Origin of the sequence: Pseudomonas sp. 9AZ (genome assembly GCF_902506525.1) — a bacterium.
Lineage (GTDB): Bacteria > Pseudomonadota > Gammaproteobacteria > Pseudomonadales > Pseudomonadaceae > Aquipseudomonas > Aquipseudomonas peli.
In genome coordinates this window covers 3,219,388-3,274,679 of the sequence record NZ_LR733840.1, presented here as the reverse complement: position 1 = coordinate 3,274,679, position 55,292 = coordinate 3,219,388, and the positions used below count along the sequence as shown (strand labels likewise).

The following is a 55,292-nucleotide window of genomic DNA, read 5'->3' as shown; positions in this document are numbered from 1 at the left end:
ACTTCCCGCAAGGTCGGGTCACAGATCACCGCATCAACCTGACCCTGTATTCGCTCAACGAAGTGATTGCCGGCGGCGTCGAGGCGATTATCGAGCCGCTGCTGGTCGAGTATCAGGCCGATCAGTTGGCCGCGCTGGGTGATTGATGCGGGTTTGAGCATGTCCCGGAGTGCATCCGGGCTACGGAAATAAAGCCCATGGCCACTATCGAATCCCTGCTTAGCCACGCCGAACTGCCTGACTCGCCTACCCCGAGGCTGGACGCCGAGCTATTGCTCGCCCATGCCCTGGGCAAGTCGCGCAGCTATCTGCACACCTGGCCGGAGCGTGAGCTTGAGGCCGAGCAGCTTGAGCGTTATCAGGTGATGCTGGTGCGGCGTCAGGCCGGCGAGCCGGTGGCCTATATCCTCGGTCAGCAGGGCTTCTGGAGCCTGGATCTGGAAGTTGCCTCGCATACCCTGATTCCGCGCCCGGATACCGAGTTGCTGGTGGAAACTGTTCTCGCGCTGCTGCCAGCTACGCCTGCTGCGCTGCTTGATCTCGGCACTGGCACCGGTGCGATTGCTCTGGCCTTGGCCAGCGAGCGCCCTGCCTGGAGACTAACTGGTGTGGATCGCGTACCCGATGCGGTGTCCCTGGCCGAACGTAACCGAGCGCGGCTCAACCTGAACAATGCCAGCTTTATTGAAAGCCACTGGTTTAGCGCCCTTGCTGGCCAGCGTTATCAGCTGATTGTCAGCAACCCGCCGTATATCGCCGCCGATGATCGCCACCTGGCCGAAGGCGATGTGCGCTTCGAACCGAGCAGCGCGCTGGTAGCCGGTGCGGACGGGCTGGACGATATTCGCCTGATTATCCAGCAGGCTCCGGACTATCTTGAAGCAGGCGGCTGGCTGCTGCTGGAGCATGGCTTCGACCAGGCTGCGGCAGTGCGCGAGCTACTTAGCGCGCGTGGCTTTAGCGCAGTGGAGAGCCGGCGTGACCTGGGCGGCCATGAGCGCATCAGTCTGGGACGCTTCGATAATGAGTGACGCCATGAGTGCGCAGGACATGCTGAATGACGAGGAGCTGCTGCGCTACAGCCGGCAGATTCTCCTGCAACAGATTGATATCGCCGGCCAGCTACGTCTGAAACACAGCCGCGCGTTGATTATCGGCCTCGGCGGCCTGGGTTCGCCGGTGGCGCTGTACCTGGCAGCCGCCGGGGTCGGTGAATTGCATTTGGCGGACTTCGATACGGTCGACCTGACCAACCTGCAGCGGCAGATCGCTCACGATACTTCCAGCATCGGTCAGAGCAAGGTCGACTCGGCGAGCAAGCGCCTGCTGGCGATCAACCCGCAGCTGCGCCTGCAGGCCCATCGTCAGGGCCTGGACAGCGACTCCCTTGCCGCCGCAGTGACGGCAGTGGATCTGGTGCTGGATTGCTCGGACAACTTCAACACCCGCGAGGCGGTTAACGCCGCCTGTGTAGCAGCCAAGGTGCCGCTGGTCAGTGGCGCGGCGATTCGCCTGGAAGGCCAGCTCTCGGTGTTCGATCCGCGCCGTGGCGACAGTCCGTGCTACCACTGCATCTATGGCCACGGCAGCGAGGCCGAGCTGACTTGTAGCGAAGCCGGTGTGGTCGGCCCATTGGTTGGCCTGGTCGGTAGTTTGCAGGCGCTGGAAGCCTTGAAGCTGCTGGCGCAGTTTGGCGAGCCGCTGGTAGGGCGTCTGCTGCTGATCGAAGCGCTTGGTAGCCGTTTCCGCGAGCTGCGGGTCAAGCGTGATCCGGGCTGTAGCGTGTGTGGAGTGGCCAGCGGTGAGTAACGCGCCGATTGGCGTATTCGACTCCGGCGTCGGCGGCTTGTCGGTGCTGCGCGAGATTCGCGCGTTGCTGCCGAATGAGTCGCTGCTGTATGTCGCCGACAGCGGCCATGTGCCCTACGGCGAGAAGAGCCCGGAATTTATCCGCGAACGCTGCCGGGTGTTGGCCGATTTTCTCCTCAGTCAGGGCGCCAAGGCGCTGGTGCTGGCCTGCAATACCGCCACGGTAGCGGGGGTAGCCGAGTTGCGTGAGCTCTATCCGCAGCTGCCATTAGTGGGCATGGAGCCGGCAGTCAAGCCTGCGGCCGCCGCCACGCAGAGTGGTGTAGTCGGTGTGCTGGCCACAACCGGCACGCTGAAAAGCGCCAAATTCGCCGCCTTGCTCGACCGTTTTGCCAGCGATGTGCGGGTGATTACTCAGCCTTGTCCGGGGTTGGTCGAGCGTATCGAGGCCGGCGAGCTGGATAGCCTTGCCACCCGCGAGCTGCTGCAGGGCTTTGTCGCACCGCTACTGGCTGAAGGCTGTGACACGCTGATTCTCGGCTGCACCCATTACCCCTTTATCAAACCGCTGCTGCGCAGCCTAGTGCCAGATTCGATCAGCCTGATCGACACGGGCGCGGCAGTGGCGCGGCAAGTCCAGCGCCTGCTGACCAGCCATGATCTGCTCGCCTGCTGTCCGGCGCAGCCTGCGCAGTTCTGGTCGAGTGGTGATCCAGCGGCCATGCAGCGGGTGTTGCCGCTGCTGTGGGGCGATGCGGCGCTGGTCAGCGACCTACCTGGCACGGTTTAGCCATAAGTCGGCTTTCTCTGTAGCTAATAATTTCTATACTCTCAGGCAGCGTCAGCAAGCTTCTACTTGGGTGGATAAGGACTATTACCATGAGAAAAGTCGTGACTCTGGCTGCGTTGGCAGCCTTGGCTTGGGGGCAAGTCAGTGCAGTGCAGGCGATGGATCTAAGCGTGGCGGTGGGCCAGACGGGCGACTCGACCATGACCTATCGCCTGGGCACCCAGTTCGATTTCAACCAGAGCTGGTTTGTCAGTGATGTCGGTCGTCTGACCGGTTACTGGGATGCGGCGTACACCTACTGGGACGGTGACGAAGCCTCTAGCAATCACAGCCTTTCGCTCAGTCCGGTGTTCGTCTACGAGTTTGCTGGCGAGCGCGTCAAACCCTATATCGAAGCCGGTATCGGCATTGCCGCGTTTAGCAGCACCGAGCTGGAAGACAACGACCTGGGCTCGTCTTTCCAGTTTGAAGACCGCATCGGTTTCGGTGTACGTTTCGCCGGGCAGGAAATCGGCGTGCGCGCACTGCATTACTCCAACGCCGGGCTTAAACAACCCAACGATGGCGTTGAGAGTTATAGCCTGCATTACCGCATGAGTTTCTAGCGGTTTGAGCTGTTAAAAAGCCGGATTGTTATCCGGCTTTTTTCTGGCCTGCCGTCCATGGCGGCCACCCCTACGGAGTCATCGCTGTGCGACGTTAAAAGACGTTCCTGACGATATTTTGTGCCTGCAGTAAACCGCGCACTCAGCGGTAGATGCTGCTCATGCCCTTGCGCTCGTCCAGGCACTCGGGGGAGGCAGTTTCGAATTCGCGGCAGATCAGTGGGCGCACTTCGTAAATGGTGCAGCGCATGCTGTCGCGGTCCAGTGCGGCGCACCAGCCGTCGTCCAGGCGCAGCATGACTTCGCCGCCCCAGTCATCGGTGTCGATATAGCGGGGCGGCACGCCAGTGTCGGTGATTAGCATGACTTCCAGCTGGCAGCAGCAGGCGGCGCAGTTGCTGCAGCTGACTGCGGGGTCGTTCGCGAGTTGGGTATGGGGGATGTGTTGACTCATGCCGCGCAGTGTACGCCATCAGCATTACGCCGGCGCTTAAGGCCGACGTAGGGCGTTGTCCATCGGCGTTATGTGGCGCTTGCCGGCTACGCCGACTGGCGTGTGCGCAAGCGTTGCTCGTACTGGCTGCGATAAAGCTTGGCGAAGCCATGCAGCACGGGCATCACCACGGCCCAGATGGCGCCGATCAGCAGCAGGCTTTGCCAGGTGCCGTAGGGCAGGCCGACGCCGGCGATCTGCGCGCCGCCGTAATAGGACAGCGGTGCGCCAATCGCGCCGAGCAGGCTGCCGCGCCACCAGGGTTGCGCGGTCCAGGCCAGGCAGTGGTTGAGCGTGGTGGCCATCAGCAGCCACAGGCTGGCCAGCCACAGCGGGATCAATGTGCGGGGCTCGCCGAAATCGAACACGCCGAGGTTGAGCAGGAAGCTGTCCAGCGCGCTGCCAGCGAGAAACACCGTGATCAGCAGCTTGCCTTCTGCCGCCCAGCTGCTGGTCCAAAGCAGGTGCACCGCCAGCATCGCTGCCACACTCAGCAGCCACAGGCTGTCGCCGCCGAAGACGCAGGCAAACCAGCCAAGCTGAAATAGCAGGGTGTTGACGATCAATTTAGGCATTGAAGTTTCCCAGTAGCGGAGCTGGACGTGCCGCCGGCTTGGCCAGCAACAGCTGCGCGGTGCCGATGGTGCGCTCGATAAAGCCGCCCTCGCAGTAGCACAGGTAGAACTCCCAGAGGCGGAAGAAGTAGTCGTCATAACCCTGCTGCTCCAGCTTGTGCCGTGCCTGGCGCAGGTTGTCGTGCCAGATGCGCAGGGTGCGCGCATAGTGCAGGCCGAAATCTTCCATGTGGTGCAGGTTCATGTCGGTTTTGGCGCTGATGATTTCCAGCATTTTATTCACCGACGGCAAGGCACCACCGGGGAAGATGTAGCGTTGAATGAAGTCCACCGCGTTTTTCGCCTGTTCATAGCGCTGGTCACGGATGGTGATGGCCTGCAGCAGCATCAGGCCGTCGGGCTTGAGCAGGTTGGCGCATTGCTGGAAGTAGGTGGGCAGGAAACGATGGCCAACGGCCTCGATCATCTCGATCGATACCAGCTTATCGAACTGCCCGCTCAGGTCGCGGTAGTCCTCCAGCAGCAGGGTGATCTGCCCTTGCAGGCCTTGCTCCTGAATGCGTCGTTCGGTGTAGGCGTACTGCTCACGCGATAAGGTGGTGGTGGTCACCTTACAGCCGTAATGGGTCGCGGCGTAGATCGCCATGCTGCCCCAGCCCGTGCCGATTTCCAGCAGGTGGTCGCTGGGCTTGAGGGCAAGCTTCTGGCAGATGCGCTCCAGCTTGTTAAGTTGCGCTTGCTCAAGGCTGTCATCGGCGCTGCGAAACATGGCCGCCGAATACATCATGGTCGGATCGAGGAACTGTTCAAACAGATCATTGCCGAGGTCGTAATGCGCCGAGATGTTCTTGCGCGAGCCCTTGCGGGTATTGCGATTAAGCCAGTGCAGGCCCTGGATCAGCGGACGACCCAGCTGAGCCAGGCCGCTTTCCATGGCGTCGAGGACGTCGAGATTGCTGACGAATACGCGGATCACCGCGGTCAGGTCCGGAGTGGTCCAGTAACCGTGGATATAGGCTTCACCCGAGCCGATCGAGCCATTGCCGGCCACCAACCCCCAGACCGCACCATCCTGCACCTGAATCTCGGCACTGAGGCTGGAGTGGGCATCGCCGAATTCCATGCGTTCATCACCTTCAACGATCACCAGCTGGCCATGGCGCAGTTGTTTCAGCTGGCGCAGTACCGCACGGCGCAGCAGGCTGGCACCAATGCCGCTGCCGGCACGCACCACATGTTTGGCGGAGGTCAGGCTAGAGCTTTTCATGGAGGGCGTCCTTTGATGCGGGGCGGGCGACGCGGAAATCACCTTCAGCGGCCCGGTGGGTGAACAGGGGAATACGTTTGAGCAGCAGGCGCAGGGCTTGCCAGTAAATGGCGGCCACGGTCTTGCCAGTCATCCAGGGAAAGTGCAGCAAATAACGGTGCAGGCTGGCGCGGTTGAGTTCAGTGCGTTGCAGGCTGAGGCTGGCGTCGAAGAGTTTTTCCTCGCCTTGCCAGTCGGCCATATGAATGCCCAGACGCTCACCGGCCGGGCTGAAACTCATGCGGTATTCCAGCTCGCGCGGCAGAAAAGGCGAGACGTGAAACGCCTTGGCCACAGCAACATGCAGGTGTCCCTCACCCTCGGCCGGCAGCACGTAGTGATAACGCTCACGGAAGGGCGTGTTGCTCACTTCGCAGAGAATCGCTGCCAGGCGGCCATCGGTTTCATGGCAGTAGAAAAAACTCGCCGGGTTGAAACTCAACCCCCAACTGCGCGGCTGGGTTAGTAGGCAAATGCGGCCCAGGGGCGTGCGGCCCAACGCTTCAGTGACGCGTTGGCGCACGGCATCGACCAGGCGGATACCAGCACCGGTGAACTGCGGCAAGTAGTCTGTTTCGCGAAAAGCAAAGGGCGCAAAGCGGCCGTGCCCGGCCAAGGGCGACAGCGCAAGCACAGCCTCCTGCTCACTCAGATCGAGGTAGAGCAGGCCCATGCGATAGCGAAAGTTATGCAGCCGCGGGGCAAAGCGCCGGTGCTGTACCCAGCCGCTGTACAGGGCGCTGTTCAGTGCCGTGGTGCTGTTCACTAGAGTGCTTCGCCGAATTCACGAGCCACGCGCAGCGCGCTGACCACGCCATCTTCGTGGAAACCATTGGCCCAGTAGGCACCACAAAAGTAGCTGTGGTTGGCACCGAGCAGCTCTTCCCAACGCGCCTGTGCGGCCATGCCGGCCAGGCTGTATTGCGGGTGGGCATAGGTGTAGCGCGCCAGGATTTTGCTTGGGTCGATTGCGGCGGTCTGGTTCAGGCTGACGCAGAAGGTGGTGTCGCTCTGGATGCCTTGCAGGATGTTCATGTCATAGGTGACGGCGGCGGGCTGATCCACTGGGCCGCCGAGGCGGTAGTTCCAGCTGGCCCAGGCCAGTGGCCGTTTCGGCAACAGGCGGGTGTCGGTGTGCAGCACCACGTCGTTATCGGCATAGGGCAGTGCACCGAGGATGGCCTGTTCGGTTGACGTCGGCGCGGCCAGCAACGCCAGGGCCTGGTCGCTGTGGCAGGCAAACACCACTTTGTCGAAGCGCTCGCTACCGGCAGCGCTGTGCACGGTCACACCGTCGCCATCGCGTTCAACTCGGGTCACTGCGCAGTTCAGGCGGATGTGTTGCTTGAACGATTCGGTCAACGGCGCCACATAGCTGCTGGAGCCGCCTTCGATCACGCACCACTGCGGGCGGTCGCTGACAGACAGCAAACCGTGGTTTTTGAAGAAGCGCACAAAGAACTGCAGCGGGAAACCGAGCATGTCATTCAGCGACATCGACCAGATCGCGGCGCCCATGGGCACGATGTAATGCTGGATAAAGCGCTCGCTGTAGCCATTGTCCTTGAGGTAATCGCCCAGGGTCATATCACTGGCGATGAGTTGCTGATTAAGGTCGTTCAGCGCCTCGCGGTTGAAGCGCAGGATGTCGCGCACCATGCCCCAGAATTTCGGCGACAGCAGGTTACGACGCTGAGCGAACAGGCTGTTGAGGTTGTGGCCGTTGTATTCCACGCCGCTGATGGGATCGCTGACCGAGAAGCTCATCTCGGTAGCCTTGAAGCCCACGCCGAGCTGGCTCAGTAGGCGGATGAAGTTGGGGTAGGTCCAGTCGTTAAACACGATAAAACCGGTGTCCACGGCATAGCTTTGACCACCGACTTGTACATCCACGGTATGGGTGTGACCGCCAATCCAGTCACTGGCTTCGAACACCGTGATGGCGTGGTTACGGTTGAGCAGGTAAGCGCTGGTCAAACCGGCGATACCGCTGCCGATAATGGCGATCTTCATTGGCTGTCCTTAGTCTTGGCTTCAGTGCGGGCCATACTGGCGCCGATGGCCACCTGCACACGCTTGGGCAAATGGCCGAGCAGTTTGAGCATGGCGATAAACGGGCCTGGGAAATTGATTTCAAACGGCTGCTGGTGCAGGCGCTCGGCGATATAGCGCGCGGCTTTTTCAACCGGCCAGCGCATCGGCATGGGGAAGTCGTTTTTCTGCGTCAGCGGGGTGTCGACAAACCCGGGGCTGACCAGGGTAACGGCTATGTGCTCGGCGTGCAGGTCGATGCGCAACGCTTCCATCAGGTAGCGCATGGCGGCCTTGGAGGCACCGTAGGCTTCTGCACGTGGCAGTGGCATGAACGTCACCGAGCTGCCCACCCCTACCAGCTGAGCGCGGTTACCCAGGCGCAATAAGGGCAGGGCGGCTTCGATGCAGTAACTGGCCGAGAGCAGGTTGGCGCGCATCACGCGTTCGACCATCGCCGCCTCGAAGGCGCTGACCTCGACATATTCGCAGGTGCCGGCATTAAGGATGGCGCAGTCCAGCGCCCCCCATACCTGGGCAATGTGCTCGCCGATGGCGCGTACTTGGGCGGCATCGCTGAGGTCGCCGGCCACCACCAGTACTTGCTGCGGATAGCGCTTGGCCAGTGCCTGCAAAGGCTCAAGGCTGCGTGCGCTGAGGGCCAGGCGATGACCTTGTTCGAGCAGTTGTTCGGCCAAGGCAGCGCCAATGCCACTGCTGGCGCCGGTGAGCCAGATGCGCCGTGCGTTCGCGTTCATGCCAACCTCCGTTTCAGCCAGCGAATTGCCGAGCCGAGTAAGGGCAGATGCTCGTAGAGCAGGCTGCCGGCGTCGAAATAGTCACGGTGACGATAGACCTTGTCCTGCCACAGCAGGTGCGAGCAACCTTCCACGCGGATCAGTTGGCCGCCAGCGAGGCGTGGGTGGCGGTAACTCATGGTCCAGCGCAGGTAGCCTTCACCGTCGCGCACCTGGTCAAAACCGTAGAAGTCAAAGCGCAGTTCGCTGACGTTAGCGTACATGTCGCCGAAGTAACGCTGCATATTGGCCAGTCCGCGCACTTCATGCAGCGGGTCGCAGAACAACGCGTCGTCGCTGTACAGCTGGCCCAGCCGATCGAGATTGTCTTTGTTCAGCCCGGCAAAGTCTTGGGCGAACTGACGCAGAAAGTCGCTCACAGGGCCACCTCGCCGGCAAAGTGCGGCAGGCTTTTGAATGCGGCCAGCGCGCGCGCGCGGCTCTTGCTCAGGTCGACAATTGGCGTCGAATAGTCGGCGATACCAAACAAACCGCCCATCCCAGCAGGGTTGTGGATATTGGTTTTATTAAGCCCCACCAGCTCAGGCAGCCATTGGCGGATAAAGCGGCCATCTGGATCGAATTTCTGTGACTGGCTCAGCGGGTTGAAGATGCGGAAATACGGCGCCGAATCGGTGCCGGTGGAGGAGCTCCATTGCCAGCCGCCGTTATTGGCCGCCAGGTCGCCGTCAATCAGGTGGCGCATAAAGAATCGCTCGCCCTCGCGCCAGTCGATCAGCAGGTTTTTGGTGAGAAACATGGCCACGATCATACGCAGGCGGTTGTGCATCCAGCCAGTAGCCAATAGTTGGCGCATGGCCGCATCAATGATCGGAAAGCCGGTACGACCTTCCTGCCAGGCTTTCAGCTCCAGCGGTGCATCACGCCAGGCTACGGCCTCGGTTTCCGGGCGGAAGGCTCGGTGCATGGACACGCGCGGGTAGCCCACCAGGATGTGCTTGTAGAACTCGCGCCAGAGCAGTTCGTTGATCCAGGTAATCACCCCCACGTTGCCGCTGTCGAACTCGCCCTGATTAACCTGCAAGGCTGCATGCAGGCATTGGCGTGGCGAGATTACGCCAGCAGCCAGGTAGGCGGACAGCTGGCTGGTGCCGGGCTGTGCGGGGAAGTCGCGGGCGCTTTGGTAGAAGTCGATCTGCTGCGCGGCAAACGCATCCAGGCGCCGCGCGGCCTCGGCTTCTCCGGCGGGCCACAGGTCACGCAAGTCCGTCGGGGGCAGGGCGAAGCCGGTAACGTGCTCAGGGATCGCATCCTGTTGGATCGCCAGCGGCGCCTGCGCCTTGGGCGTGGCGATCAGTGCCGGCAGGGCCGTGTGCAGGCGTTGATAGCAGACCTTGCGGAACTGGCTGTACACCTGGAAGTAGCCGCCGGATTTGGTCAGTACACTGCCGGGCTTAAAGAACAGTTGATCCAGGTGGCTGCGGAAATTTATTCCCAAGCCATCAAGGGTTTTCGCTACGGCCTGATCGCGGCGGCTTTCATGCACGCCGTACTCTTCATTGACCTGCACGCTGCCAATTTGCAGCTGTTGGCACAGTTCGCCGATCACCTGCGGCGCGGCACTCCAGTCGTCAGCCTCACGCACCAGCAATGGCACGTTGAGTTTGCTCAGCTCGGTGGCCAGTTCGTTTAGGTTGCGCAGCCAGAAGTCGACTTTGCTCGGTGCGTCATCGTGCGCCAGCCATTGGCTGGGGCTGATCAGGAACAGCGCCACGGTTGGCCCACTGCTCATGGCGGCGGCCAGGGCGCTGTTGTCCTGCACGCGCAGGTCGGTACGAAACCACATCAGTTGCAGCATGGTATTTCCCATCAGCTGTGCAGCAGGTTGAGATCGGTAAGGCTGTGCAGTGCAGCCAGAGGGTCCGCTGCCAGGCTCAGCTCAGCATTCTGCGCGGTGATCGCCACCAGCTCCTCGGCGTGAATCTGTACCACCTGGCCGACCAGCAGGCAGGGGCAGTCGTAACCGCCAAGCAGGCGTTGCAGGTGGGTGCTGTTCAGCGCCTGACTGGAATACAGCAACACCGCACGCGGTTGAATGTGCTCAACCGCCAGGGCGAGTTCGGTGGGTGGCAGTGGCCAGTCAAAGACCTCCACTGGGCAGCCGGCGCTGCTTGCCAGCCAGGCGGTCAGCCACAGACCAGGGGCCATCGGCAGGTCGGAGACGTTGATCAGCAACAGCGACGCGCCGTTGTACTGGCGGTTGTTGTGGTACAGGCGTGCACCAAGTTTGCTGCGCAGCCAGGAATAGAAAAACACTCGCTCAGCCTGTGCTCCGAACTGGTTGCGCCAACGCAGTTCCAGTTCTTCAAACAAAGGCAGAAGCAGCTGTTGGCATAGGGTATGGGGCGGATACAGCGCCAACTCGCTGTTGAAACAGTCGTCCAGGCGGCGCTCGTTGAGGTTGCAGATCGCTTCCTGCAGCTGCTGGCGCCGCGTGTCCCATTGCGAGCTGGCTTCGGCAAACGCCGGTTGGCCAGCGCGTAGCAAGCCTTTGACTTGGCTGACCGACACGCCACGATTCAGCCAGGTCAGAATCGCCTGGATGCGTGTGACATGCTCATCGGCATACAGGCGATGTCCTTTGGGGGTGCGGTGCGGCACGATCAGGCCATAGCGCCGCTCCCAGGCACGTAAGGTAACGGCGTTAACGCCGGTAATACGTGCCACATCGCGGATCGGCATAAAGCCTTGGGCAATGGCCGCCTGGTAGTCGTCGGCGGCAGCGCCGTCATTCATGGGTTCAAGGCTCATAGCGCATTACGCAGGCTGAGGTTTTCCGGGTGGGGCTGCAGGTACACCTGCTGCGCAATATAGGTATCAGGATGGCGACGGAAGTGGTGCTTAAGCAGAGTCATGGGCACCACCAGCGGCACGACGCCATGACGGTATTGGCCGATCAGCTGCTGCATTTCCTGCTTTTCGTCGCTGCTCAGTGATTGCTTGAGGTAGCCACTGAGGTGCTGCAGCACGTTGCTGTGGGTGCGACGGGTGGCGCAGCTTTTCAGAGCGCTCATCAAGTCGCTGAAGTAGCGCGGTGCCAGTTCGTTGAGGTCCTGCTGACCAAGGTTGCCGAGCATGCGGCCCAGGTGTTTGTACTGCACCGGGTTGGTGGCCATAAGTAGGTATTTGTAGCGCGAGTGGAAGTCGATCAGGCTTTTGCGCGTCAGGCCATCGCGTAACAGCTGTTGCCATTCGGAGTAAGCAAACACGCGGGTGATGAAGTTCTCGCGCAGGATTGGATCATTCAGGCGACCATCTTCTTCCACCGGGAGGTTAGGGTGCCGCGCACAAAATGCCTGAGCAAAGATGCCGCGCCCCGGTTCACTGGGGCGACCGTTTTCCTGGTAAACCTTGACCCGGTGCAAGCCGCAAGACGGCGACTGCTGCATAAAGATGTAGCCGCAGATATCGGTCAACTCACTGGCCATGCGTTCACCGTAGGCAGCCAGCGGTGCGGTGACATCCACCTCACGACTGACCGTGCCCACGGCGCGTGGCGCCTGAGGATCACCGACCAGGCGGATGGGCTCGCGGGGTACGCCCATGCCGATCGCCACTTCTGGGCAGAGCGGGGCAAAGTCGAAGTACTCACTGAGCGTGCGGCTGCACAGGCGCGATTCCTTGTGGCCGCCGTTGTAGCGTACCTCGGTGCCGAGCAGGCAAGCGCTAATGCCCAGTTTGGGTTTGCCAGTGGCGTGTGGTGATGGGCTCATGGGCAACCTCTGATGTGCGACTTGTACAGATCCTGTTGGATGTACAACTTGTCTTCATCATAGGTTTGTAATTGTACAAGTCAATATCTTTGTACAACTACTGTAGGGTTTTGTGTGTAAGGCTGTTACGTCCAGCCCATGCGCCAGTGCTCGGCGTTTTCCAACACACGCCAGTCCAGCCGCTGACAGCGTTGATTGAGCACCGCTTGCAGTTCGATCTGCAGCACCGTGCCTTCCTCGTCGCAGAACAGCTCGGTGACAAGAAAGTGCTTCTCACGGTTCTGCGGCAGCACCGCTGTCCATTTTGACAACAGCAGCTTGCGCGGATTGAGTCGGTGCTTCGCCGGTGCGTTGCGCGCGCGAGCGGTCATTGCAGGTGCTCAAGCAGGCGGCGAGCAGCTTCCTGGCCGCTGAGCCAGGCACCTTCGACACGACCGGACAGGCACCAGTCGCCGCAGGCATAGATGCCCAGGTCGGCATCGGCCAGTACACCCCATTGGTGCGCGCTGGCGGGGCGGGCGTAAAGCCAGCGGTGCGCCAGGCTGAAAGCCGGGGCCGGCACAGCGCAGCCGATCAGTTCGGCGAAGGCACCTAGCAGATGTTCGATCACTGCTTCCTTGGGCAGATCCAGGTGCTGTTTGGTCCACTGGCTGGTGGCGTGCAGCACCCAGGTGTCGAGCTGGGTGTCGCGGCCGGGTTTGCTGCGATTACGTGCCAGCCAGTCGAGCGGACTGTCCTGTACAAAACAGCCTTCCACGCGGGTTTCCAGCGTGCTGTTGAAGGCCAGGGCCACTGCCCAGGTTGGGTCCATGGCCACGCTGGCCGCCGCGCCAGCCAATTTCGGCACGCTCGACAGCAGCGCTGTGGCCTGAGGCGCGGGGGTGGCAACGATTACATGGCTGAACGGCCCATGGCTGTTGCCTTCGGCGTCCTGCAGGTGCCAGTGCTGCTCGCCGCGAAACACTTCGGTGATGCGGCAGGAGAAGGCCACGGGTAGTGCACCAAGCATTGCGCGAGTAATTGCACTCATGCGCGGGCTGCCGACCCAGCGCACTTGTTCATCCGGCGAGGCGCTGAGCTGACCGTTGTTGAAGTTGAAGAGACTGGGGGTCCACTCGGCGACCCAGCCACGCGCTTGCCACTGCTGCACCAACTCGACAAACCGGCGGTCGCGGGCGGTGAAGTACTGCGCGCCCAAATCCAATGCGCCGGCATCGCTACGCTTACTGGCCATACGGCCACCGCTGCCGCGGCTCTTGTCGAACAGTTGTACGGGGTGCCCGGCGGCATGCAGCGCCTGCGCGGCAGACAGCCCGGCGATGCCGGTGCCGATGATGGCGATGGGGTGAAGAGCGGTCATGGTCTACCTCGTGTTTTCAAGCTTTAGGCTACGCTTTAGACAAAAGCTATACAATATCGTTTTTGTGTATAAGCTATGCCGGAGTCGATCCTGCCTTTCTATAGTTAAGACAACCTGCAGCCGGATTGAAGCCACAAACGCGATTAATCCGTCGGTGGTCACCTATTGAGCACGGTCATACGAGGGCATTTCTATGCACATTCTTCTGACGGGCGGGACCGGTTTGATCGGGCAGGCGCTGTGCCGACACTGGTTGCAGCAAGGCCACCAACTGACGGTGTGGAGCCGAAGGCCCGAGCAGGTCGCGGCGCTCTGCGGGAACGCGGTGCGCGGTATTGGTCGGCTCGAAGAGCTGGGTGAAGAACCGCTGGATGCCGTGATCAACCTGGCCGGCGCACCGATTGCCGACCGGCCCTGGACGCGTAAACGCAAGGCATTGCTATGGGCCAGCCGGATTGGCCTGACCGAGCAATTGCTGGCCTGGCTGGAAAGCCGCGCGCACAAGCCGCAGGTGTTGTTGTCCGGTTCGGCAGTTGGCTGGTATGGCGACGGTGGCGAGCGTGAATTGCATGAAGATTCGCCGCCCGTCAGCAAGGATTTCGCCGCCCAACTGTGCGGTGCCTGGGAAGAAACCGCCCTGCGCGCTGAGGACTTAGGCATACGTGTGGTGTTACTGCGCACGGGGCTGGTGCTGGCTGCTGACGGCGGGCTGCTCAAGCGCCTGCTGTTGCCGTTCAAGCTTGGCCTGGGTGGCCCGCTCGGCAATGGCCGGCAGTGGATGCCGTGGATACATCTCAGCGACCAAATCGCCCTGATTGATTTTCTCCTGCAGCAGGACTCTGCGCGCGGTCCTTATAATGCCTGCGCGCCGACGCCGGAGCGTAACCGCGCCTTCAGCCAGGCCCTAGGCCGCGAGCTGCATCGCCCGGCCTTTATGCCGGCCCCTGCATTTGCCCTGCGCATGCTGCTGGGTGAGCTGTCGGTGCTGCTGCTCGGTGGCCAGCGTGCGATGCCGACGCGCTCGCAGGAGGCTGGCTTCAGTTTTCGTTTTACTCATTTGGATGTGGCCCTGGCAGATTTGCTCGGCCACCACTGATTAGGACTTTGCATGACCGATCACGCCTTGCTGTTGGTAAACCTGGGCTCGCCGGCCTCCACTGATGTGGCCGACGTGCGTCGTTACCTCAACCAGTTCCTGATGGACCCCTATGTCATTGATCTGCCTTGGCCGCTGCGGAGGCTGCTGGTTTCGCTGATTCTGATCAAGCGTCCAGCCGCCTCGGCGCATGCTTATGCCTCGATCTGGTGGGAAGACGGCTCGCCGTTAGTGGTGCTGAGCAAGCGCCTGCATCAGGCGATGAAGGCGTCCTGGACCCACGGTCCGGTGGAGCTGGCCATGCGTTATGGCGAGCCGTCGCTGCAAACCGTGCTGACTCGCCTGGCTGCTCAGGGCATCAAGCAGGTCACGTTGGCGCCGCTGTACCCGCAGTTTGCTGACAGCACCACCACCACGGTGATCGAAGAAGCCAAGCGCGTGGTGCGTGAGCAGCAGCTGCCGATTCGCTTTTCCATCCTGCCGCCGTTCTATGATCAGCCGGAATATGTGGATGCCTTGGTGGATAGCGCCAAGCCCTATCTGGAGCAGGATTTCGACCATTTGCTCCTAAGCTTTCATGGCCTGCCGGAGCGACACTTGCACAAGCTCGACGCCACTGGCCATTGCCTGAAGGGCGACGACTGCTGCCGTACGGCCTCACCTGAGGTATTGGCCAATTGTTACCGCGCTCAGTGCCTGCGCAGCGCCGAGCTATTTGCCCAGCGCATGGGGCTTAAACCCGAACAGTGGTCGGTGTCGTTCCAGTCGCGGTTGGGTCGCGCCAAATGGATCGAACCCTACACTGAGGCACGTCTCGATGAGTTGGCCAAGCAGGGCGTGAAGAAGTTGCTGGTGATGTGCCCGGCCTTTGTCGCCGACTGCATCGAAACCCTGGAGGAGATCGGCGATCGTGGTCGCGAGCAGTTTGTTGAGGCTGGCGGTGAAAGCCTGCAGCTGGTGCCGTGTCTGAATGATCATCCCAGCTGGGTCACTGCCCTGAAAACCCTCAGCGAGCGTGCACCGCTACAGCTCTAGAGAAATATGCTGTGACGGTTATTCGCCCGAAAGGATGCCGCGCATTCGCCTGGCTAATAACACCTACGAGCGATACTCAGCGCCCTGCAACTCAGCCTAAGCTGGCAGTTCTTTCAACCGTCGTGCACCGCACCAACGGTGCCGAGGAGACTGCCAGTGCTCAACAACAATAACGGCTATCCCTCTTCCACCCGTGCCTGGGTGACTGTCGCCATCCTGATGGTGGCGTACGTGCTGTCGTTTATCGACCGGCAGATTCTCAATCTGCTGGTCGGCCCAATCCGCCGTGACCTGATGATCAGCGACACGCAGATGAGCCTGTTGATGGGCCTGTCCTTTGCGTTGTTCTACACCGTTTGCGGGATTCCCCTGGGTCGTTTGGCCGATACCAAGAGTCGTCGTGGCTTGATAGCCTTTGGCGTGTTGTTCTGGAGTGCCGCCACCGCCGCCTGCGGCATGGCCAAGCTGTACTGGCAATTTCTTCTCTGCCGCATTGGCGTGGGCGTCGGCGAGGCGGCGTTGTCGCCAGCGGCCTACTCGCTGATTGCCGACAGTTTTCCGGCTGAACGCCGCGCTACCGCCATCAGCGTATATTCCATGGGGGTTTACCTCGGTTCCGGGCTGGCCTTTCTGCTCGGTGGCCTGGTGATTCAGTTCGCCTCGGCTCAAGGCGATGTGGTGCTGCCGGTATTGGGTGAAGTACGGCCCTGGCAATTGATCTTTCTGATTCTTGGCGGCGCGGGGATTCTGTTCACCCTGCTCCTGCTGGCGGTCAAGGAGCCTGCACGTCGGGGCGTCGGGGCTGGTGTCGCGGTACCGCTGGCGGATGTTGGCCGGTATATCCGCGCCAACCGGCGTACTGTGCTCTGCCACAACTTCGGCTTTGCCGGCCTGGCGTTTGCCGGTTATGGCAGCGCAGCCTGGATTCCGACTTTCTTTATTCGTACGTACGGTTGGGATGCCGGCCAGGTCGGTATTGTTTACGGCAGTATCGTGGCGGTGTTCGGTTGTTTGGGCATTGTCTTCGGTGGTCGTCTGGCGGACTGGATGGCTAAGCGCGGCAGCAGCGACGCCAATATGCGTGTCGGCCTGTACGCGGCCGTTGGCGCGGTGCCTTTTGTGCTGGCCTTCCCGCTGATGGAAACGGCGCTATGGGCGGCGATTCTGACTGCGCCGACGGTGTTCTTCATGAGCATGCCATTTGGCGTCGCACCAGCTGCGATTCAGGAAATCATGCCCAACTCGATGCGCGGCCAAGCCTCGGCAATCTACCTGTTTGTCATCACCCTGATCGGCTTGGGCATCGGCCCTACGGCGGTGGCGCTGGTGACCGACTATGTGTTTTCCGATGACATGGCGCTGCGTTACTCGCTGCTGATCGTCACCAGCATTGCCGTGTTCAGTTCGATTGTGCTGCTGAGCATGAGCCTCAAGCCTTACCGCGAGAGCGTGGTGCGGTTGCAGCAGTGGTCAGCTCAGTCCGCCTGACGTACCCCAAAAATAAAAAAGCCCCGCAGTTGCGGGGCTTTTTAGTGGGTGCGAGTTACAGGTCTGGCTCTTCCAGCACGGTCTTGCTGCGCCAGCCTTGGCCGCCTGGCAGCACCAGGTTGAGCACCAGGGCGCAGATGGCGCACAGCGAGATGCCGGAGAGGGCGAAGTCGCTGTTGCCGATTACCATGCCGCCGATGCCGAACACCAGAGTCACCGAGACGATGATCAGGTTGCGTGCTTCGGACAGGTCGACCTGATGGCGGATCAGGGTATTCAGGCCTACAACCGCGATGGAGCCGAACAGCAGGCAGAGAATGCCGCCCATCACCGGTACCGGAATGCTCTGCAGCGCGGTGCCGAACTTGCCGACAAAGGCCAGACCGATGGCGAAGCAGGCCGCCCAGGTCATGATCTTCGGGTTGTAGTTCTTGGTCAGCATCACCGCGCCGGTGACTTCCGCGTAGGTGGTGTTCGGTGGGCCGCCGAACATACCGGCCGCCGAAGTGGCCAGGCCGTCGCCGAGCAGGGTGCGGTGCAGGCCAGGCTTCTTGATAAAGTTCTTGCCGGTCACGCTGCCGATCGCCACTACGCCGCCGATATGTTCGATCGCCGGAGCCAGAGCCACCGGGACGATGTAGAGGATCGCGCCCCAGTGCAGCTCAGGCGTCACGAACGCCGGAATCGCCAGCCAGGGTGCGGCCGCGATATTGCTGGTGTCTATCACCCCGCAGAACGCCGCGACGATGCAGCCGACGATGATCCCCGCGAGGATCGGCACCAGGCGCAGCAGGCCACGCCCCATGGCTGCCACCAGCACGGTGGTGATGAGCGCCGACATGGAAATCAGCATGGCGGTTTCATACGGCACCAACTGCGCGCTGCCATCGCCGGCTTTGCCCATGGCCATGTTCACTGCTACTGGCGACAGTGCCAGGCCGATGGAAATGATCACCGGGGCAATCACCACCGGCGGCAACAGGCGGTCGATAAAGCCCGCGCCTTTGACCCTTACCACCGCGCTGAGCAGGATATACACCAGGCCCGATGCGACGATGCCGCCCAGCACGGCCGGCAAGCCAAACTCACCCTTGGCGGCGAGAATTGGTGCGATAAAAGCAAAGCTGGAGGCCAGGAATACCGGCACCTGGCGACCGGTTACCAGTTGGAACAGCAGGGTGCCGATACCCGCGGTGAACAGCGCCACGTTGGGGTCCATGCCGGTGATCAGCGGCATCAGCACCAGGGCGCCAAAGGCCACAAACAGCATCTGCGCGCCGGAAATACCCTGACGCCAGAGTGGATCGTTGTACTCATCCTGCATGCTTACGCATCCTTCTGTTTGGTGCCGAAGATCTTGTCGCCGGCATCGCCGAGGCCGGGAATGATGTAGCCGTGTTCGTTCAGGCACTGGTCGATGGAGGCGGTATAGATGGTCACATCCGGGTGCGCGTCGTTGACTACTTTGATGCCTTCTGGCGCCGCGACCAGGACCATGGCGCGGATTTCCTTGCAGCCGGCTTTTTTCAGCAGGTCGATGGTGGCGACCATTGAGCCGCCGGTGGCGAGCATCGGGTCGATGATCATCGCCAGGCGTTCGTCAATTTCCGGCACCAGTTTTTCCAGGTAAGTGTGCGCCTGCAGCGTTTCCTCGTTGCGCGCCACACCGACCGCGCTGACCTTGGCGCCCGGGATCAGGCTAAGCACGCCTTCAAGCATGCCGATGCCGGCGCGCAGGATCGGCACCACCGTGATTTTTTTGCCGGAGATTTTTTCAACCTGCACGGTGCCGCACCAGCCCTCGATCTCGTAGTTTTCCAGGGGCAGATCCTTGGTCGCTTCATAGGTCAGCAGTGCACCGACTTCCTGAGCCAGCTCCCGAAAGTTCTTCGTGCTGATATCGGCGCGGCGCATCAGGCCGAGTTTGTGACGGATCAGCGGATGGCGGATCTCGAGGATGGGCATGGCGGGGGTCTCCGGCAGGACGGGTAAAAAACTGGCCTAGATTAAAGCATTGGCTATGCCAAGTGCTGGGCCAAGATGGCCTAATATCGCTAAATAGCGCCTAACGTGTCGTGGCTTGCGGGTAATTGCCGCAGTTGGTCTGTCGGGGCTTGCTCTGCATGACGCAGATGCGTACCTTTGCCGGCTTTTATTTTGACGCATCGATCAGCTTTCTGGTCTGAGTGTCCCGCTCCCAAGAGGAAACAGCATGTCCGTCGATCTCGCGCATATCCGCCAAGTTATGGCCGAAGCCGATTGCCTGCACAGCAATGCCGAGGTTGAGGTGGCCATCGACAGCATGGCGGCCGCTATCAACAGCGAGATGGCCGACAGCAACCCTGTGGTGTTCTGCGTGATGAACGGCGGGTTGATCTTCTCCGGCAAGCTGCTGCCCAAGCTTAACTTCCCGCTGGAACTGTCTTACCTGCACGCCACCCGTTACCGCAATGAAACCAGTGGCGGCGAGCTGTTCTGGAAAGCCAAGCCGGAAATCTCCTTTATTGACCGCGACGTGCTGATCATCGACGACATCCTCGATGAAGGGCACACCCTCGGTGCAATCATCGATTTTTGCCGTCACGCCGGCGCCAAGAACGTGCGCATCGCCGTGCTGGTAGATAAAACCCACGACCGTAAAGCACGTCCGGACCTCAAAGCCGATTACGTCGGTATGTCCTGCGTTGATCGCTATGTTTTTGGCTATGGCATGGACTACAAAGGCTACTGGCGCAATGCGCCGGGTATCTACGCGGTTAAAGGGCTGTAAGACGTATGAGTGGGCCGCGCTTTCTTGATCAGACCCTGTTCGGCGCACTGGCCGAGCAAGCGGCGGCCAGCCCACGGCAACGCCAGCACCATAACTTCCACCAGATGGAAGAGCCCTGCCACCGCATGGCGGTGGGGCTGCAGCCGGACACCTATATCCCGCCACATCGCCATCTTGCGGCGGACAAGGCCGAAGCGCTGCTGGTGCTTAAGGGCCGCCTGGGCCTGCTGATCTTTGATGACGCCGGTGAGGTGTTGGATAAGCGCGTGCTTCAGGCCGGTGGCGAGTGTGTCGGCGTCGACCTACCGCCTGGGGTGTTTCATGCTCTGGTGGCGCTGGAAGCCAACAGCATTCTCTTCGAATGCAAAGCCGGGCCCTACAAACCAGTGGGGGAGGGCGAACAGGCCTGTTGGGCACCGCGTGAAGGCGAACCTGGCGTTGCCGACTACCAGGCCTGGATGCGCGCACAATTTACTTAGTCCGTTCTTTCCCCATCGGCCTTGGACGTTAGCCAGCGCAACGCTTTCTCTCTGGCTTGGGCCAGGTCGCGTACATACGCCAGCTCACCCTCGACGCGCACGATGCCGGCGCGGCGCAATTGCAGGCGCACCTGTGGCGTTGGTCCGCTGAGCACCAGGGCGACGTGCTGTTCGCGGTAGTCGCGCAGCACATTGTCCAGCGCGGCGATGGCGGTCATATCCAGCAGCGGAACGGCGCTGATATCGACGATCACCACCTTCACCCCCGGGGTAAAGCGCCTGAGCACGCTCAGGGCCTTTTCTGCTGCGCCGAAGAACAGCGGGCCGCGAATGGCGTAGGCCAGCACGTGTTCGGGCAGGTCATTAAGCGCCTGGTGAAAGTGCTTGGGCAGCGCTTCGGTGTCGGTCAGGTCGCTCATGCGTTTGATAAACAGCCCAGCGGCCAGCAGCAGGCCGACGCCCACGGCCAGCACCATATCGAACAGCACGGTGAGAATCAGGCAGGTCAGCAGCACCAGCACATCACTGCGTGGGGCGATGCGCAGGGTATGTCGCACATGCCGCGGCTCGCTCATGTTCCACGCCACCACCAGTAGCAAGGCCGCCAGCGCCGCCATCGGCAAGTAACTGAACAGGGGCGCGAGAAACAGGATGGCGATCAGCACCACGCCGGCATGGGCAATCGCGGCCAGTGGCGAGTAAGCCCCGGCGCGCACGTTGGCGGCGCTGCGGGCAATCGCGGCGGTGGCGGTGATGCCGCCGAAAAAGGGCGCAACCAGATTACCGATGCCCTGGCCGATCAGCTCGCCATTGGGGTCGTGCTTGCTGCCGGTCATGCCATCGGCGACCACCGCGCACAGCAGCGACTCAATCGCGCCGAGCATGGCGATGGCAAAGGCCGGGGCGAGCAGTTGGCGAAACAGCTCAAAGCTCACCGCCAATGGTTGGCCATCGGCCCCCGGTAAGTGCCAGGGCCAGATAAAGCTCGGCAGAAACGGTGGAATACCCGGATGCTCAACGCCATCCAGGCTGTAGCTAAAGCGCTCGCCAATTGTTGCCACGGGAATTTGTAGGCTTTCCAGCAGCAGGCCAAGCAGTGCGCCAATTGTTAGGGCCACCAGATGCCCGGGTATTTTTGGCACCCAGCGCGGCCAGATCAGCAGCGTCGCCAGGCATACCAGCGCCACCAGGCTGTCGCCCAGTTGCAGGCTGGGCAGGGCGTGTAGCAGGCCATTGAGTTGTTCGATGTAGTTGTTCGGCTGGCTGCTGAGTTGCAGGCCAAACAGATCCTTGATCTGCAAGGTGGCGATGACGATGCCGATGCCGGCGGTAAAGCCCAGGGTGACCGGGTAGGGGATAAATTCGATCAGCCGCCCGGCGCGCATCAGCCCGAGGGCAATCAGGATCAGTCCGGCCATCAGGGTGCACAGCAGCAAACCGCCGAGGCCGAATTGCTGGGTGACCGGCAGCAGAATCACTACGAAGGCGGCGGTCGGCCCGGAGACGTTAAAGCGCGAGCCGCCAAACAGGGCGATCAGCGTGCCGGCCACCAGCACCGTATACAGGCCGTGTTGTGGTGCCACGCCGACGGCAATTGCCAGGGCCATGGCCAGCGGAATGGCAATGATGCCCACCGTAATGCCGGCGCTCAGGTCGTTGCGCAGGTTTTTCCAGCCATAGCCGGCGCGTAGGGTCTGGCGCCAGGCGGAGAACAGCGGCGGTAAGGGCAGCGACATAATGACTCCCAACTCGATAGGCGCAGTATAGGGTTTGAGTACGGTGGGCTGTGTTGACCTAAGTCGGCTGTGCGCCAGCCTCAACGCGTGTTAAACCCTGTGGTTGCCCGGCATCCGTTGAGCCCTTGCCCGCCCCGGAGGTACACTGCCGCCCCCGTGTGGCCTGGTTAGCTGGAGTGAGTGATGCGTAAAGACAAGAAACAGGTGATTGGCGAAGAGATTGGTGACGAGCCGATCAAGCTGTTCCTCAGTGTGGAACCGGCCGATGCCACGCCACCGTCGCTGCACAAGCTGGTCAAGGCCTACCGCGGCCTGCGTATCGATGACTTCGAGCGCTTTGTCGGCTTCTTCGTCGCTGCCGGCTACGACCTGAATGCCAAGGATGCTCAGGGCAATGACTTTATCGCGCTGATCCAGGATCAACGCTTTGCCGAACCCTACATCGATGTGATCAAAGCCGCGCGCGGCTAACATCGAGTCAGCCCGTACAGCACTGATTAAGGCTTACGCCTGCCCACAAAGCCGCGACCTGTTCGCGGCTTTTTCGTGTCTAAAACCCGCGCTGCTTCTTGCTAACAATCACGCAAATCAATAGTGCTGGGCGAGGCGAGACGACCGGTCATATTCTTGCCGGCATGAACTCCAGCATCCGACTCGACAAGCGTGACCTGATCCTTGCCAAAGGCGCCGAGGTGATGACCCGTCGCGGTTATCACGGCGCCGGCGTGCAGGAAATCGTCCAGGCGGCGGGGGTGCCGAAAGGCTCCTTCTATCACTATTTCGCCAGCAAAGAAGACTTTGCCCTGCAGGCCTTGCAGCAGGTCTATCAGCCGCGCTTGGCGCGTTATGCCGAAGCCCTGAGCAATCCGGCGCTCAGCCCGCGTGAGCGCATCCTCGGTTATTACACCGAACTGGTTGAGCACTTCGCCCGTCAGGAGCGTCTGGAATACCACTGCTTTATTGGCAGCCTGAGTTTCGAGATGGCCGAGTTGTCGCCGACGCTGGGCGCGCAGGTCGATGCGATTTTGCAAGCTTCGGCGGACACCCTGCAGGCCTGCCTGGAACAGGCGCAGGCGGCGGGTGAACTGCCGGCCGATGAGGATTGCCGCAACCTGGCGAGCTTTATCGCCAATGCCTGGCAAGGCGCGCTGACCCGGCTCAAGGTGGCGAACAACACTCGTGCCCTGACTGACTTTATCCAACGCCTGCAGCTGCTGTTGCAGGCCTGATCCCAAGCTCCCTTTAACCAGTTGCGGCGCTCTCGCCGCCCCGAGGAATGATGATGACCGATCCCGTTAAAGCGCTGTTCCAACCCTTTACCCTGGGCAACCTGGAGCTGCCGACCCGTGTGGTCATGGCGCCGATGACCCGTTCCTTTTCCCCAGGTGGCGTGCCGAACAGCAAGGTTATCGAGTATTACCGTCGCCGCGCCGCTGCCGGTGTTGGCTTGATCGTTACTGAAGGCACCACCGTCGGTCACAAGGCTGCCAACGGTTACCCGAACGTGCCGCGTTTTTATGGTGAAGACGCCCTGGCCGGCTGGAAGAAAGTAGTCGAGGCCGTACACGCCGAAGGCGGCAAGATCGTTCCGCAACTGTGGCACGTGGGCAATGTGCGCAAGCTGGGCACCGAGCCGGACGCCAGCGTCCCAGGCTACGGCCCGAGCGAGAAGATTAAAGAAGGCAACGTGGTTGTGCACGGCATGACTCAGGACGACATCAAGGAAGTGATCGCCGCCTTCGCCCAAGCCGCCAAGGATGCCAAAGCCATTGGTATGGACGGCGTGGAAATCCATGGTGCTCACGGCTATCTGGTTGATCAGTTCTTCTGGGCCGGCAGCAACCAGCGCACCGATGAATACGGCGGTGACCTGGCTCAGCGCTCGCGCTTTGCCATCGAACTGATCCAGGCTGTACGCGCCGCAGTGGGCCCGGAATTTCCGATCATCTTCCGCTTCTCGCAGTGGAAGCAGCAGGACTACACCGCACGCCTGGTGCAAACCCCGGAAGAGCTGGGGGCGTTCCTCAAGCCGCTGAGCGATGCTGGCGTGGACATCTTCCACTGCTCGACTCGCCGCTTCTGGGAGCCGGAGTTCGACGGTTCTGAGCTGAACCTGGCGGGCTGGACGCGCAAGCTGACTGGCAAGCCAACCATCACCGTTGGCAGCGTTGGCCTGGACGGCGAGTTCCTGCAGTTTATGGTCAACACCGACAAGGTGGCTCAGCCCGCCAGCCTGGAAAACCTGCTGGAGCGCCTGAACAAGCAGGAGTTCGACCTGGTGGCCGTAGGCCGCGCATTGCTGGTTGACCCGGATTGGGCGGTAAAAGTACGCGATGGCCGCGAACAGGACATTCTGCCGTTTAGTCGTGATGCGCTGACCAGCCTGGTCTAATACCCCGTTTTATCGTGTGCGCCGCAAAACGGCGCAACACTCCTCAAGCCCCGGCACATCGGGGCTTTTTTTCGTCTGCGCTTTGGCTTGTACGCGGGCACCACGCATTGATGCAGAGCACTCAGCAGGCAAGCGCCGCGTCGTTGGCTAGTATTGCCAGTGCCCCGCCATCAGGTACCGACTATGAAACGTGTTGTGCAGATATCCGTATCCCTTGTTCTGCTGTTGCTGATCAGCCTGGTCGCTGCAGTGGCCTGGAACTGGGCGCCGGATCGCTCCCTTGCCGACCTCAAGCCACGCTGGGCCTTGCCGCCATCCGAGTTTCTGGCCATCGACGGCATGCTGGTGCACCTGCGCGACCAGGGGCCGCGCGATGACCCCGCGCCGATTGTGTTGCTGCACGGCACCTCGGCCAGCTTGCACACCTGGGAAGGCTGGGTAACATCGTTACAGGCTAAGCGTCGGGTGATCAGCCTTGATCTGCCAGGTTTCGGTCTCACCGGGCCTTTCCCCGATGGCGATTACCGTATGTCTCACTACAGCGCCTTCCTTGCCCGTGTGCTGGACCAGTTGCAGGTGCCGCGAGCGGTGGTAGCGGGCAACAGTTTTGGCGGGCAATTGGCCTGGCAGTTTGCCCTGGACCATCCACAGCGGGTCGAACGGTTGGTATTGGTGGATGCTGCCGGTTACCCGCGCAATGCCACCTCCATTCCCATCGGTTTTCGCCTGGCGCAGATCCCCGCGCTTGCGCCGCTAATGGCCAACCTGCTGCCCCGGCAGATGATCGAGGCGAGCATTCGTAACGTCTATGGCGACCCGAGCAAGGTCAGCGATGAACTGATCGACCGGTATTACGAACTGACCTTGCGTGCCGGCAACCGTGAAGCCTTGCGTCAGCGTTTTATCCAGGCCGAAGCCGGGCAGGGCTTCACGCGCATCGCTGAGCTCAAAGTGCCGACCTTGATTATCTGGGGCGGCCGCGATGAATTGATCCCGCCGGACAACGCTGAGCGCTTCAAGCGCGATATTCAGGGTAGCCGCCTGGTGCTGTTCGACGACCTGGGGCATGTGCCCCAAGAAGAGGACCCATCTCGCACCGTCGCGGTGCTGATGGGCTTTCTAGAGGGCTAGTCGGGGTTTAGGACGGCTTTCTACTGCGCACTAAGCTGCTGATATTTCGAGAGAGATTGCCTGAATAAAAGAGCTGGCGTGCTTTGTGCTACCTCAGCTTGCGCTGATTGGCTTTGGCCAATCTTGGTCTAGGCTCTCGGAATAACAATTATTCGGCAGGTGCAGTATGCCCAAGGCCATCAGGCTGTTTGTGCACGCAGTGGAGGCGCTCAACCGCGTTGTCGGGCGCTTCGCCATGTACCTGATCTTCGCCATTCTCGGCGTGCTGCTCTATTCCTCCATCAGTAAGACGTTCTTTATGCCGGCCGCCTGGACGCTGGAATCGGCGCAGTTTCTGATGGTCGCTTACTTCCTGCTTGGCGGCGCCTATTCCATGCAGCTCGATGCTCATGTGCGCATGGACCTGTTCTACAGCCGCTGGTCGCCACGGGCCCGCGCGATCATCGATGCGATCACCATCGGCTTTCTGATTTTCTACCTGGTGTTCCTGCTCTACGGCGGTATTTCTTCAACTCAGTACGCCCTTGAGTACAACGAAACCAGCTACTCGGCCTGGTCGCCGAAAATGGCGCCGATCAAGATCATCATGTGCATCGGTATCGCCCTGATGCTGCTGCAGGCCATCGCCACCCTGTTCAAGGACATCGCCGCCGCGCGGGGGGAAACGCTGTAATGGATTACGAGCTGATCGCCCTGCTGATGTTCTCCTCGATGATGTTGCTGCTGCTTACCGGCAAGCGTGTATTCGGTGCCATTGGTTTTGTTGCCGTGGCCGCCGCCCTGTTGTTGTGGGGTGATGGCGGTTCGGAAATGGCCTTCAGTGCGGCCATGAAACTGATGAAGTGGTACCCGCTGCTGACCCTGCCGTTGTTCGTGTTTATGGGCTATATGCTCTCCGAATCGGGGCTGGCCGAAGACCTCTACAAAATGTTCCATGTCTGGATGGGCCCGCTCAATGGCGGCCTGGCCATCGGCACCATTGGCCTGATGGTGGCGATCTCGGCGATGAATGGCCTGAGCGTGGCGGGCATGGCCATCGGCGCCAGTATCGCTCTGCCGGAGCTGCTGCGCCGCGGTTACGACAAGATCATGGTCACCGGGGTGATTCAGGCCGGAAGCTCCCTCGGCATTCTGATTCCACCGAGCGTGGTACTGGTGCTGTACGGCATGATCGCCCGCCAGCCGGTTGGCCAGTTGTGGCTGGCCGGAGTGTTTCCCGGTCTGCTGATGGCCGGGCTGTTTATCCTGTATATCGCTATTCGCTGCCGTTTACAGCCGGAGTTGGGGCCGGCGCTGTCTGAGCAGGAGCGCAGTCAGATCAGTCGGCGTGAAAAGCTGCTGCTGCTCAAAGCCGGCTTTGCGCCACTGTTTATCTTCTTCTGCATGACCGGCCTGTTTCTCATGGGCATCACCAGCCTGGTGGAAAGCTCGGCAGTTGGTGCGGCGGCGGCCACCCTGATGGCATTGGTCAAGGGGCGTTTGACCCGCAGCGTGATGGAAGAAACCCTGCGCAAGACCCTTGGCATCAGCTGCATGTTCATGTGGATCATCCTCGCCGCCCTGTGCTTCGGCGCTGTGTTCGACGGCCTCGGTGCGGTCAAGGCGATTGAGGCGTTCTTTCTCGACAGTCTCGGCCTGGGGCCATGGGAAGTGCTGATCCTGATGCAGCTATCGTTCATCCTGATGGGCATGTTCCTTGATGACACCGCCATGCTGGTAATCGTCGCCCCCTTGTATATCCCGCTGGTCGGTGCGCTGGGCTTTGATCTGGTCTGGTATGGCGTGCTCTACACCATCACCTGCCAGATCGCCTATATGACGCCGCCCTTCGGCTACAACCTGTTCCTGATGCGCGCCATGGCTCCGCCGGAAGTCTCGCTGCGCGACATCTACGTTTCGGTGACTCCATTCGTGCTGATCATGGTCCTGGCGCTGGTGCTGGTCATGGTCTTCCCGCAGATCGCCCTGTGGCTGCCGCAGTGGCATTACGGCGGGTGAGCACATGAATTTCAGCTGTAGGCCAGCGCAGTCGTACCGACAAAGCCAGTGAGGATTGCCGCGGCGCAGCGCCGCTTATGCCGTACGCAATCCTCAAGGGCTTTTGAGCAATCAGGTGCAGGTTGCCCCTCTGAAAACCCTGCCAGTGCCCCGTGGGCCAGGCAGTGCGGTTGTATGCCATCTGAATCGACAAGCCTGGAGATAACAGCATGAGTACGAGACGCAGTTTTCTGAAAACCGCCGCGGTAGCAACCGGGGCAGCAGGGGCAACGGCATTGGGTTCGGCGCATATCTACGCCGCCGAGCCGAAGAAAATCGTCTGGCGCCTGCAAACCTATGCCGGCGCGGCCTTGGGCGAACATGTGATCAAACCGTCCATTGATGCCTTCAACAAGGCCGCCAATGGCGAGATGGAAATCCAGCTCTATTACGCCGACCAACTGGTGCCCACCGGCGAGCTGTTCCGCGCCATGCAGAAGGGCACCATTGATGCGGTGCAGAGCGATGACGACTCCATCGCCGCGCCCGTAGATATTTCTGTATTCGGCGGCTATTTCCCGTTTGCCACCCGTTACAGCCTGGATATTCCGGTGTTGTTCAACCAATACGGGCTCAATGAAATCTGGGCCGAAGCCTATGGCGAGGTCAAAGGCGTGACCTGGCTCGGTGCCGGCGCCTGGGACCCGTGCCACTTCGCCACGGTCGAGCCGATCACCAAGCTTGAGCACCTCAAGGGCAAGCGCATTTTCACCTTTCCCACTGCCGGTAAATTCCTCACCCGCTTTGGCGTGATCCCGGTGACCCTGCCTTGGGAAGATGTCGAGGTGGCGATCCAGACCGGAGAGCTGGACGGCATTGCCTGGTCCGGCATCACCGAGGACTACACCGTCGGTTGGGCCAACGTAACCAAGTACTTCCTTACCAACAACATCTCCGGCGCTTGGTGCGGCTCCTACTTCGCCAACTCGGACAAATGGGCCGAGGTGCCCGAGCACCTGAAAACCCTGTTCAAATTGTGCATGGACAGCTCCAACTACTACCGCCAGCACTGGTACTGGGGTGGTGAAGCGCAACTGCGGGTCGAGGGCGGCAAATTGCAGCTGACTTCAATCCCGGCCGAGGAGTGGGCCACCGTTGAGGCCGAAGCCCAGGTGTTCTGGGATGAAATCGCCAAGACCAGCCCACGCTGCGCCCGTGTGGTGGAAATCTTCAAGAAGTACAACGCACTCATGGCCAAGGCCGGCGCGCCCTATCGCGGCTAGTGCTGTGTTGCTTGCACCCTACGCCCGCAGCGCAAGATGCGGGCGTATTTTTTTGCGTGGCAGGCAGGCGGCTCAGTCAGTGCGCGTAGCGATTGTGCAGGGCCTGGAAGCGACCATCCTGCTGCACTCGTTGCAAAGCAGCGCGCCAGCGCGCGATGTCCTGCTCCGGCATGCCACGGGACAGGGCGATAAAGCCTTCATCGCGGCCCAGTTGCACGGCGCTTGGGCGCACCTTGTCGGCCGCGACGCCCGCCTCGCGCAGCCTCTGCGCCAGCTCTGAGTCAGCCGAGGCAACCAGCGCGATCCGGCCGGCTGCGAGCATGCTGAAGCAGGTGCTGTAAGTGTTGTTGCGCTTTAGTTGGGTGAACGCCATGGCTGTCAGGCGTTCGTCATGGGAGCTGCCGTTGAGTACGCACACCGGCAGGTTCTTGGCATCCTCCAGGCTGAGGATGCCGGTGGGCCGTTGGGTGTTTTCGTAGAGCCAGTCGGTCTCTTCCCAGATGGGCCCGACCCAGTGCGCCAGCGGCAGGCGTTCCGGGGTTTTGGCAAGGTTGAAGAGCACCACATCGTCACGCTGTTGCAGTTGCGCCAGACCACGCGCCAAGGGCACTTCCTGGATTGGCAGCGGCTCGGCCATATCAGTCAGCAACTCGCGCACCAGCTCCAGATAGAACGCCCGCTTGCCGGCATGTTCGCGTCCGCGTAACTGGCCGTCGATCAGTACGGCTTGGCTATCCAGGCTGTGGGTGTAGATCAGCCAGTCACGGGCCAAGCAGGCCGTAGGCGCAAGCCAGGCAGCCAGTACCAGCGCCACTGCGGCGGCAACTGCTGTGCGATGCCGAGTCTGGCCGGGCGCTGGCAGGGTGCGGGGCATCGGGTTCAAACAATCTCCGGTATGGCTTCTGGCGGCCGCTTGGCGCATGCAGCCAAGTGTTCGGCGGGCGGTGATCTGTGCTTTTACAGCAGAGCAGTGTCTGCCGTCACCTGTGATGCAACTTGTGCGGGTTGTTTTGCCTAATTGACCAGCCAACTTGGCAAACCTGTACCACACTGATGGAGCTTTTTGCCGGGTGTTCTAACAGGCGTTGGGTAGTCGTCAGGGCGCGTTGTGTAGTGGTTGTGGGGATGCGCTTGAGACGCTGTTGTTGCCTGCAGGACTGACACCGGATGTCGGCCATAAAAACAATAGACAGGTGCATTTATGCTCAATCCGCGAGACGTGAAAACCGTTCAGGATGCCAAGCGCATTGTCGAAGAGCGCGGCCTCAGCCATATCAAGGTTGGGGTGTTCGATAACGATGGCGTGATGCGCGGCAAATACCTCAGCCGCAGCAAATTCTTCTCTGCCCTCGACAGCGGCTTTGCCTTCTGCGATGTGGTGCTCGGCTGGGACGTGAAGGACCAGCTTTATGACAACGCCCAGTACACCGGCTGGCACACCGGCTACCCGGATGCGCCGGTGCGGGTGCTGCCGCATACCTGCCGCGACTTACCCTTCGAGAACGGCATGCTGCTGTTTATCTGCGAGTTTGCCGAGGCAGCGGAAAAGGTCTGCCCACGCGGCACCCTGCGCCGGGTGATCGAGCGCTGCAAGGCCATGGGCTTTGATGCTTTTGCAGCGCTGGAATATGAATTCTTCATGTTCGATGAAACCCCGGAGTCGGCCCGCGAGAAGGGTTTTCGCAACCTCAAACCGTTTACCCCGGACTGGTTTGGCTACTCGATGATTCGCAACTCGGTACACGCCGAGCTGTACCACGAGATCCTCGAAATGGCCGAACGCATGGACTTCCCCATCGAAGGCCTGCACACCGAAACCGGCCCAGGCGTGCTGGAGGCGGCGATTGCCTATGACCGCGCGGAAGCTGCCGCCGACAAGGGCGCGCTGTTCAAAACCTTTATGAAGGTGCTGGCCCAGCGCAACGGCCTGATGGCCACCTTTATGGCCAAGTGGTCGGGCAAATATCCGGGGCAGAGCGGGCATATCCATGTGTCCCTGCGTGATCTGGCCAGCGGCAAGTCGGCGTTCTATGACCCGAGCCAGGCGCACAACATGAGCAAGATTCAGCGCCACTTTCTTGCTGGGCAGCAGCGCCTGATGCCGGAGTTCCTCTGCATGGTGGCGCCCACGCTGAACAGCTACCGGCGGCTGATTCCCGGTTTCTGGGCGCCCACCGATGCCACCTGGGGTGTGGAAAACCGTACTGCTGCGTTGCGGGTCATTCCCGGTAGTGACAAGTCCCAGCGTCAGGAATATCGCCTCGGTGCGGCCGACGGCAATCCGTTTCTGGCCCTGTCGGTGGCGCTCGGCTCCGGTCTGTATGGCGTGATGCAGCAGTGGGAGCCAACTGAGCCGGTGGTGGGTAATGCCTACGCGATGAAGCACCCCGAGGAGCTGGCTCTGCCGCGCACTCTGTGGGATGCCGCGCAACGGCTGAAGGCCTCGACGGCGGCACGTGAGCTGTTTGGCGATGAGTTTGTCGAGCACTTTGCCGCCAGCCGCGAGTGGGAAGAGCGCGAATACCGCCGGCATGTCAGCGACTGGGAACTGGATCGCTACTTCGAAATTATCTAGCGCGCGGCCCCGGCTGATTGGGCTTATGGAGTCTTTTCAATGAGCAAACTGCAATGCATTTCTCCCATCGACGGCTCGGTGTATGTCGAGCGCCATCTGGCCTCCAATCCTGAAATTCAGGCTGCCCTGGCCAGGGCCGAGCTGGCGCAGCAGGCCTGGAAGACCACCCCGCTGGCTGAACGCATCGCCATCGGCCGTAAGGCGATTGCTGCGTTCGCCGCCAAGGAAACCCAGCTGGCTGAAGAGCTGTGCTGGATGATGGGCCGGCCGATCCGCTATGCCGCAGGCGAAGTGCGCGGTTTTGTCGAGCGTGCCAGCTATATGGCGGACATTGCCGAGAGCGCCCTGGCGGATATCCAGGTACCGGAAAAGCCTGGGTTTATCCGTTTTATCCGCCGCGAGCCGTTGGGCGTGGCGCTGGTGATCGCCCCCTGGAACTACCCCTACCTGACTGCGGTGAACGCGGTGATGCCGGCGCTGCTGGCCGGCAATGCGGTGCTGCTCAAGCATTCAGCGCAAACGCCATTGTGCGCTGAGCGCATGGTGGAGGCCTTCAGCGAAGCTGGCTTGCCGGACGGGGTATTCCAGTACCTGCACCTGAGCCACGGCGAGACCGAGGCGCTGATTCAGGCGCCGACCATCGCCCACGTGGCCTTCACCGGTTCGGTACCCGGCGGCACCATGGTCGAACGGGTGGCAGTAGGTCGCTTTCTCAGCATCGGCCTGGAACTGGGCGGTAAGGACCCGGCTTATGTGCGCGCCGACGCCGACCTGGCCCACGCGGTGGAGACCACGATTGATGGGGCGTTCTTCAACTCCGGACAATCCTGCTGCGGCATCGAGCGCATTTATGTGCACGAATCGCTCTACGACGCCTTCGTCGAGCAGGCGGTGGCGTTGGTCAAACAGTACAAGCTAGGGCGTTCCGATGACCCGGACACCACCCTTGGCCCATTAGTGCGTGCCGAGGCGGCGGATTTCGTCCGTGGGCAGATTCACGACGCTGTTGAGCAGGGCGCCACTGCCCATCTGGTGCCGGCCGACTTTGCTATGGACCATCCCGGCTCGCAGTACCTGGCGCCGCAGGTGCTGACCAACGTGAATCACGGCATGCGTGTGATGACCGAAGAATCCTTCGGTCCGGTAGTAGGCATCCAGAAGGTCAAAGATGACGAAGAAGCCCTGGCGCTGATGAACGACAGCGAGTTCGGCCTGACGGCCGCGATCTTCAGCCGTGACGTAGATACCGCCATGGCCCTGGCTGACCGGGTGCAGGCGGGCACGGTGTTTCTCAACCGCTGCGACTACCTCGACCCGGCGCTGGCCTGGACCGGGGTGAAGAATTCCGGTCGCGGCTGCACCCTGTCTAGCGTGGGCTTCGAGCATGTTACCCGGCCGAAATCCTTCCATTTCAAGACTCAGTTGTGAGGCACGCCATGGACCTGAATCACTACCGCATGAACTGGAATTACCCGACCTCGGTGCGCGTCGGCGTTGGCCGTGTCAGCGAGCTTCCGGCGGCTTGCCGGCAACTGGGCATGAGTGCACCGCTGTTGGTCACCGACCCTGGCCTGGCTGCCTTGCCAATGATCGACCGTGCGCTATTGCACTGCCGAGATGATGGTCTCAAGGCCGGCTTGTTCCATGGCATCAAGGGCAACCCCACCGGGCAGAACGTGATGGACGGGGTGGCCGCATTCAAGGCCGGTAAGCATGACGGGGTGATCGCCTTTGGCGGCGGTTCGGCGCTGGATGCCGGCAAGGCCATCGCCCTGATGGTCGGCCAGGATCGACCGCTGTGGGATTTCGAGGACATCGGCGACAACTGCAATCGCGTCAATGTTGCCGGCATGGCCCCGGTGGTAGCGGTGCCAACCACTGCCGGCACCGGCTCGGAAGTCGGCCGCGCCTCGGTGATTACCGATGATGCTGCGCATATCAAACGCATCATCTTCCACGCACGCATGTTGCCGGCGCTGGTGATCCTCGACCCAGAGCTGACCCTCGGCCTGCCGGCCAAGATCACCGCCGCCACCGGCATGGATGCGCTGTCGCATAACCTGGAGGCCTTCTGCTCACCGCTGTTCCACCCCATGGCCGAAGGCATTGCCCTGGAAGGCATGCGCCTGGTGCAGCAGTATTTGCCGCGCGCGGTGGCGCAGGGCAGCGATGTGGAAGCGCGCTTGCAGATGCTGGTGGCCTCGAGCATGGGCGCCACCGCATTCCAGCGTGGCCTGGGCGCCATGCATGCTCTGGCCCATCCGCTCGGTGCGCTGTACGACGCCCACCACGGCCTGCTCAATGCAGTATTGATGCCTTACGTGCTGGTTGCTAACCGCGAACGTATCGAGCCGCAGATGGAGAAAATGGCGCGCTACTTGAACCTGGCCAAGCCTGGTTTTACGGGCGTGCTGGAATGGGTGATGGCGCTGCGTGAGCAGGTCGGTATCCCGCACAGCCTGGGCGAGATTGGCATTGATGATGTGCGCATCGAGCAGGTTGGACAGATGGCCGAGGTTGACCCATCCGCCGGCACCAACCCGATTGCCTTTACCGCTGCGCAATACAGTCAGTTGTTCGAAAAAGCCCTGCGCGGCACCCTCTAATCTCTGGCCTTACCAGCGCTGCTCGCGTGGGCGAGCAGCGCTGTAGCGAACAGATACATGACCCGCCGGTTCTTCGCTTGCGCTGCCTGCGCGTGACTCCTTATATTCCCCCGGCATTTAAGCGCGCCCGGCTTGCGCCTGCCCGGCTGCAAGCAGGGTCTGTTACCGCAATGGTGAGAGGCCATGATCGAAATAAAAAACCTAACCAAGCGTTTTGCGCAGCACACGGCTGTTGACGACCTGTCCTTCAGTGTTAAGCCCGGTGAAGTGCTGGGCTTTCTCGGCCCTAACGGTGCCGGCAAATCCACCACCATGAAGATGCTCACCGGCTTTCTGGCGCCGACTTCAGGCAGTGCCAGCATCCTCGGTTTCGATATCCAGAAAGACACCCTCAAGGCCCAGCGGCAGATCGGTTATCTGCCCGAAGGCGCGCCGTGCTACGGCGATATGACGGTGCGCAGCTTCCTCGAATTTATCGCCGAGGTGCGAGGTTTCAAAGGCGCCGAGAAGCGTCAGCGGGTGGCCAAAGCGGTGGCTCAAGTCGAGCTGGACGCCGTGCTGGAACAGTCGATCGAAACCCTGTCGAAAGGCTTCAAGCGTCGCGTCGGCCTGGCCCAGGCGATTCTGCATGATCCCAAGGTGCTGATCCTCGACGAACCCACCGACGGCCTCGACCCCAACCAGAAGCACCAAGTGCGCAAGCTGATCCAGAGCCTGGCCCACGACAAGATCGTGATCATTTCCACCCACATCCTCGAAGAAGTGTCCGCTGTGTGCACCCGCGCGGTGGTAATCGCCCACGGCAAGCTGCTGGCCGACGGCACGCCGCTGGAGCTGGAGAGCCGCTCGCGTTATCACCAGGCCGTCACCCTGGTGGCTGCCGAGCCGCTCGATCAGGCCGCGCTGGCTGCGCTGCCGGGCGTGGCCGGGGTGGAAGAAAATACCCTGGAACACAGCCTGAGCATCCTCGCCAAACCGGGTGAAGTGATCTTCCCGCAGGTCAACGCGCTGATCGCGGAGCGCGGTTGGCAGGTCAAGGAATTGAATGTCGAACGCGGGCGGCTGGACGAAGTGTTCCGCAGCCTGACCCGTGGGGAGGTGGTATGAGTCAGTTGTCGGTGATCTTCAAGCGCGAGCTGGCGAGCTACTTCGCCACGCCGCTGGCTTACGTGTTTATCCTGATTTTCCTGGTGCTGTCCGGGGTGTTCACCTTCTACCTCGGCGGCTTCTTCGAGAGCGGCCAGGCCAACCTCGCGCCGTTCTTCAACTTCCACCCTTGGCTGTATCTGTTTCTGGTGCCGGCAATTGCCATGCGCCTGTGGGCCGAAGAGCGCAAGAGCGGCACCATCGAGCTGCTGATGACCCTGCCGATCACCCGTTTCGACGCGGTCACTGGCAAGTTTCTCGCCGCCTGGGTGTTTGCCGGTTTGGCGTTGCTGCTGACCTTCCCGATGATCATCACCGTCAACTACCTGGGTGAGCCGGATAATGGCGCGATCATCACCGGCTATATCGGCAGCTGGCTGCTGGCGGGTGCCTACCTGGCGATTGGCTCGTGCATGTCGGCCCTGGCGAAGAACCAGGTGATCGCCTTTATCCTGGCGGTCAGCGTGTGCTTCCTGTTTATCGTCAGCGGCTTCCCCATGGTGCTCGACGGTTTCAGTGGCTGGGCGCCGCAGTGGCTGGTGGATGCCGTGGCTTCGCTGAGCTTCCTGACCCGTTTCGATGCGATCAGCAAGGGCGTGATCGACCTGCGCGACCTGTTGTATTTCCTCATCCTGATCGCCGCCTGGTTGGCGGCAACAGCGGTGGTTATCGACCTGAAGAAAGCTGACTGAGGCCGCCCATGAAAAAGCTGATGGTTTCCAGCGCCGGGCTTGCACTCATTGCCCTGGCGTTTCTCGCCTTCAACCTGTTCTCCAGCGTCAGCCTTAGCGGCGTGCGTCTGGATCTGACCGAGCAGAAGCTCTACACCCTCTCCAGCGGCACCGAGCAGATTCTTGCCGAGCTGGATGAGCCGGTGGAGCTGAACTTCTTCTACTCCGACACCGCGACCAAGGACTTGCCGGCGCTGCGCACCTACGCCAAGCGCGTCGAGGAAATGCTCAAGGCTTATCAGCGTGAGGCGGGCGACAAGCTCAAGCTGACGATCATCGACCCGGCGCCGTTTTCCGAGGACGAAGACAAAGCCGCCGAGTTCGGCCTGCAGGGCATTCCGCTGCAGCAGGGTGGCGATTCGATCTATTTCGGTCTGGCCGGCAAGAATGCCGAAGGCCTGACACAGGTGATCCCGTTTTTCGCCCTGGATCAAGAAGAGTTCCTCGAATACGAACTCAGCCGTCTGGTGCAGAGCCTGGCCAAGCCCGAGCGGCCGGTGGTCGGCGTGCTGTCTGGTTTGCAGGTCAACGGTGGTTTCGACATGGCCGCGCGGCAGCCGACACCGGCCTGGATGCTGATCGAGGAAATTCGTCAGCTGTTCCAGATCGAAAGCCTCAAGCGTAATGTCGACCTGATCCCTGAGAAGGTCTCGGTACTGCTGCTGATTCATCCCAAGCAGCTGCCTGAGCAGACCCTGTATGCGATTGACCAGTTCGTCCTGCGCGGCGGCAAGCTGCTGACCTTCGTTGACCCGTTCAGCGAGGCCGATACCCAGGCCGAAATGCCCGGCGAGATGGTCATCGACAAGGCCTCCGACTTGCCGGAACTGTTCAAGGCCTGGGGCCTGCGCATGGTGCCGGACCAGGTGCTTGGCGACGGCTCGTATGCCATGTCGGTGAGCATGGGCGAAGGCCAGCGTCCCGTGCGTCACGCTGCCTGGCTGAGCCTGCCGAAGAATGCCCTGGACAAGGACGACATCAGCACCGCCTCGCTGGAAACCATCACGGTGGCCACTGCCGGCATGCTGGAACCGCTGAACGACGCGAAAACCCAGTTCATCCCGCTGGTGCGCAGCTCGCATTACGCCATGCCGTTTGATGTCAAACGCTTCGGCATGCTGGCCAATCCGGAAGAGCTGATCCGCGAGCTGGAACCCACCGGTGAGCGCTATACCCTGGCCGCACGTATCAGCGGCCCGGCGCAAACGGCTTTCCCTGAGGGCATCGAGGGGCAGAAGGATGGCCTCAAGCAGGCGGACACGATCAACGTGATTGTGGTGGCCGACACCGACATGCTCACCGACCGCATGTGGGTGCAGGTGCAGGACTTCTTCGGTCAGCGTATTCCGCAGCCGTGGGCGGATAACGCCGGTTTTGCGATCAACGCGCTGGACAATCTGGCCGGCTCCGAAGCGCTGATCAGCGTGCGCTCTCGCGGTCGCTTCACCCGTCCATTCGAGGTCGTAGACGCCATTCAGCGTGACGCCGAGGTGCAGTTCCGCGAGAAGGAGCAAGCCCTGCAAACGCAACTGGCCGACACCGAGCAGAAGCTTGCCGCCCTGCAGCAGAACCAGGATCCGAGCAAGGCCCTGGAACTGACGCCTGAGCAGCAGGCCGCGGTGCAGCAGTTCGTGCAGCAGAAACTGGCGATCCGCAAGGAACTGCGCGATGTGCGCTACCAACTGAATGCCGATATCGAAGCCCTGGGCAGTAAGCTCAAGTTCCTCAATATCGCCCTGGTGCCGCTGGTGCTGACCTTGGGCGTGCTGGCGCTGTGGCTGTGGCGTCGCCGCAAGCAAGGCTGATCCCGTCTGTATCTGCAAAGGGCCGCTTTATGCGGCCCTTTGTTTTTCTGTCATCCCGGTCAGATAATGCCCGCGCGCAAATGCGCCAAGCGGATCGCCGTGACCGATCTAACCAGTCCTGCTCCACTGTTTTGAGGATTAATTAGATGCCTACCCTCCTGGTCAAAATATTCGAAGGCCGCAGCGATGAGATCAAGCGCGAGTACGCCAAAGCCCTGACCGACGCCTCGACCAAAGTGCTTGGCTGCGACGCCAGCGCGGTAGATGTGATCTTCGAAGAGGTCAAAAAAGGCGACTGGGCCACCGGTGGTGTGATGTGGTCTGAGCGCGACTAGCCCTGGGTCGGGGATGGGTTATCCGTTGCACGATGAGCCCATCCTCTGGCCTGCTTTCTTCTCCGTAAATATCGCTGCATAGCTTGTCCTGTATGACCTGTAGCCTGCCGGCAAAAAGTCCTTTTCAGGCATAAACGCTGTTTTATACTCGGCCTTCGGTGATGGCTGGGCACTCGCCTGCAGGCCGCGCCAAACAATAAAAACTGCACGCTGGAGATACAGGTAATGGCTGAGCGCGAGACAGGCACCGTCAAGTGGTTCAATGATTCCAAGGGTTATGGCTTTATTCAGCGCGAGAGCGGCGCGGACGTGTTCGTGCATTTCCGTGCGATCCGTGGCGAAGGTCATCGCACCCTGCTCGAAGGGCAGAAGGTCGAGTTCGCCGTGACCCAGGGCCAGAAAGGCTTGCAGGCTGACGACGTGTCCGCCGTTTAAGTCCACTCCCGCAGTAGAAAAGCCCATCACCGATGGGCTTTTTGCTTTCTGTCCTTTGGTCGTTTTCCCCTAGGCAAAAATGCGACAATCGCCGCCTTCCTGCTCGTCCCCTTGACCCCATCCCGCGATTACCCGATGACCGACGCCACGCCCGCCGTTGACCAACTGCTGAAAAACCTCGACCAGACCCTGCTGGGCGACCGTCATCGCCTGCGCCGCCAGTTGCATGAGCTGCGCAAGCAGACGCCGGTGGACGAAGCCAAGCTGGCGCAGTGGCTGCAGCGTTTCGAGGCGTCCCGTGCCAAGGTCGAGGCGCGCCGGCTCAGTGTGCCGACCATGCGTTACGACGATGCGCTGCCGATTGCCGCCAAACGCGATGAAATCAAAGCCGCCATCGCCGCGCACCAAGTGGTGGTAATCGCCGGGGAAACCGGATCGGGCAAGACCACTCAGTTGCCGAAAATCTGCCTGGAACTGGGGCGTGGCGTACATGGACTGATCGGCCACACCCAACCACGGCGCCTGGCCGCGCGCAGCGTGGCTACTCGGGTTGCCGAGGAAATTGGCACGCCGCTGGGCGAGCTGGTCGGCTATCAGGTGCGTTTCGAGGACCAGAGCAACGAGCGCAGCCTGATCAAACTGATGACCGACGGCATCTTGCTGGCAGAAACCCAGCACGACCGCTACCTGGAAAAGTACGACACGATCATCGTCGACGAAGCCCACGAACGCAGCCTGAACATCGACTTCCTGCTGGGCTTTCTGAAAACCCTGCTGGTGCGTCGCCCTGACCTGAAGCTGATTATCACCTCGGCGACCATCGACCTGCAGCGCTTCTCCGAGCACTTCGGCGGCGCGCCGATTGTCGAAGTGTCCGGGCGTACCTTTCCGGTGGACACCTGGTACCGGCCGCTGGCGGCTGAGCAGGACGAAGACGGTAACCGCGTTGAGGAAGACCTCTCGGTCGATCAGGCGATCCTCGCCACGCTGGATGAAATCAGCGCGTTCGAGAAGAGCGAAGGCAAACGCCCCGGTGACGTCCTGGTGTTCCTGCCCGGCGAGCGCGAAATTCGCGACGCTGCCGAGGTGCTGCGCAAAGCCAACCTGCGCCTGACCGAAGTGTTGCCGCTGTATGCGCGCCTGACCCCGGCCGAGCAGCAGAAGATTTTCGCGCCCATGGGCGCGCGCAAGATCGTCCTGGCCACCAACGTTGCGGAAACCTCGCTGACCGTGCCGGGCATCCGTTATGTGATCGACTCCGGCACGGCGCGCATCAGCCGCTACAGCTACCGCGCCAAGGTGCAACGTTTACCGATTGAGGCCATCAGCCAGGCCAGCGCCAACCAGCGTAAGGGCCGCTGCGGGCGGGTCGAGCCAGGCATCTGCATCCGCCTGTACAGCGAGGAAGATTTCAACGGCCGCCCGGCCTTTACCGATCCGGAAATCCTGCGTACCAACCTGGCGGCGGTGATCCTGCAGATGCTCCACCTGCGCCTCGGTGAGATCGACGCCTTCCCCTTTATCGAGCCGCCGGATGGCAAGGCCATCAGCGACGGCTTCAACCTGCTGCAGGAACTCTCGGCGGTTAATCGCGAAGGGCAACTGACGCCGTTGGGTCGTCAGCTGGCGCGTTTGCCGGTGGACCCGCGCCTAGGTCGCATGGTGCTGGAAGGCGCCAAGCAGGGCAGCCTGGAAGAAATCCTGATCATCGCCAGTGCGCTGTCGGTGCAGGATGTGCGCGAGCGTCCGTCCGACCGTCAGCAGGCTGCCGACCAAGCCCACGCGCAGTGGAAGGACGTGGATTCCGATTTCGCCGCGCTGATCAACCTGTGGCGCGGCTTTGAAGAACAGCGCCAGGCTTTGGGGGCAAGCGCGCTGCGCAGCTGGTGCCGGAAGAACTTCCTCAATTACTTACGCCTGCGTGAGTGGCGCGATGCGCATCGCCAGTTGGTGCTGATTACCCGTGATTTGCAGCTCGGCAAACCGGCGAGCGAGACGGGTAGGGGCGAGCCGCGCGCTAAAGAGCAGACGCCTACTACCCAGGACCGCCGGAATGCCGGACCACAACTATCAGCGGCCCAGAAAGAAAAAGAGCTGGCCGAAAAAGACCAAGCCGCGCAGCGCGCCAAAGGCTACGCCGCCGTGCACAAGGCGATTCTCGCCGGCCTGCTTAGCCAGATCGGCCAGAAAACCGAAGACGGCGACTACCTCGGTGCCCGTCAGCGGCGTTTCTGGGTGCATCCGTCCTCGGTGATCGGCCGTAAAAAGCCCACTTGGCTGATGGCCGCCGAGCTGGTCGAAACCACCAAGCTGTTTGCGCGCACGGTGGCGAAGATCGAGCCAGACTGGATCGAGCCGTTGGCCGGCCACCTGATCAAGAAAAACCACCTGGAGCCGCACTGGGAGAAGAAGCGCGGCCAGGTCGTGGCCTATGAACAAATCAGCCTGTACGGCCTGATCGTGGTCGGCCGCCGTGCGGTGCACTTCGGTCCTATTGATCCCGTGGCCTCGCGTGAGCTGTTTATCCGCGAGGGCCTGGTCGGTGGCGAAATCAACTCGCGGGCCAAGTGCCTGACGGCCAACCGTCAGTTGCTGGAAAAACTCGACGAACTGGAAGCCAAGGCACGCCGTCGCGACATCCTTGCCGACGAGGAAACCCTGTTTGCCTACTACGAGGCGCGCCTGCCGGCGAACATCTACCAGAGCGCCACCTTCGACAGCTGGTACAAAACGGAGAGCGCAAAAAATCCGCAGCTGCTGATCATGCGCGAAGAGGATGTACTCGCTCGCGATGCCAAGGAAGTCACCGCTGCGCAGTACCCGGACACCCTGCGGCTGGGCGAGCTGACCCTGCCGCTTACGTATCACTTCGAGCCCAACCACCCGCGTGACGGCGTGACCCTTCGCGTGCCCGCGCCGTTGTTGCCGCAATTGCCGCCTGAGCGCCTGGAATGGTTGGTGCCGGGGCTGCTGGAGGCCAAATGCATGGCCCTGGTGCGCGGCCTGCCCAAGGCGCTACGCAAGAACTTTGTGCCGGTGCCGGATTTTGTCGGTGCCGCCCTGGGCAAGATCAGTTTTGCCGACGGCAGCCTGCCCGAGGCCCTGGGCCGTGAGCTGACGCGCATGACCGGCACGCGGGTCAGCGACGAGGCTTGGGCCGAGTCCGCCGCGCAGCTCGAGGGTCATCTGCGGATGAATATCGAAGTGGTCGACAACCAGGGCAAGCCCCTCGGTGAAGGCCGCGACCTGGCCGAGCTGACCGCGCGTTTCAGCGAAGCGACTCAGGCGGGTCTAGCCCTGCCGAAAACCGCCAAGAGCCAGCAACCGGTGGAGGCCAAGGCCTTTAGTGAAGTGGCGGCGAAGACTCAGCAACAGGTCGCGGGTCTGTCCATGACCGTCTACCCGGCGCTGGTGGAAGAGGCAGGCGTGGTCAAGGAAGAGCGCTTCCCGACCCTGGCCGAAGCCGAGTTTCAGCATCGTCGTGCGCTGCAGCGCTTGCTGTTGCAACAACTGAGCGATCAAGCCAAGTTCCTGCGCGGCAAGCTGCCGGGGCTGACCGAGCTGGCATTGCTGTACCGCGATATGGGCCGGGTCGATGCGCTGGTTGAGGACATTCTGCTGGCCAGCCTCGACAGCTGCATCCTTGAAGACAGCGAGCCGCTGCCGCGCGACGGTGCGGGCTTGGCGGCTCTGGCCGAGCGTAAGCGTGGCGACTGGACCGGCGAGGCCGAACGCCTGGCCAAGCTGACCCTGGAAATTCTCAAGCTCTGGCACGGCCTGCAGAAGCGCTTCAAAGGCAAGATCGACCTGGCTCAGGCCATGGCACTCAACGACATCAAGCTGCAGCTGAGCAACCTGGTCTATCCCGGTTTCGTCCGCGAAACCCCGGCGCAGTGGCTTAAGGAAATCCCCAGATATTTGAAGGCCATCGAGCAACGCCTGGACAAGATCGCCGGCCAGGTGCAACGCGACCGCGTATGGAGCGGTGAGCTGGCGGGCTACTGGGAGCAGTACCAGGCGCGCCTGGGTAAACACAGCCAGGAAGGCAAGCGCGACCCGCAGCTGGTGCTGTACCGCTGGCTGCTGGAGGAATACCGCGTTTCGCTGTTCGCTCAGCAGCTGGGCACCAAGCTGCCAGTCTCCGACAAGCGTTTGAGCAAGCAGTGGAGCAGCGTCGAAGCTTAAGCGCCCCTGTAGTATTGGCCTGAGTCGGCGGCTTGCTTGATCACCGGAAGGTACTGCTAGACTCAGGCCACATCCCGTCGTGCCCGCGTGAGTGATGATCTTGATTGCAGTCGATGTACGCCGCTCGTCCTTACTGCGCCTCCGCTTTTTGCTTGCCCTGTTGCTGCTGGCCTGTTGGCCGGGTCTGGCGGCAGCCACCTGTGAGAAGACGCTGCGCTGGGACGATGACCCGCCGTTCAGCATGCAAACGGCGGATGGCGCGGTGGTTGGCATCGACGTTGAAATCAATCGTGCGGCGCTGGCCCGTTTGGGCTGCCAGATCAAACTGCGCAAACTGCCCTGGGCGCGGGCGCTCAAGGAGCTGGAGCTGGGCCGCCTGGATATTCTGCCTGGCGCCTTTCGCCGGCCAGAGCGCGAGGTTTATGCGCATTTCTCCGGCCCGGTGCTGCCGCCCTCACGCAATATTCTGTTTATGCATGCCCCAGCACTGCAGCGCTGGCCCATCACCCAGCTGCTGGAACTGCAGCACAGCGAATTCCGCCTGGGCGCACAGATCAACGTGGCCTACGGTGCTGACTATGAGCAACTCATGCGTGACCCGGCGTTTGCCGCGCGGGTGGTGCAGGTGGCCAACCGCAACAACCTCTGGCGCATGGTCGGCAAGGGCCGCATCGATGGGGTGATTGCCGACGAAAACACCGGCGCCTACGAAATCCAGCAACTGGGCCTCAGCGAGCGGATCAAGCCCACAGCTGTAGTGGTATCCAGCGATGCCGCCGAGATTGCATTCAGCAAGCGCTCAATCGAGCCTGATTTTGCCCAGGCCTATGCCGATGCGCTGCATGAGCTGGTGGTGGATGGCCGTTATGCACGGATTGTGCAGCGCTATATACAGCCGTAAACGTGACTTGCTGAAAAATAGGTAGCGGTATCGCTATTGATTTAACGGCACTGTTACTCGCTCCGCTGCCTGTGTGATGCTGTGGCAAGACAATAATAAATAACAAGGAGCGCAGTTATGTTGGGAGATTTAGGGCTGTTTGTTGGGCTTGCGTTGCTCATCTGGATGGCGTTACGCGGCGTCAATATTTTAATTGCCGCGCTGTTGTGTTCGTTGGTGGTGGCTTTAACCAACGATCTGGAAGCGCCCAAGGCTTTGCTCGAATATTTTCCCTTCGGGCCGTTAGGGGCGTTCACTTTCGCCGGCAAGTTCTTTGTACTTTTTCTTTGTGGCGCGATCTTCGGCAAAGTCATGGCCGCCAGCCAAGCGGCCAGCAGCATTGCTCAAGCGATTACCCGTAGCCTGGGAATTCAACGCACCCTGTGGGTGAGTATGGTGGTCTGTGCCCTGCTGACCTATGGCGGTGTGGTGGTGTTTGTGGTGATTTTCACCATGTACCCACTGGGCATTACCTTGATGCGCGAGGCCAACTTGCCCAAACGGCTGTTTTGCGCAGCGACGGCTTTGGGCTCTGGCACATTCACCATGACCGCATTGCCGGGTTCACCCTCGATCCACAACGTGATCGCCTCCAGCGCTCTGGGCACTGATCTGTTCGCCGGTGCCTGGCTTGGCCTGCTGGCCAGCGCGGTGATGATCATCCTGGGTATGGCTTATGTGCAGCGTGAGTGGCGTATGGCCCGTGCCCGGGGCGAGGGGTTTGAGAGCAATGCTCAGGATTTGCGCATGCAGCAGTTGGCAGGGGAGCCCGGTACAGGCCCGCATTGGGGCATGGCTTTGCTGCCGATTCTCGTGGTGCTGGGCGTCATCATGTTGCCACGTTTGCTGTTGCTCAGCGGCGGGGTGACGGCGGGTGAGGGCATGCTCGGCCAAGTGCTGAACTTCAGTCAGCGTCAGCCCATTATCTGGCCGAGCCTGGCCCTGATAATTGCCACGCTGACGGCCATTCTGCTGTTCCCGGCGTTACGGCGGAATACCGTGGCGATGCTGGGGCAGGGCGCTGATGACTCCATCATGCCGCTGCTCAATACCGCTGCGGTGATCGGTTTTGGTGGCGTGGTCACCCAGACTGCTGGCTTCGGCCAATTCGTCAACTGGGTACTGTCGGTGGACATGCCGCCGCTGCTGTCCATTTTCGCCTCGGTCAGCGTGGTGTCAGGCATTGTCGGCTCGTCTTCCGGCGGCCTGCAGATCTTTATGCAAACCCTGGCCCCCAAATATCTGGAAATGGGCGTGGAGCCTGAGGTGCTGCACCGTATCGCCACCATTGCCGCTGGCGGCCTGGACTCGCTGCCACATTGTGGCGCGGTGATTGCCATGTTGATGATCATGGGGCTGAACCATAAACAGGCTTACAAGGACATCTTTGTGGTGACGGTACTGATCCCCGTGATTGCCGTATTTGTCTGCATCGGCGCATTGGGCCTGATGGCCGCTTGATAAGGCCGTTCCCGCACGTGGTCAGCCAATTCTGCTGCCCCGCTGTTGGCTGATGCCCGCGGGGCGGGTGCTGGGTTTTGCGCCCTAGGATGAGCGCGCGGTTGAGGATGCAGCCAAGGCTGTGGCTTTGGCATTGATGCCCTAAGGCGCACGAAGCAGTCGTGCGCCCGATGGTCGGGTTTAGGCGTCAGGGTTGAATGCCACCGTAAAACAGCTGCCGCCTTCCTCCAGGTTGCGTACCGAGATCATCCAGCCCTGTTTGCTGCAGATTCGTTTCACCAGAGAGAGGCCCAGGCCAAGTCCTTCCCCGCGCGCCTCTGCACCCCGTACAAAAGGCTGAAAGATCTGCTCATGTTGCTCCGGGGCAATGCCCATGCCGCTGTCTTCCACGCGAAAACCGCCGGTGGTCAGCACCAGGTGCACAAAGCCTCGCTCGGTGTAATGCAGGGCATTGCGTAGCAGGTTAGCCATGACTGTGTTGAGCAAAACCGGGTTGTAGAGGCCCGAATCCGGCCCCTCCTGTAGGCATTGGAAATCCAGGCCCTTTTCAGTGAGCAGCGGTCCCCAGCGGTTGGCTTGTTCCGTCGCCACATCGGTCAGGCTGCTGTTCGCCACAAAGGCACTTGCGTTGGCTTTATCGCGCGCCAGTTGCAGGAAGGTCTGCACCAGGTCGCGCATTTCTTCACTGGCCCGGCTGATGCGCTCAATCTGCTCGCGCTCACGCGGCGGCAAATGGCCTTCGGCCAACAATTCGCAGGAGGTAGCAATGATCATCAAGGGAGTGCGCAGTTCGTGGCTGACATCACTGGTGAACAGCCGCTCGCGCTCCAGCGATTGGCGCACCTGGCCCAGGGTGCTGTCGAAGGCCGCCGCCAGTTGACCCACTTCATCGTCGGGGTATTCGGGGGCCAGTGGTGGCGCCAGCACATGCAGCTGGTCGCGGTGGCGCACCTGCTGTGCCAGCCGACTCACCGGGGCCATGACCTTTCGAGCCATGATCAACCCAAGCCCCCAAGCACCGACCACGGTAAGCAGAAACCCCGCCAATACGACGTCGAACAGGGCTTGCTCATGGGCTTCGAATTCGTGCTGTTCCTGCGCCAGGAGATGGGTCTGGCCATTCATTTTGCGGCTGTAGACGTAGAACGCGGCGGTGCCGTCAACCACTTCGGTAAAGCCCGCCGGCAAATCGGCGAACCTTGCGGGTATCGGGTACTGCGGCTGTTCGGAGCTGAAAAACTGGGTCATGGAGTCGAGCCTGGGCGGGCGTCCATGCTGAATATCTTCCTCAAGCACCTTGCCCAGTTCTCGGTTCAACTCCTCGGAAACCAGGTTTTCTTCAATGAAGTGCACCACGGCCACGATGCTCAGTGAAAACAGGCCGCTGACCAAGGTGGTCATCAGCACGAAGGCAATCAGAATGCGCCTGGAAAAAGGCTGTTTAGACACCATCGGTCTGCTCCGCCAGTCGATAACCGACGCCATGCAAGGTGTGTAGCAATGGGGACGCGAACGGTTTATCGAGGACCTGGCGCAGCTGATGAATGTGGCTGCGCAGGCTGTCGCTGTCCGGGCAATCATCGCCCCACAGTGCATCCTCCAAGGCTTCGCGACGAACCACTGCGGGGCTTTTCTGCATCAGTACGGCCAGTAACTTGAGGCCCAGTGGGTTGAGTTTGAGCGGCTGTCCCGCCCGGCTGACATGCAGGGTGTCGAGGTCATAGACAAGGTCGGCGACTTTCAACTGGCGCTTGCGGCTGCCCTGGCTGCGCCTCAGGATCGCCTCAATCCGCGCCACCAGTTCAGACAGCGCAAACGGTTTGATCAGGTAATCGTCAGCCCCGGCCTGCAAACCTTGTAGCCGATCATCCAGGGCGTCGCGGGCGGTGAGCATCAGGATCGGTACCTCATTGCGGCCGTCCTCGCGCAGCCGTTTGCACACCTGATAGCCGTCAATGCCTGGCAGCATGATGTCCAGCACGATCAGGTCATAGTGTCCGGTGCTTGCCAGGTGCAGACCGCTCAGGCCGTCTTGTGCACAGTCAACGCTGAACCCCTTGAGCTGCAGGTAGTCGAGTACGTTGGCGAGGATGTCGCGGTTGTCTTCGATCACTAGGATGCGCACAGATAGAACTCTTTCTCTGGTTTTGACACTTTCTTCACATCCCGTTGACGCCTGGCTCACAGGCCTCGCCACAGACTGCGGCTCGTTCATCCAGCAAGGATCATACGATGCCTCAGCTTCATTACGCCCAACTGCGCTACCTGTCCATCATCGTGCTTGCCTGGCTGGCGGTGTTCGTCCTGACGCGCAGTGTACTGCTGCTCAGTCACCTGGCCGCTGTGGATGTAAGCCTGCTGCAATGGTTCGGTGTCTTCGGGGTTGGTCTGGTCGGTCTACGACCTGAGCTTTTTGCTGTATGCCACGTTGCCTCTGGCGCTTTACCTGCTGGTGTGTCCGGCCCGTCTATGGTGTCGGCGCTGGCATCAACGCCTGCTGCTTGGCCTGGTCGGCGTCAGCGTGTTTGCGATGCTGTTTACGGCGGTTGCCGAATGGCTGTTTTGGGATGAGTTCGGCGTGCGGTTCAACTTTATCGCCGTGGACTACTTGGTTTACTCGGAAGAGGTGATCAACAACATCCTCGAGTCGTACCCGATCTATCCGCTGATTGCGTTGCTCGCGGTGATCGCCATGGGGGTCAGCGTTGCATTGTATCGGCCGGTGGACGCCGCGCTTCAAGCACCACTCATGCCCCGCGGCCGTGCCTGTGCAGCCCTGGTAGCGCTGTGCGTGCTGGTCGGGTTGGATGGTCTGTCGGTTGGTCAGGACAGCCCGCGTGGCCTGGGTGGTAATACCTATCAGCGGGAGCTGGCCAGCAACGGGCCGTTTCAGTTCTTCGCAGCCTTTCGTAATAACGAACTGGACTACCCGCAGTTCTATGCAACGTTGCCGGCGCCGGAAGTGGCCAGCCTGTTGCGCGAGGAGGTGAGCGAAGCCAATGCCCGCTTTATCGGTCACGACCCTCAGGACATTCGCCGGTTGATCGACAACCACGGTCAGCCACAGGTGATGAACGTGGTGCTGGTCACCATCGAAAGCCTCAGTGCCAAATACCTGGGCAGCTTCGGCGATGCGCGAGGCCTGACGCCCAATCTGGATGCCCTGCGTCAGCAGAGCCTGAGCTTTACTAACTTCTACGCCACGGGCACACGTACCGACCGCGGATTGGAAGCGATTACCTTGTCCATACCGCCCACGCCTGGCCGTTCAATCGTCAAGCGTATTGGCCGTGAATCCGGTTATGGCAGCCTGGGTCAGCAGTTCAATGCCCGCGGTTATGACAGCGTATTTATCTACGGCGGGCGCGGCTACTTCGACAACATGAATGCCTTCTTCAGCGGCAATGGCTACCGCGTTGTCGACCAGAGCAGCGTGGCGGAAGGCGATATGACCTTCAAGAACGCCTGGGGCATGTCCGATGAGGATCTTTACCAGCAAACCCTCAAGGTCGCCGACGCGGATCATGCCCAGGGCAAACCCTTCTTCCTGCAACTGATGACTACCTCCAACCACCGGCCTTATACCTATCCCGATGGGCGCATCGACATCCCGTCCGGCGAGGGTCGTGAAGGCGCGGTGAAGTACACCGACTACGCGATCGGCCAGTTCTTGCAGCAGGCCAGAGCTAAACCCTGGTTCAACCAGACGGTCTTCGTCTTTGTGGCCGATCACACGGCCGGCAGTGCAGGCCAGGAGGACCTGCCGGTGGCGAACTACCACATCCCGTTGTTTATCTACGCCCCAGCCCTGATCCAACCCCAGGCATTCACTGAAGTGGCGAGCCAGATAGACCTGGCACCCACCCTGCTGGGATTGCTCAACATCGATTACAGCTCAACCTTTTTTGGCCGCAACGTGTTGCGTAAAGACCGCGCTCCTGGGCGGGCGCTGATTGGTAACTACCAGCACCTGGGGCTGTTCGACGGTCACGACCTCGCCATTCTCAGCCCGCGCCGGAGTATGCGCAGGCATGACGATGCGCTTGGGTTGAGCCACGAGTCTTCAAGTACGGTCCGCGACAGTTTGCTGCGCCGCGATATCGCCTACTACCAGGGCGCCAGCCACGCGTTTCAAAAACGCTTGATGGCGTGGCAGCCCTCAGCCCTGCCTGAAGCACAGCTCAGCAACCGCTAATCCCCGCACTGCTTCGGCAGTGCCTTGACTGGAGTGCAGTGATGGCAGTCGTACGCACGGCTCATACCAATCGCTACTTTGATTTTCGCCTTGCGCTGGGCATTCCCTTGGCGCTGATGGCGCTGCTCCTACTGCTGGACCCCAGTGGCGTGGACTTCGCACTTGCGAATCGGTTTTATGAGCCGGGGCTGGGGTTTGTCGGTCGGCATAATTTCTGGCTGGAAGACATCCTGCATGACCGCGCCAAACAGGGCGTGATCATTCTGGGCGTTCTGTCGATTGGCGGCTTGTTACTGAGCTTGGTGGTTAAGCAATGGCGGGCATGGAGCCTGCCGCTCGGCTATCTGGTGCTGTCTCTCGCGGTATCGACCAGCATTGTCACACCGCTGAAAAAGCTGACCGCGATGCAATGCCCCTGGAGCTTGACTGAGTTCGGTGGCGAAGAGGCGTTCAGCCCGTTACTGGGTGAGCGGGCCGTTACAGACCACCCTGGGCGTTGCTGGCCGGGTGGCCATGCGTCTGCCGGTTTCTCGCTGATTGCGCTGTTCTTTGCCCTGCGTGATCGCTACCCGCGAGGCGCCCGGGTCGCACTGGCGCTGGCATTGGGCCTGGGTACGATTTTTTCTATCGGGCGGGTGATGCAGGGCGCGCATTTCCTTTCGCACAACCTGTGGACCCTGCTCTTCGATTGGCTGATCTGCACGCTCTTTTACCGCTGGCTGCTGTATCGGCCGAGTGCCGTCTGTGACGCATCGCCAGCGCAACTCCCCGTCCACCCCTGGCGGAGCGATGCCTTATGAGCGGCAACCCTGGCAGTACTGTCCGCCTCGGATACCGGCATGGCGTAAGCATGCTGACTGTCAGTGTGCTCATCTGCCTGTTAAGTGGCTGCCAGAGCACGCGCGAGGCCATGATCGCCGAAGGGTATCCCGCCCCATTTGTTGATGGGTTTGAAGCCGGGTGCAGCAGCGGTCGGCAAGCGGCTGGAGCATTGGCCGACTTCCGCAAAGATGTTCCGCGCTACCTGCAGCAACCCCTCTACGCACAAGGTTGGGAAGATGGCTTTCGCCAATGCCAGGCCGCGCTGGAGAGCGCCATCGAACGTGAACTGCACGATAGCGACATGCGCGACCGGGAGTGGCGTCGGCATGTTGACCAGGCCATGGCTAAAGCCCTGCGCAGCAGCTGAAACTGGCTATCGAAGCGCCTGCTGTGCACCGCCCTGTGGGTTTAAGACCGCCTGTCAGTGAGGTGCTTTAGCCGTGGCTCGCTGAGCGCTGGTCGCCGAAAGTTGCCATGCACGCTGTGGCTCGACAAAATCGCGCACCGATTCGGCCCAATGGCCGGGTGGCGATGTTGAGAAGAGGCTGGAGTTGAACGAGCAAACACTATCCATGCGCCTGGAACGCGTGGCAGCGCATGTGCCCGCTGGGGCGCGGTTGGCGGATATTGGCTCGGATCACGCCTATCTCCCAGTGGCCTTGATGCGCCGTGGGGTTATCGAGGCCGCCGTGGCCGGAGAGGTGGCCTTGACGCCGTTTCACGCGGCTGAACGCAGCGTGCGTGAGAATGACTTTGCCCAACAGATCAGCGTGCGTCTGGCCGATGGCCTGGCGGCGATTGAGGCGGGCGATGCCATCACGGCGATCAGCATCTGCGGGATGGGCGGTGAGCGGATTCGCGACATCCTCGACAGCGGCAAGACGCGTCTGACGGGCCAGGAGCGGTTGATCCTGCAACCTAACGGCGGCGAGCAGCCGCTGCGCCAATGGCTGATGGACAATGGTTACCGCATCCTCAGTGAGGAAGTGCTGCGGGAAAACCGCTTTGCCTACGAAATCATCGTGGCCGAGCGCTCTGGCCCGGTGACTTACAGCGCCGAGGAGCTGTACTTTGGCCCGCTGCAAATGCAGGCGCGCAGCCCGGCGTTCCTGGCCAAGTGGCAGCGCCTGCTGCGCCTGAAGAAGCAGACCCTGGCTGACTTTGCCCAGGCACGGCAGACGGTGCCGGAAGAGAAGGTGCAGAAAGTCGCCCAACAGACGCAGTGGATTATGGCGTTGCTGGCGTAAGCCGGATTAACGCCGCAGCGCGCCGTGACAAAGAAATTATCCCTTTGCAGCCGCAGGCGGCCAACACTGAATACAATTTGCCCACCATCATCCCAGTGCCATGAACATGGCTGCACCGGACAAGGAACTCGCCAATATGGCTTCCCCAGACAAACAGCAAAAACGCGCCCAGCGGGCTAAAACCAAGGCCAAGCAGAATCGTATGGGCAAGCCCAAGGCCAATGTGATTCACCCGGTGTTGGCCAACCCACTGATCAACGAGCCGTTCGATGATGTCGACATCGACCTGAGTACCTTCGATTTCAAAGATATCGAGGAAAACGGCTTCGACCCCGCGCACTTCGATGACCTGTTCCAGGCGATGAAGATGGCTGAAGGCATCAGCCTGCTGGCGATGTGCCTGGTGTTTCTGCAATACCCGGTACTGGAGCTGGTGGTCGCAGAAGAGGCGGAGGAGGCCGCGACCGACTTTATGATGGGCCTGCTGATCGTCTATCGCGGGATGTTCCACGATGAAGACGAGGACGCTGCGGTGGACTGGATCGGCAGTGACGCGTTTCAGCATGCCTACAACGAAGCCTCGCTGATCCTGCAGCAAAAGAACGCGCGCAGCAGCGCCCGTTCTGAGTACAACCGCTAGGCAGTTGGCACGGTTCCGCCATCAATCACAAACTCGCTTCCGGTGATCGATGCCGCACGAGGTGAGGCCAGGAAAGCAATCAGCTCCGCCACCTCTGCAGGCTTGGCCGGGCGGCCGAGCGGAATCCCGCCGAGGGCATCCATGATGATGCGTTTGCCGCCGGCGTAATCGGTGCCGGCTTCCTGCGCCAATCGCTCGGCCAAGGCCACCGACGCTGCGGTCTCGATCCAACCCGGCGAAACCCGAATCACCCGTACGCCTTGCGGCGAGACTTCTTTCGACAAGCTTTTGCTGTAGGTCGACAGCGCCGCCTTGGCGGCTGCGTAAGCCGTGGTGGCCTCGGGCAAGGGCAAGCGGTTCTGAATCGAGGTCACATGGATGATCACCCCGCTCTGGCGCTTTAGCATCGCCGGGAGCAGGGCGCGATCCAGGCGCACGGCCGGCAGCAGGTTAAGGTCGAGTTCGCGTTGCCACTGCGCGTCGTCCAATACCGCAAAGCCGCCGCTGGGGGCCGATGAGCCACCCAGAACGTGGACGATGATGTCCACATCGCCCAGTCGTTGCTGGGCTGCGGCCACCAGGGTTTCGCAGCCTGCCGGGGTCGTGAGATCGGCCTGTGTGAATTGCTCCGCCGGCAGGTCGCTGCTGGCCTGCCGAGCGCATGTCAGCACCTGTGCGCCCTCGACAAGGAACAGCTCGACCAGCGCGCGGCCGACGCCTTTGGTGCCACCGGTGACCAGCACGCGTTTGCCGTTTAGGTCGAGGTTCATGGCGCGATCTCCAGTGAACGGATCTGGCCGTCCTCAAGCCGGAATACATGATTCAGCTGCAGCGGGCTGCCGGGGAAGTTGCCGACCAGCCGCGCCGTGACGCTCAGCGAATCGTCATTCTGCGTCGCTGTCAGCGGCTCGACGCTGTAGGTGAAGGCCCGGCGGGCTTCCTGTTGCCAGGCTGCGATGGCGTCAATGCCCTGGTGTGTATGGTTTTCGTCGGTCACGCTGGCGTGCGCGCAGAAGCAGGCGGCAAGGCGCGAGATGTCGGCGCCATTGCTGACAGAAAAGTAGGTCTGTACGGCGTCAGGCAGGTGCAGGTTCATGGCCTGATCTCCTCTCACAGTGGGTTGGGGTTTACGACTGTGATCTTGCCGCTCGCTTGATAGTTTGCTCAACTGGGATAGACGTTAACGGCCTATCCCGAATTTCAGGACAATTGCATGGCAGATTCACGCCTTGGTCTCAATGAGCTGGAAGCTGTGTTGGCCGTGGCACGGCGGGCGTCCTTTCGCCTGGCCGCTATCGACCTGGATGTATCAACCACGGCATTGAGCAACACCATTGCCAAGCTGGAGGCGAGCCTCGAAACGCGGCTGTTCAACCGCACCACCCGCAGCGTGTCGCTAACCGAGGCGGGTGCGATGTACCTAGAGCAGGTCGGCCCTGCGTTGCAGGACGTACGTGCAGCGCTGGAAGCGGTGCGTTCGCACAATGCCGGGCCGTCGGGTGTGTTGCGCATCAATGCCTTCGCCAGTGCCGCCCGCGCCGCGTTGCTGCCGCTGGTGCTGGAGTTTCTACAGCGTTACCCGAAGGTGCATATCGACCTGGTGACCGAAGGCCGCCTGGTGGACATCGTCGCGGATGGTTTCGATCTCGGCGTGCGCGCCGCGAGTCTTGTGCCCAGCGACATGATCGTGATTCCAATCGGCCCGCCGCAACGCTACGCGGTGGTCGGCTCGCCCGCCTACTTCGCCCAGCACGGTCGTCCGCATAATCCGGCGGATCTGCTCAAACATCAGTGCATCCGCATCCGCCTACCCAATGGGGCGATTTACCCCTGGCATTTCGAGCGTGCGGGGGAAGTGACCCGGCTGGATGTGACTGGCCAACTCACCCTGGACGAGCCGAGTGTCGCCAAGGCGGTGGTGCAGGAAGGCGTGGGGCTCGGTTTTTTTATGCAGCAGGATGTGCAGGCCGAACTCGACGCCGGGCAATTCGAGCGGGTGCTGGAGGCGTGGACGCCGCCCCGCGACAACCTATGCCTGTACTACCCGAACCGGCGCAACCCCTCCGCCGCGCTCAAGGCATTCACTGTGCTGGCTCGGGGTCATCTGCTGAGCAAAGACCAACGCGGATGATCCACCGGCTGTCTGCCACCGCGTGGTGGTCGGCCGCGACGCGCAAGCGCTACGCTAGTGCCTATTAGGCCATCTTTTAGGTCAGTCTCAACGTTGGGCGGTGAGCGTGGACAGGTTTCAGGAAATGAAGGTGCTGCTGGCCGTTGCCGAAGCAGAAAGCTTTGCCGGCGGAGCCCGGCTGGTGGGGATGTCGCCACCCAGCGTGACCCGGGTGATTGCCGGTTTGGAGAAACGCTTGGGCACGCTGTTGCTGGCGCGCAGCACGCGAAGCCTGCGCTTGACCGAAGCGGGGCGGCGCTATGTGGAGGACTGCAAGCGCATCCTGCTGGAGCTGGAAGAGGCCGAAGAGTTGGCCACCGGCAGTAGCATTCGGGCACGGGGCAACCTGACCGTGACGGCGCCGGTGATGTTCGGTGAGCTTTACCTGATCCCGCTGATTACCGAGTACCTGTCAGCGCACCCGCAGGTGACGATCAATGCGCTGCTGGTGGATCGCCTGGTGAACATGGTGGAGGAGGGCGTGGACGTCGCCATCCGCATTGGTCAGCTGCCGGAAACCGGCTTGCAGGCCATCAAGGTTGGCCATATTCGTCCGGTGATCTGCGCTGCGCCGGCTTTTCTCGAACGCTTTGGTCGGCCACAGGAACCCAAGGAGGTACTGGCAGCGCCCATCGTGATGTCCTCGGCCAGCAGCCTGCTCACCGACTGGCAGTTCAACCTGGGCACCAGCGCTCTTACCCTGCATCCCAAGCCGCGCCTGCTGGTGAGTTCCAACCAGGCGGCGATCAATGCTGCACGGCTGGGTTGGGGCCTGACGCGGGTGTTGTCGTATCAGGTGGCCGAGTTGGTCGCAAAGGGTGAGCTGGAGATCATTCTGGAGCCCTTTGAAGCAGCGGCACTGCCGGTGCATGTGCTCTATCAAGGCGGCGGACGAGTACCCGCCAAGGTGCGCACCTTTGTCGATTTCTGTACCAGCCGCTTCCTACAAGACCCAGCGCTGCAAAGGGGCGAAGGTGCTTAAGCCATGAGTCGCTATCGGCAGATGCAGGTATTCGCCGCCGTGGTGCAAGCCGGCAGCCTGGCTGCGGCCGCGCGCCAGCTTGAGCAGTCGCCCGCGACCGTTATGCGCAGCATCGCCGCACTGGAAGCAC

The 55,292-nt window shown here is 61.3% G+C and carries 55 protein-coding genes and 1 pseudogene (2 of these 56 only partly in view); 36 read left to right on the top strand and 20 right to left on the bottom strand.

The window, feature by feature from the left end; all coding sequences use genetic code 11:
• The 5 genes from prfA to ALTER154_RS15370 all read left to right on the top strand — a co-directional run.
• Nucleotides 1–146: the end of a peptide chain release factor 1 gene (prfA, locus tag ALTER154_RS15390; RefSeq protein ID WP_160088327.1), read on the top strand. Its footprint begins 937 nt before the window's first position; the window shows 146 of its 1,083 coding nt (coding positions 938–1,083); the start codon falls outside the window, past its left edge; its stop codon occupies nt 144–146.
• Between the two features lie 51 nt (nt 147–197).
• Nucleotides 198–1,031, top strand: coding sequence for a peptide chain release factor N(5)-glutamine methyltransferase (gene prmC, locus ALTER154_RS15385; protein ID WP_160088326.1), 834 nt, complete (start codon nt 198–200; stop codon nt 1,029–1,031).
• A gap of 19 nt (nt 1,032–1,050) precedes the next feature.
• Nucleotides 1,051–1,809, top strand: a complete 759-nt coding sequence (locus ALTER154_RS15380; RefSeq protein WP_160090166.1) for a molybdopterin-synthase adenylyltransferase MoeB — start codon at nt 1,051–1,053, stop codon at nt 1,807–1,809.
• Complete coding sequence (gene murI / locus ALTER154_RS15375) at nt 1,802–2,599, top strand: glutamate racemase (protein WP_160088325.1); 798 nt, start codon at nt 1,802–1,804, stop codon at nt 2,597–2,599. Before ALTER154_RS15380 ends, murI begins: the two co-directional genes overlap by 8 nt.
• Nucleotides 2,600–2,688: 89 nt before the next feature.
• Nucleotides 2,689–3,204 (top strand): acyloxyacyl hydrolase, encoded by a 516-nt coding sequence (locus ALTER154_RS15370; RefSeq protein WP_160088324.1) that lies wholly within the window; start codon nt 2,689–2,691, stop codon nt 3,202–3,204.
• Nucleotides 3,205–3,346: 142 nt separating this feature from the next.
• Here ALTER154_RS15370 and ALTER154_RS15365 read toward each other — a convergent pair whose 3' ends face one another.
• The 12 genes from ALTER154_RS15365 to ALTER154_RS15310 all read right to left on the bottom strand — a co-directional run bounded on the left by ALTER154_RS15365 (nt 3,347) and on the right by ALTER154_RS15310 (nt 13,500).
• A complete protein-coding gene (locus ALTER154_RS15365) occupies nt 3,347–3,658 on the bottom strand; it encodes a YkgJ family cysteine cluster protein (RefSeq protein ID WP_160088323.1) in 312 nt (103 codons plus the stop codon).
• Nucleotides 3,659–3,744: 86 nt separating this feature from the next.
• Nucleotides 3,745–4,272 (bottom strand): DUF2878 domain-containing protein, encoded by a 528-nt coding sequence (locus ALTER154_RS15360; protein WP_090251463.1) that lies wholly within the window; start codon nt 4,270–4,272, stop codon nt 3,745–3,747.
• Complete coding sequence (locus ALTER154_RS15355; protein WP_160088322.1) at nt 4,265–5,539, bottom strand: cyclopropane-fatty-acyl-phospholipid synthase family protein; 1,275 nt, start codon at nt 5,537–5,539, stop codon at nt 4,265–4,267. Before ALTER154_RS15355 ends, ALTER154_RS15360 begins: the two co-directional genes overlap by 8 nt.
• Entirely contained in the window at nt 5,526–6,326 is an 801-nt protein-coding gene (locus tag ALTER154_RS15350) for a DUF1365 domain-containing protein (RefSeq protein WP_160090164.1), read from the bottom strand. Before ALTER154_RS15350 ends, ALTER154_RS15355 begins: the two co-directional genes overlap by 14 nt.
• A gap of 17 nt (nt 6,327–6,343) precedes the next feature.
• The gene (locus tag ALTER154_RS15345; protein ID WP_160088321.1) at nt 6,344–7,591 is read right to left on the bottom strand and encodes an NAD(P)/FAD-dependent oxidoreductase; all 1,248 of its coding nucleotides are present in this window, start codon (nt 7,589–7,591) and stop codon (nt 6,344–6,346) included.
• Nucleotides 7,588–8,367 carry an SDR family oxidoreductase gene (locus ALTER154_RS15340; protein WP_160088319.1) on the bottom strand — a complete coding sequence of 260 codons (780 nt, stop codon included), beginning with the start codon at nt 8,365–8,367 and terminating at the stop codon, nt 7,588–7,590. Before ALTER154_RS15340 ends, ALTER154_RS15345 begins: the two co-directional genes overlap by 4 nt.
• Nucleotides 8,364–8,786 carry a nuclear transport factor 2 family protein gene (locus ALTER154_RS15335; RefSeq protein WP_090251474.1) on the bottom strand — a complete coding sequence of 141 codons (423 nt, stop codon included), beginning with the start codon at nt 8,784–8,786 and terminating at the stop codon, nt 8,364–8,366. Before ALTER154_RS15335 ends, ALTER154_RS15340 begins: the two co-directional genes overlap by 4 nt.
• On the bottom strand, nt 8,783–10,222 hold the full coding sequence (phrB, locus tag ALTER154_RS15330; protein WP_160090162.1) for a deoxyribodipyrimidine photo-lyase: 1,440 nt from the start codon (nt 10,220–10,222) through the stop codon (nt 8,783–8,785). The genes ALTER154_RS15335 and phrB overlap by 4 nt, the downstream gene beginning before the upstream one ends.
• Nucleotides 10,223–10,236: 14 nt before the next feature.
• The gene (locus ALTER154_RS15325) at nt 10,237–11,178 is read right to left on the bottom strand and encodes a MerR family transcriptional regulator (protein WP_372239931.1); all 942 of its coding nucleotides are present in this window, start codon (nt 11,176–11,178) and stop codon (nt 10,237–10,239) included.
• Nucleotides 11,175–12,140, bottom strand: coding sequence for a DUF523 and DUF1722 domain-containing protein (locus tag ALTER154_RS15320; protein ID WP_160088317.1), 966 nt, complete (start codon nt 12,138–12,140; stop codon nt 11,175–11,177). Before ALTER154_RS15320 ends, ALTER154_RS15325 begins: the two co-directional genes overlap by 4 nt.
• A 125-nt stretch (nt 12,141–12,265) precedes the next feature.
• Complete coding sequence (locus ALTER154_RS15315; protein ID WP_160088315.1) at nt 12,266–12,511, bottom strand: TIGR02450 family Trp-rich protein; 246 nt, start codon at nt 12,509–12,511, stop codon at nt 12,266–12,268.
• A complete protein-coding gene (locus ALTER154_RS15310) occupies nt 12,508–13,500 on the bottom strand; it encodes an NAD(P)/FAD-dependent oxidoreductase (RefSeq protein WP_160088313.1) in 993 nt (330 codons plus the stop codon). Before ALTER154_RS15310 ends, ALTER154_RS15315 begins: the two co-directional genes overlap by 4 nt.
• 193 nt (nt 13,501–13,693) lie before the next feature.
• On the opposite strand from ALTER154_RS15310, the gene ALTER154_RS15305 reads away from it, so the two are divergent.
• The 3 genes from ALTER154_RS15305 to ALTER154_RS15295 all read left to right on the top strand — a co-directional run bounded on the left by ALTER154_RS15305 (nt 13,694) and on the right by ALTER154_RS15295 (nt 17,119).
• Nucleotides 13,694–14,596, top strand: a complete 903-nt coding sequence (locus ALTER154_RS15305) for a TIGR01777 family oxidoreductase (protein WP_160088311.1) — start codon at nt 13,694–13,696, stop codon at nt 14,594–14,596.
• Between the two features lie 12 nt (nt 14,597–14,608).
• Entirely contained in the window at nt 14,609–15,631 is a 1,023-nt protein-coding gene (hemH, locus tag ALTER154_RS15300) for a ferrochelatase (protein ID WP_160088309.1), read from the top strand.
• A 156-nt stretch (nt 15,632–15,787) separates the two neighbouring features.
• On the top strand, nt 15,788–17,119 hold the full coding sequence (locus tag ALTER154_RS15295; RefSeq protein WP_160088307.1) for an MFS transporter: 1,332 nt from the start codon (nt 15,788–15,790) through the stop codon (nt 17,117–17,119).
• A 55-nt stretch (nt 17,120–17,174) separates the two neighbouring features.
• On the opposite strand, the gene ALTER154_RS15290 is transcribed toward ALTER154_RS15295, so the two are convergent.
• Both ALTER154_RS15290 and upp read right to left on the bottom strand, forming a co-directional pair.
• Nucleotides 17,175–18,443 (bottom strand): uracil-xanthine permease family protein, encoded by a 1,269-nt coding sequence (locus tag ALTER154_RS15290; RefSeq protein WP_160088305.1) that lies wholly within the window; start codon nt 18,441–18,443, stop codon nt 17,175–17,177.
• 2 nt (nt 18,444–18,445) lie between these two features.
• The gene (gene upp, locus ALTER154_RS15285) at nt 18,446–19,084 is read right to left on the bottom strand and encodes a uracil phosphoribosyltransferase (protein WP_160088303.1); all 639 of its coding nucleotides are present in this window, start codon (nt 19,082–19,084) and stop codon (nt 18,446–18,448) included.
• 247 nt (nt 19,085–19,331) lie between these two features.
• Between upp and ALTER154_RS15280 the strand changes: the two genes are divergently transcribed.
• Together ALTER154_RS15280 and ALTER154_RS15275 are read left to right on the top strand one after the other, a co-directional pair.
• Nucleotides 19,332–19,889 carry a hypoxanthine-guanine phosphoribosyltransferase gene (locus ALTER154_RS15280; RefSeq protein WP_160088301.1) on the top strand — a complete coding sequence of 186 codons (558 nt, stop codon included), beginning with the start codon at nt 19,332–19,334 and terminating at the stop codon, nt 19,887–19,889.
• A gap of 5 nt (nt 19,890–19,894) precedes the next feature.
• Nucleotides 19,895–20,368 carry a WbuC family cupin fold metalloprotein gene (locus tag ALTER154_RS15275; RefSeq protein WP_160088299.1) on the top strand — a complete coding sequence of 158 codons (474 nt, stop codon included), beginning with the start codon at nt 19,895–19,897 and terminating at the stop codon, nt 20,366–20,368.
• On the opposite strand, the gene dauA is transcribed toward ALTER154_RS15275, so the two are convergent.
• Nucleotides 20,365–22,104 carry a C4-dicarboxylic acid transporter DauA gene (dauA, locus tag ALTER154_RS15270; protein WP_178126345.1) on the bottom strand — a complete coding sequence of 580 codons (1,740 nt, stop codon included), beginning with the start codon at nt 22,102–22,104 and terminating at the stop codon, nt 20,365–20,367. The two genes, ALTER154_RS15275 and dauA, sit on opposite strands and share 4 nt — an antisense overlap.
• 183 nt (nt 22,105–22,287) lie before the next feature.
• Here dauA and ALTER154_RS15265 point away from each other — a divergent pair, with 183 nt between their 5' ends.
• The 7 genes from ALTER154_RS15265 to ALTER154_RS15235 all read left to right on the top strand — a co-directional run bounded on the left by ALTER154_RS15265 (nt 22,288) and on the right by ALTER154_RS15235 (nt 28,887).
• A complete protein-coding gene (locus ALTER154_RS15265; RefSeq protein WP_160088297.1) occupies nt 22,288–22,575 on the top strand; it encodes a PA4642 family protein in 288 nt (95 codons plus the stop codon).
• 164 nt (nt 22,576–22,739) lie between these two features.
• A complete protein-coding gene (locus tag ALTER154_RS15260; protein ID WP_160088295.1) occupies nt 22,740–23,333 on the top strand; it encodes a TetR/AcrR family transcriptional regulator in 594 nt (197 codons plus the stop codon).
• Nucleotides 23,334–23,386: 53 nt separating this feature from the next.
• On the top strand, nt 23,387–24,496 hold the full coding sequence (locus ALTER154_RS15255) for an NADH:flavin oxidoreductase (RefSeq protein WP_160088293.1): 1,110 nt from the start codon (nt 23,387–23,389) through the stop codon (nt 24,494–24,496).
• A gap of 183 nt (nt 24,497–24,679) precedes the next feature.
• Nucleotides 24,680–25,627 carry an alpha/beta fold hydrolase gene (locus ALTER154_RS15250; protein ID WP_160088291.1) on the top strand — a complete coding sequence of 316 codons (948 nt, stop codon included), beginning with the start codon at nt 24,680–24,682 and terminating at the stop codon, nt 25,625–25,627.
• Nucleotides 25,628–25,793: 166 nt separating this feature from the next.
• On the top strand, nt 25,794–26,300 hold the full coding sequence (locus ALTER154_RS15245; RefSeq protein WP_160088289.1) for a TRAP transporter small permease subunit: 507 nt from the start codon (nt 25,794–25,796) through the stop codon (nt 26,298–26,300).
• Nucleotides 26,300–27,625: a TRAP transporter large permease subunit gene (locus ALTER154_RS15240; protein ID WP_160088287.1), complete on the top strand. Its 1,326-nt coding sequence runs from the start codon at nt 26,300–26,302 to the stop codon at nt 27,623–27,625. Before ALTER154_RS15245 ends, ALTER154_RS15240 begins: the two co-directional genes overlap by 1 nt.
• Nucleotides 27,626–27,834: 209 nt before the next feature.
• Nucleotides 27,835–28,887 (top strand): TRAP transporter substrate-binding protein, encoded by a 1,053-nt coding sequence (locus tag ALTER154_RS15235; RefSeq protein WP_160088285.1) that lies wholly within the window; start codon nt 27,835–27,837, stop codon nt 28,885–28,887.
• Nucleotides 28,888–28,963: 76 nt separating this feature from the next.
• On the opposite strand, the gene ALTER154_RS15230 is transcribed toward ALTER154_RS15235, so the two are convergent.
• Entirely contained in the window at nt 28,964–29,770 is an 807-nt protein-coding gene (locus ALTER154_RS15230; RefSeq protein WP_160088283.1) for an ABC transporter substrate-binding protein, read from the bottom strand.
• A 318-nt stretch (nt 29,771–30,088) separates the two neighbouring features.
• Between ALTER154_RS15230 and ALTER154_RS15225 the strand changes: the two genes are divergently transcribed.
• From ALTER154_RS15225 to ALTER154_RS15175, 11 genes are all read left to right on the top strand, one after another.
• The gene (locus ALTER154_RS15225; RefSeq protein ID WP_090251523.1) at nt 30,089–31,462 is read left to right on the top strand and encodes a glutamine synthetase family protein; all 1,374 of its coding nucleotides are present in this window, start codon (nt 30,089–30,091) and stop codon (nt 31,460–31,462) included.
• 39 nt (nt 31,463–31,501) lie between these two features.
• Nucleotides 31,502–32,890, top strand: coding sequence for an aldehyde dehydrogenase family protein (locus ALTER154_RS15220; protein WP_160088281.1), 1,389 nt, complete (start codon nt 31,502–31,504; stop codon nt 32,888–32,890).
• 8 nt (nt 32,891–32,898) lie between these two features.
• The gene (locus ALTER154_RS15215; protein WP_160088279.1) at nt 32,899–34,068 is read left to right on the top strand and encodes an iron-containing alcohol dehydrogenase; all 1,170 of its coding nucleotides are present in this window, start codon (nt 32,899–32,901) and stop codon (nt 34,066–34,068) included.
• A 183-nt stretch (nt 34,069–34,251) separates the two neighbouring features.
• A complete protein-coding gene (locus ALTER154_RS15210; RefSeq protein ID WP_090251530.1) occupies nt 34,252–35,175 on the top strand; it encodes an ABC transporter ATP-binding protein in 924 nt (307 codons plus the stop codon).
• On the top strand, nt 35,172–35,906 hold the full coding sequence (locus ALTER154_RS15205) for an ABC transporter permease subunit (RefSeq protein ID WP_160088277.1): 735 nt from the start codon (nt 35,172–35,174) through the stop codon (nt 35,904–35,906). The genes ALTER154_RS15210 and ALTER154_RS15205 overlap by 4 nt, the downstream gene beginning before the upstream one ends.
• An 8-nt stretch (nt 35,907–35,914) precedes the next feature.
• Nucleotides 35,915–37,750: a Gldg family protein gene (locus tag ALTER154_RS15200; protein WP_160088275.1), complete on the top strand. Its 1,836-nt coding sequence runs from the start codon at nt 35,915–35,917 to the stop codon at nt 37,748–37,750.
• A gap of 146 nt (nt 37,751–37,896) precedes the next feature.
• The gene (locus ALTER154_RS15195) at nt 37,897–38,085 is read left to right on the top strand and encodes a 4-oxalocrotonate tautomerase (RefSeq protein ID WP_090251538.1); all 189 of its coding nucleotides are present in this window, start codon (nt 37,897–37,899) and stop codon (nt 38,083–38,085) included.
• 225 nt (nt 38,086–38,310) lie between these two features.
• On the top strand, nt 38,311–38,520 hold the full coding sequence (locus ALTER154_RS15190; RefSeq protein WP_090251540.1) for a cold-shock protein: 210 nt from the start codon (nt 38,311–38,313) through the stop codon (nt 38,518–38,520).
• A 135-nt stretch (nt 38,521–38,655) separates the two neighbouring features.
• Nucleotides 38,656–42,705 (top strand): ATP-dependent RNA helicase HrpA, encoded by a 4,050-nt coding sequence (hrpA, locus tag ALTER154_RS15185; protein ID WP_160088273.1) that lies wholly within the window; start codon nt 38,656–38,658, stop codon nt 42,703–42,705.
• A gap of 94 nt (nt 42,706–42,799) precedes the next feature.
• On the top strand, nt 42,800–43,606 hold the full coding sequence (locus ALTER154_RS15180) for an ABC transporter substrate-binding protein (RefSeq protein ID WP_160088271.1): 807 nt from the start codon (nt 42,800–42,802) through the stop codon (nt 43,604–43,606).
• Between the two features lie 117 nt (nt 43,607–43,723).
• On the top strand, nt 43,724–45,106 hold the full coding sequence (locus ALTER154_RS15175) for a GntP family permease (protein ID WP_160088269.1): 1,383 nt from the start codon (nt 43,724–43,726) through the stop codon (nt 45,104–45,106).
• 180 nt (nt 45,107–45,286) lie between these two features.
• On the opposite strand, the gene ALTER154_RS15170 is transcribed toward ALTER154_RS15175, so the two are convergent.
• Nucleotides 45,287–46,558 (bottom strand): HAMP domain-containing sensor histidine kinase, encoded by a 1,272-nt coding sequence (locus tag ALTER154_RS15170; RefSeq protein WP_160088267.1) that lies wholly within the window; start codon nt 46,556–46,558, stop codon nt 45,287–45,289.
• Nucleotides 46,548–47,231, bottom strand: a complete 684-nt coding sequence (locus tag ALTER154_RS15165; protein WP_160088265.1) for a response regulator transcription factor — start codon at nt 47,229–47,231, stop codon at nt 46,548–46,550. Before ALTER154_RS15165 ends, ALTER154_RS15170 begins: the two co-directional genes overlap by 11 nt.
• Nucleotides 47,232–47,338: 107 nt before the next feature.
• Here ALTER154_RS15165 and ALTER154_RS15160 point away from each other — a divergent pair.
• The 5 genes and pseudogenes from ALTER154_RS15160 (at nt 47,339) to ALTER154_RS15140 (ending at nt 52,010) form a co-directional block, all read left to right on the top strand.
• A pseudogene (locus ALTER154_RS15160) lies at nt 47,339–49,301 on the top strand (LTA synthase family protein).
• Between the two features lie 41 nt (nt 49,302–49,342).
• Entirely contained in the window at nt 49,343–50,101 is a 759-nt protein-coding gene (locus ALTER154_RS15155) for a phosphatase PAP2 family protein (RefSeq protein ID WP_160088263.1), read from the top strand.
• Between the two features lie 50 nt (nt 50,102–50,151).
• Nucleotides 50,152–50,490: a hypothetical protein gene (locus ALTER154_RS15150; RefSeq protein ID WP_160088261.1), complete on the top strand. Its 339-nt coding sequence runs from the start codon at nt 50,152–50,154 to the stop codon at nt 50,488–50,490.
• Nucleotides 50,491–50,674: 184 nt separating this feature from the next.
• A complete protein-coding gene (locus ALTER154_RS15145; RefSeq protein ID WP_160088259.1) occupies nt 50,675–51,370 on the top strand; it encodes a tRNA (adenine(22)-N(1))-methyltransferase TrmK in 696 nt (231 codons plus the stop codon).
• 136 nt (nt 51,371–51,506) lie between these two features.
• Nucleotides 51,507–52,010 (top strand): hypothetical protein, encoded by a 504-nt coding sequence (locus ALTER154_RS15140; protein WP_160088257.1) that lies wholly within the window; start codon nt 51,507–51,509, stop codon nt 52,008–52,010.
• On the opposite strand, the gene ALTER154_RS15135 is transcribed toward ALTER154_RS15140, so the two are convergent.
• The gene (locus tag ALTER154_RS15135) at nt 52,007–52,780 is read right to left on the bottom strand and encodes an SDR family oxidoreductase (protein WP_160088255.1); all 774 of its coding nucleotides are present in this window, start codon (nt 52,778–52,780) and stop codon (nt 52,007–52,009) included. The two genes, ALTER154_RS15140 and ALTER154_RS15135, sit on opposite strands and share 4 nt — an antisense overlap.
• A complete protein-coding gene (locus ALTER154_RS15130; RefSeq protein ID WP_160088253.1) occupies nt 52,777–53,106 on the bottom strand; it encodes a nuclear transport factor 2 family protein in 330 nt (109 codons plus the stop codon). Before ALTER154_RS15130 ends, ALTER154_RS15135 begins: the two co-directional genes overlap by 4 nt.
• Before the next feature lie 117 nt (nt 53,107–53,223).
• On the opposite strand from ALTER154_RS15130, the gene ALTER154_RS15125 reads away from it, so the two are divergent.
• From ALTER154_RS15125 to ALTER154_RS15115, 3 genes are all read left to right on the top strand, one after another.
• Nucleotides 53,224–54,141 carry a LysR family transcriptional regulator gene (locus ALTER154_RS15125; RefSeq protein WP_160088251.1) on the top strand — a complete coding sequence of 306 codons (918 nt, stop codon included), beginning with the start codon at nt 53,224–53,226 and terminating at the stop codon, nt 54,139–54,141.
• 124 nt (nt 54,142–54,265) lie between these two features.
• Nucleotides 54,266–55,162, top strand: coding sequence for a LysR family transcriptional regulator (locus ALTER154_RS15120; protein WP_176600641.1), 897 nt, complete (start codon nt 54,266–54,268; stop codon nt 55,160–55,162).
• Nucleotides 55,163–55,165: 3 nt separating this feature from the next.
• A protein-coding gene (locus ALTER154_RS15115) for a LysR family transcriptional regulator (protein ID WP_160088247.1) crosses the window boundary here: on the top strand, nt 55,166–55,292 show its 5' portion. 776 nt of this gene lie beyond the right edge of the window; only the first 127 of its 903 coding nucleotides appear in the window; its start codon is at nt 55,166–55,168; the stop codon falls past the right edge of the window.

What these genes read in the sequence shown, in the direction of transcription:
- prmC (WP_160088326.1), top strand. Translation starts at nt 198, where the DNA reads ATGGCCACTATCGAATCCCTGCTTAGCCACGCCGAACTGCCTGACTCG.
- ALTER154_RS15380 (WP_160090166.1), top strand. Translation starts at nt 1,051, where the DNA reads ATGCTGAATGACGAGGAGCTGCTGCGCTACAGCCGGCAGATTCTCCTG.
- ALTER154_RS15370 (WP_160088324.1), top strand. Translation starts at nt 2,689, where the DNA reads ATGAGAAAAGTCGTGACTCTGGCTGCGTTGGCAGCCTTGGCTTGGGGG.
- ALTER154_RS15365 (WP_160088323.1), bottom strand. Translation starts at nt 3,658, where the DNA reads ATGAGTCAACACATCCCCCATACCCAACTCGCGAACGACCCCGCAGTC.
- ALTER154_RS15360 (WP_090251463.1), bottom strand. Translation starts at nt 4,272, where the DNA reads ATGCCTAAATTGATCGTCAACACCCTGCTATTTCAGCTTGGCTGGTTT.
- ALTER154_RS15355 (WP_160088322.1), bottom strand. Translation starts at nt 5,539, where the DNA reads ATGAAAAGCTCTAGCCTGACCTCCGCCAAACATGTGGTGCGTGCCGGC.
- ALTER154_RS15345 (WP_160088321.1), bottom strand. Translation starts at nt 7,591, where the DNA reads ATGAAGATCGCCATTATCGGCAGCGGTATCGCCGGTTTGACCAGCGCT.
- ALTER154_RS15340 (WP_160088319.1), bottom strand. Translation starts at nt 8,367, where the DNA reads ATGAACGCGAACGCACGGCGCATCTGGCTCACCGGCGCCAGCAGTGGC.
- ALTER154_RS15325 (WP_372239931.1), bottom strand. Translation starts at nt 11,178, where the DNA reads ATGAGCCTTGAACCCATGAATGACGGCGCTGCCGCCGACGACTACCAG.
- ALTER154_RS15320 (WP_160088317.1), bottom strand. Translation starts at nt 12,140, where the DNA reads ATGAGCCCATCACCACACGCCACTGGCAAACCCAAACTGGGCATTAGC.
- ALTER154_RS15315 (WP_160088315.1), bottom strand. Translation starts at nt 12,511, where the DNA reads ATGACCGCTCGCGCGCGCAACGCACCGGCGAAGCACCGACTCAATCCG.
- ALTER154_RS15310 (WP_160088313.1), bottom strand. Translation starts at nt 13,500, where the DNA reads ATGACCGCTCTTCACCCCATCGCCATCATCGGCACCGGCATCGCCGGG.
- ALTER154_RS15305 (WP_160088311.1), top strand. Translation starts at nt 13,694, where the DNA reads ATGCACATTCTTCTGACGGGCGGGACCGGTTTGATCGGGCAGGCGCTG.
- hemH (WP_160088309.1), top strand. Translation starts at nt 14,609, where the DNA reads ATGACCGATCACGCCTTGCTGTTGGTAAACCTGGGCTCGCCGGCCTCC.
- ALTER154_RS15290 (WP_160088305.1), bottom strand. Translation starts at nt 18,443, where the DNA reads ATGCAGGATGAGTACAACGATCCACTCTGGCGTCAGGGTATTTCCGGC.
- upp (WP_160088303.1), bottom strand. Translation starts at nt 19,084, where the DNA reads ATGCCCATCCTCGAGATCCGCCATCCGCTGATCCGTCACAAACTCGGC.
- ALTER154_RS15280 (WP_160088301.1), top strand. Translation starts at nt 19,332, where the DNA reads ATGTCCGTCGATCTCGCGCATATCCGCCAAGTTATGGCCGAAGCCGAT.
- ALTER154_RS15275 (WP_160088299.1), top strand. Translation starts at nt 19,895, where the DNA reads ATGAGTGGGCCGCGCTTTCTTGATCAGACCCTGTTCGGCGCACTGGCC.
- dauA (WP_178126345.1), bottom strand. Translation starts at nt 22,104, where the DNA reads ATGTCGCTGCCCTTACCGCCGCTGTTCTCCGCCTGGCGCCAGACCCTA.
- ALTER154_RS15265 (WP_160088297.1), top strand. Translation starts at nt 22,288, where the DNA reads ATGCGTAAAGACAAGAAACAGGTGATTGGCGAAGAGATTGGTGACGAG.
- ALTER154_RS15260 (WP_160088295.1), top strand. Translation starts at nt 22,740, where the DNA reads ATGAACTCCAGCATCCGACTCGACAAGCGTGACCTGATCCTTGCCAAA.
- ALTER154_RS15255 (WP_160088293.1), top strand. Translation starts at nt 23,387, where the DNA reads ATGACCGATCCCGTTAAAGCGCTGTTCCAACCCTTTACCCTGGGCAAC.
- ALTER154_RS15250 (WP_160088291.1), top strand. Translation starts at nt 24,680, where the DNA reads ATGAAACGTGTTGTGCAGATATCCGTATCCCTTGTTCTGCTGTTGCTG.
- ALTER154_RS15245 (WP_160088289.1), top strand. Translation starts at nt 25,794, where the DNA reads ATGCCCAAGGCCATCAGGCTGTTTGTGCACGCAGTGGAGGCGCTCAAC.
- ALTER154_RS15240 (WP_160088287.1), top strand. Translation starts at nt 26,300, where the DNA reads ATGGATTACGAGCTGATCGCCCTGCTGATGTTCTCCTCGATGATGTTG.
- ALTER154_RS15235 (WP_160088285.1), top strand. Translation starts at nt 27,835, where the DNA reads ATGAGTACGAGACGCAGTTTTCTGAAAACCGCCGCGGTAGCAACCGGG.
- ALTER154_RS15225 (WP_090251523.1), top strand. Translation starts at nt 30,089, where the DNA reads ATGCTCAATCCGCGAGACGTGAAAACCGTTCAGGATGCCAAGCGCATT.
- ALTER154_RS15220 (WP_160088281.1), top strand. Translation starts at nt 31,502, where the DNA reads ATGAGCAAACTGCAATGCATTTCTCCCATCGACGGCTCGGTGTATGTC.
- ALTER154_RS15215 (WP_160088279.1), top strand. Translation starts at nt 32,899, where the DNA reads ATGGACCTGAATCACTACCGCATGAACTGGAATTACCCGACCTCGGTG.
- ALTER154_RS15210 (WP_090251530.1), top strand. Translation starts at nt 34,252, where the DNA reads ATGATCGAAATAAAAAACCTAACCAAGCGTTTTGCGCAGCACACGGCT.
- ALTER154_RS15205 (WP_160088277.1), top strand. Translation starts at nt 35,172, where the DNA reads ATGAGTCAGTTGTCGGTGATCTTCAAGCGCGAGCTGGCGAGCTACTTC.
- ALTER154_RS15200 (WP_160088275.1), top strand. Translation starts at nt 35,915, where the DNA reads ATGAAAAAGCTGATGGTTTCCAGCGCCGGGCTTGCACTCATTGCCCTG.
- ALTER154_RS15195 (WP_090251538.1), top strand. Translation starts at nt 37,897, where the DNA reads ATGCCTACCCTCCTGGTCAAAATATTCGAAGGCCGCAGCGATGAGATC.
- ALTER154_RS15190 (WP_090251540.1), top strand. Translation starts at nt 38,311, where the DNA reads ATGGCTGAGCGCGAGACAGGCACCGTCAAGTGGTTCAATGATTCCAAG.
- hrpA (WP_160088273.1), top strand. Translation starts at nt 38,656, where the DNA reads ATGACCGACGCCACGCCCGCCGTTGACCAACTGCTGAAAAACCTCGAC.
- ALTER154_RS15180 (WP_160088271.1), top strand. Translation starts at nt 42,800, where the DNA reads ATGATCTTGATTGCAGTCGATGTACGCCGCTCGTCCTTACTGCGCCTC.
- ALTER154_RS15175 (WP_160088269.1), top strand. Translation starts at nt 43,724, where the DNA reads ATGTTGGGAGATTTAGGGCTGTTTGTTGGGCTTGCGTTGCTCATCTGG.
- ALTER154_RS15170 (WP_160088267.1), bottom strand. Translation starts at nt 46,558, where the DNA reads ATGGTGTCTAAACAGCCTTTTTCCAGGCGCATTCTGATTGCCTTCGTG.
- ALTER154_RS15155 (WP_160088263.1), top strand. Translation starts at nt 49,343, where the DNA reads ATGGCAGTCGTACGCACGGCTCATACCAATCGCTACTTTGATTTTCGC.
- ALTER154_RS15150 (WP_160088261.1), top strand. Translation starts at nt 50,152, where the DNA reads ATGCTGACTGTCAGTGTGCTCATCTGCCTGTTAAGTGGCTGCCAGAGC.
- ALTER154_RS15140 (WP_160088257.1), top strand. Translation starts at nt 51,507, where the DNA reads ATGGCTTCCCCAGACAAACAGCAAAAACGCGCCCAGCGGGCTAAAACC.
- ALTER154_RS15135 (WP_160088255.1), bottom strand. Translation starts at nt 52,780, where the DNA reads ATGAACCTCGACCTAAACGGCAAACGCGTGCTGGTCACCGGTGGCACC.
- ALTER154_RS15130 (WP_160088253.1), bottom strand. Translation starts at nt 53,106, where the DNA reads ATGAACCTGCACCTGCCTGACGCCGTACAGACCTACTTTTCTGTCAGC.
- ALTER154_RS15125 (WP_160088251.1), top strand. Translation starts at nt 53,224, where the DNA reads ATGGCAGATTCACGCCTTGGTCTCAATGAGCTGGAAGCTGTGTTGGCC.
- ALTER154_RS15120 (WP_176600641.1), top strand. Translation starts at nt 54,266, where the DNA reads ATGAAGGTGCTGCTGGCCGTTGCCGAAGCAGAAAGCTTTGCCGGCGGA.